34 protein-coding genes, 1 tRNA gene and 1 pseudogene (1 of these 36 running past the window's edge) are annotated in these 57,671 nt (G+C 60.2%); 21 read left to right on the forward strand and 15 right to left on the reverse strand.

All coding sequences use genetic code 11. The features are described 5' to 3' along the window. The 3 genes from EJA71_RS04165 to EJA71_RS04175 form a co-directional block, all read left to right on the forward strand. Nucleotides 1-7,652 (forward strand): non-ribosomal peptide synthetase (locus EJA71_RS04165; protein ID WP_256671474.1); only part of this gene is annotated, 7,652 nt, incomplete at its 5' end. After that, nucleotides 7,649-10,858, forward strand: coding sequence for an amino acid adenylation domain-containing protein (locus EJA71_RS04170; RefSeq protein ID WP_158954557.1), 3,210 nt, complete (start codon nucleotides 7,649-7,651; stop codon nucleotides 10,856-10,858). The genes EJA71_RS04165 and EJA71_RS04170, both read left to right, overlap by 4 nt. A 346-nt stretch (nucleotides 10,859-11,204) precedes the next feature. Next, complete coding sequence (locus EJA71_RS04175; protein WP_008088613.1) at nucleotides 11,205-13,685, forward strand: TonB-dependent siderophore receptor; 2,481 nt, start codon at nucleotides 11,205-11,207, stop codon at nucleotides 13,683-13,685. Between the two features lie 311 nt (nucleotides 13,686-13,996). Here EJA71_RS04175 and EJA71_RS04180 read toward each other — a convergent pair whose 3' ends face one another. From EJA71_RS04180 to pvdM, 5 genes are all read right to left on the reverse strand, one after another. Next, complete coding sequence (locus tag EJA71_RS04180) at nucleotides 13,997-18,148, reverse strand: non-ribosomal peptide synthetase (protein ID WP_158954559.1); 4,152 nt, start codon at nucleotides 18,146-18,148, stop codon at nucleotides 13,997-13,999. A 36-nt stretch (nucleotides 18,149-18,184) separates the two neighbouring features. Next, entirely contained in the window at nucleotides 18,185-19,843 is a 1,659-nt protein-coding gene (locus tag EJA71_RS04185) for a cyclic peptide export ABC transporter (RefSeq protein WP_158954561.1), read from the reverse strand. 84 nt (nucleotides 19,844-19,927) lie between these two features. Continuing rightward, nucleotides 19,928-20,836: a formylglycine-generating enzyme family protein gene (locus tag EJA71_RS04190; RefSeq protein ID WP_158954563.1), complete on the reverse strand. Its 909-nt coding sequence runs from the start codon at nucleotides 20,834-20,836 to the stop codon at nucleotides 19,928-19,930. 39 nt (nucleotides 20,837-20,875) lie between these two features. Then, nucleotides 20,876-22,162, reverse strand: coding sequence for an aminotransferase class V-fold PLP-dependent enzyme (locus EJA71_RS04195; protein WP_158954565.1), 1,287 nt, complete (start codon nucleotides 22,160-22,162; stop codon nucleotides 20,876-20,878). Then, a complete protein-coding gene (gene pvdM / locus EJA71_RS04200) occupies nucleotides 22,159-23,529 on the reverse strand; it encodes a pyoverdine-tailoring dipeptidase-like protein PvdM (RefSeq protein ID WP_158954567.1) in 1,371 nt (456 codons plus the stop codon). Before pvdM ends, EJA71_RS04195 begins: the two co-directional genes overlap by 4 nt. Before the next feature lie 252 nt (nucleotides 23,530-23,781). On the opposite strand from pvdM, the gene EJA71_RS04205 reads away from it, so the two are divergent. Next, on the forward strand, nucleotides 23,782-25,401 hold the full coding sequence (locus EJA71_RS04205; protein ID WP_158954569.1) for a PvdJ/PvdD/PvdP-like protein: 1,620 nt from the start codon (nucleotides 23,782-23,784) through the stop codon (nucleotides 25,399-25,401). Nucleotides 25,402-25,750: 349 nt separating this feature from the next. On the opposite strand, the gene EJA71_RS04210 is transcribed toward EJA71_RS04205, so the two are convergent. The 3 genes from EJA71_RS04210 to EJA71_RS04220 are packed head-to-tail and all read right to left on the reverse strand — an operon-like array spanning nucleotide 25,751 to nucleotide 30,299. Beyond that, complete coding sequence (locus tag EJA71_RS04210; protein ID WP_158954571.1) at nucleotides 25,751-27,145, reverse strand: efflux transporter outer membrane subunit; 1,395 nt, start codon at nucleotides 27,143-27,145, stop codon at nucleotides 25,751-25,753. A gap of 7 nt (nucleotides 27,146-27,152) precedes the next feature. Continuing rightward, entirely contained in the window at nucleotides 27,153-29,126 is a 1,974-nt protein-coding gene (locus tag EJA71_RS04215; protein WP_158954573.1) for a MacB family efflux pump subunit, read from the reverse strand. After that, on the reverse strand, nucleotides 29,127-30,299 hold the full coding sequence (locus tag EJA71_RS04220) for an efflux RND transporter periplasmic adaptor subunit (protein ID WP_158954575.1): 1,173 nt from the start codon (nucleotides 30,297-30,299) through the stop codon (nucleotides 29,127-29,129). It abuts the gene before it with no gap. A 319-nt stretch (nucleotides 30,300-30,618) separates the two neighbouring features. Here EJA71_RS04220 and EJA71_RS04225 point away from each other — a divergent pair, with 319 nt between their 5' ends. From EJA71_RS04225 to EJA71_RS04275, 11 genes are all read left to right on the forward strand, one after another. Beyond that, a complete protein-coding gene (locus EJA71_RS04225; protein ID WP_158954577.1) occupies nucleotides 30,619-31,101 on the forward strand; it encodes a sigma-70 family RNA polymerase sigma factor in 483 nt (160 codons plus the stop codon). A gap of 132 nt (nucleotides 31,102-31,233) precedes the next feature. After that, complete coding sequence (locus tag EJA71_RS04230; protein WP_158954579.1) at nucleotides 31,234-32,568, forward strand: lysine N(6)-hydroxylase/L-ornithine N(5)-oxygenase family protein; 1,335 nt, start codon at nucleotides 31,234-31,236, stop codon at nucleotides 32,566-32,568. Nucleotides 32,569-33,144: 576 nt separating this feature from the next. Next, a complete protein-coding gene (gene mgtA, locus EJA71_RS04235; protein ID WP_158954581.1) occupies nucleotides 33,145-35,844 on the forward strand; it encodes a magnesium-translocating P-type ATPase in 2,700 nt (899 codons plus the stop codon). A gap of 164 nt (nucleotides 35,845-36,008) precedes the next feature. Continuing rightward, nucleotides 36,009-36,725 carry an MgtC/SapB family protein gene (locus tag EJA71_RS04240; RefSeq protein WP_158954583.1) on the forward strand — a complete coding sequence of 239 codons (717 nt, stop codon included), beginning with the start codon at nucleotides 36,009-36,011 and terminating at the stop codon, nucleotides 36,723-36,725. A 205-nt stretch (nucleotides 36,726-36,930) separates the two neighbouring features. After that, a complete protein-coding gene (locus EJA71_RS04245) occupies nucleotides 36,931-37,557 on the forward strand; it encodes a response regulator transcription factor (protein WP_158954585.1) in 627 nt (208 codons plus the stop codon). Further along, a complete protein-coding gene (locus tag EJA71_RS04250) occupies nucleotides 37,558-41,172 on the forward strand; it encodes a transporter substrate-binding domain-containing protein (RefSeq protein WP_158954587.1) in 3,615 nt (1,204 codons plus the stop codon). A 372-nt stretch (nucleotides 41,173-41,544) separates the two neighbouring features. Beyond that, complete coding sequence (locus tag EJA71_RS04255; RefSeq protein WP_158954589.1) at nucleotides 41,545-41,934, forward strand: hypothetical protein; 390 nt, start codon at nucleotides 41,545-41,547, stop codon at nucleotides 41,932-41,934. A gap of 91 nt (nucleotides 41,935-42,025) precedes the next feature. Beyond that, entirely contained in the window at nucleotides 42,026-43,234 is a 1,209-nt protein-coding gene (locus tag EJA71_RS04260) for an EAL domain-containing protein (protein ID WP_158954591.1), read from the forward strand. Nucleotides 43,235-43,323: 89 nt separating this feature from the next. Further along, complete coding sequence (locus EJA71_RS04265) at nucleotides 43,324-43,746, forward strand: chemotaxis protein CheY (protein WP_158954593.1); 423 nt, start codon at nucleotides 43,324-43,326, stop codon at nucleotides 43,744-43,746. A gap of 135 nt (nucleotides 43,747-43,881) precedes the next feature. Next, on the forward strand, nucleotides 43,882-44,508 hold the full coding sequence (locus tag EJA71_RS04270; protein ID WP_158954595.1) for a response regulator transcription factor: 627 nt from the start codon (nucleotides 43,882-43,884) through the stop codon (nucleotides 44,506-44,508). A gap of 10 nt (nucleotides 44,509-44,518) precedes the next feature. Next, entirely contained in the window at nucleotides 44,519-47,737 is a 3,219-nt protein-coding gene (locus tag EJA71_RS04275; RefSeq protein ID WP_158954597.1) for a transporter substrate-binding domain-containing protein, read from the forward strand. A 4-nt stretch (nucleotides 47,738-47,741) separates the two neighbouring features. Here EJA71_RS04275 and dkgB read toward each other — a convergent pair whose 3' ends face one another. Next, nucleotides 47,742-48,545 (reverse strand): 2,5-didehydrogluconate reductase DkgB, encoded by an 804-nt coding sequence (gene dkgB, locus EJA71_RS04280; protein WP_158954599.1) that lies wholly within the window; start codon nucleotides 48,543-48,545, stop codon nucleotides 47,742-47,744. Nucleotides 48,546-48,846: 301 nt separating this feature from the next. Here dkgB and EJA71_RS04285 point away from each other — a divergent pair, with 301 nt between their 5' ends. Further along, nucleotides 48,847-49,713, forward strand: coding sequence for a pirin family protein (locus EJA71_RS04285; RefSeq protein ID WP_158954601.1), 867 nt, complete (start codon nucleotides 48,847-48,849; stop codon nucleotides 49,711-49,713). Between the two features lie 162 nt (nucleotides 49,714-49,875). Further along, entirely contained in the window at nucleotides 49,876-51,318 is a 1,443-nt protein-coding gene (locus tag EJA71_RS04290) for a mechanosensitive ion channel family protein (RefSeq protein WP_158954603.1), read from the forward strand. A 3-nt stretch (nucleotides 51,319-51,321) separates the two neighbouring features. On the opposite strand, the pseudogene EJA71_RS04295 reads toward EJA71_RS04290, so the two are convergent. Next, a pseudogene (locus EJA71_RS04295) lies at nucleotides 51,322-51,447 on the reverse strand (GNAT family N-acetyltransferase); the annotation flags it as partial. Between the two features lie 67 nt (nucleotides 51,448-51,514). Between EJA71_RS04295 and EJA71_RS04300 the strand changes: the two are divergent. Then, nucleotides 51,515-52,309, forward strand: coding sequence for an exodeoxyribonuclease III (locus EJA71_RS04300; RefSeq protein ID WP_158954605.1), 795 nt, complete (start codon nucleotides 51,515-51,517; stop codon nucleotides 52,307-52,309). A 101-nt stretch (nucleotides 52,310-52,410) separates the two neighbouring features. After that, a complete protein-coding gene (locus EJA71_RS04305) occupies nucleotides 52,411-53,238 on the forward strand; it encodes an arylamine N-acetyltransferase (RefSeq protein WP_158954607.1) in 828 nt (275 codons plus the stop codon). 2 nt (nucleotides 53,239-53,240) lie between these two features. On the opposite strand, the gene EJA71_RS04310 is transcribed toward EJA71_RS04305, so the two are convergent. Then, nucleotides 53,241-53,564 carry a BrnA antitoxin family protein gene (locus EJA71_RS04310; protein WP_158954609.1) on the reverse strand — a complete coding sequence of 108 codons (324 nt, stop codon included), beginning with the start codon at nucleotides 53,562-53,564 and terminating at the stop codon, nucleotides 53,241-53,243. A 3-nt stretch (nucleotides 53,565-53,567) separates the two neighbouring features. Then, complete coding sequence (locus tag EJA71_RS04315; protein WP_158954611.1) at nucleotides 53,568-53,852, reverse strand: BrnT family toxin; 285 nt, start codon at nucleotides 53,850-53,852, stop codon at nucleotides 53,568-53,570. Between the two features lie 254 nt (nucleotides 53,853-54,106). On the opposite strand from EJA71_RS04315, the gene EJA71_RS04320 reads away from it, so the two are divergent. Next, nucleotides 54,107-55,630, forward strand: a complete 1,524-nt coding sequence (locus EJA71_RS04320; protein WP_158954613.1) for a nucleobase:cation symporter-2 family protein — start codon at nucleotides 54,107-54,109, stop codon at nucleotides 55,628-55,630. Nucleotides 55,631-55,855: 225 nt separating this feature from the next. On the opposite strand, the gene EJA71_RS04325 is transcribed toward EJA71_RS04320, so the two are convergent. Continuing rightward, nucleotides 55,856-55,931 (reverse strand) — tRNA-Asn (locus EJA71_RS04325). A 219-nt stretch (nucleotides 55,932-56,150) separates the two neighbouring features. On the opposite strand from EJA71_RS04325, the gene EJA71_RS04330 reads away from it, so the two are divergent. Then, the gene (locus EJA71_RS04330; protein ID WP_095188340.1) at nucleotides 56,151-56,381 is read left to right on the forward strand and encodes a hypothetical protein; all 231 of its coding nucleotides are present in this window, start codon (nucleotides 56,151-56,153) and stop codon (nucleotides 56,379-56,381) included. Here EJA71_RS04330 and EJA71_RS04335 read toward each other — a convergent pair. Then, nucleotides 56,378-56,578 carry a hypothetical protein gene (locus EJA71_RS04335; protein WP_158954615.1) on the reverse strand — a complete coding sequence of 67 codons (201 nt, stop codon included), beginning with the start codon at nucleotides 56,576-56,578 and terminating at the stop codon, nucleotides 56,378-56,380. The two genes, EJA71_RS04330 and EJA71_RS04335, sit on opposite strands and share 4 nt — an antisense overlap. 228 nt (nucleotides 56,579-56,806) lie before the next feature. After that, a protein-coding gene (locus EJA71_RS04340; RefSeq protein WP_158954617.1) for an amino acid aminotransferase crosses the window boundary here: on the reverse strand, nucleotides 56,807-57,671 show its 3' portion. It continues 332 nt past the right edge of the window; the window shows 865 of its 1,197 coding nt (coding positions 333-1,197); its start codon lies off the right edge, out of view; the stop codon is at nucleotides 56,807-56,809.

Here is a 57,671-nt window from a genome sequence, read left to right on the forward strand (position 1 = left end):
CTGACGGTGTGATCGAGTACGCCGGGCGTATGGACCATCAGGTGAAAATCCGTGGTCTGCGTATCGAACTGGGCGAAATCGAAGCACGTCTGGCCGAGCACGACGCGGTGCTGGAAACCGTGGTCATCGCTCAAGACGGCTCGTTGCTGGTGGCTTATGTGGTGCCAACGGATGAAGCGCTGGTCGATGCCGATGAGCAAGCTCATCAGGCACTGCAGCGCCGCCTCAAGGTACACCTGAGCCAGCACTTGCCGGAATACATGATCCCGCAGCACTGGTTGCTGCTGGCGAAGATGCCGGTCAGCCCGAACGGCAAGCTCGAACGCAAGGCTCTGCCGAAGGCCGACCTGAGTGTCAGCCACAAGGTTTACAGCGCCCCGACCAGCGCCACCGAACAAGCGCTGGTGGCGATCTGGCAGAGCGTGCTCGGCCTGGAGCAGGTCGGCATTGACGACAACTTCTTTGAACTGGGCGGCGACTCGATCATCTCGATCCAGGTGGTCAGCCGTGCGCGTCAGGCCGGGATTCACTTCAGCCCGAAAGACTTGTTCCTGCACCAGAACGTGCAGAGTCTGGCGGCGGTGGCCAAGGTCGGCGTGGCCGGCCCGAGTATCGATCAGGGGCCGGTAAGCGGTGACAGTCCGCTGTTGCCGTTCCAGCAGTTGTTCTTCGACAGCGCCATGATCGATGCCCATCACTGGAACCAGTCGGTGTTGCTCAAACCTCGCGTTGTACTTGAAGCGGCGCACGTCGAGCAGGCCTTGCAGGCGCTGCTGGTGCAGCACGATGCCTTGCGTCTGTCGTTCCGCGAGCGCGACGGCGTGTGGGCCGCCACTCACCGAGCGCCACAGGCTGAAGCGGTGCTTTGGCAGCACGACGTGGCTGACGCCCAGGCACTGCAAGGACTCGGCGAACAGGCCCAGCGCAGTCTCGACCTGGGGCATGGCCCGTTGCTGCGTGCAGTGCTGGCGACCCTGGCCGACGGCAGTCAGCGTCTGTTGTTGGTAATCCATCACCTGGCGGTCGATGGCGTGTCGTGGCGAATTCTGCTCGAAGACCTGCAACAGGCGTATCAACAGTTGCAAGCCGGGCAGGCGATCAAGCTGCCGGCGAAAACCACGGCGGCGAAAAACTGGGCGCAGCGCCTGCAAAACTACGCCGCGAGCCCGGCGCTGCAAGCCGAGCTGGGCTTCTGGCAGGCGCAGCTCGAGGGCGCGAACGTGGGGTTGCCGCAAGACCATGCCGACGGCGCCTTGCAAAACCGTTACGCCGCCAGCGTCGAAACCCGTCTGGACAAAGAGCAGACCCGTCGTCTGCTGCAACAGGCCCCGGCGGCCTATCGCACGCAGGTCAACGATCTGTTGCTGACGGCGCTGGCGCGAGTCATTGCGCGCTGGACCGGTCACCCGTCGACGCTGATCCAGCTCGAAGGTCATGGCCGCGAAGACCTGTTCGACGACCTTGACCTGAGCCGCAGCGTCGGCTGGTTCACCAGCCTGTTCCCGGTCAAGCTGACCGCAACGGCTGACGTGGCGGAGTCGATCAAAGCGATCAAGGAACAACTGCGAGCGATTCCGGCCAAGGGCATCGGTTTCGGCGCTCTGCGTTATCTGGGCGATGCCGCCGCGCGCCAGACCCTGCAAGCGCTGCCGATGCCGCGCATCACCTTCAACTATCTGGGCCAGTTCGACGCCGGCTTCGCCGAAGATGGCGCTGCGCTATTCAGCCCGTCGGGTGAACCGTCCGGCGCCGAGCAAAGTCCGCTGGCGGCCCTGGGCAACTGGCTGACTCTCAACGGTCAGGTGTACGGTGGTGAATTGAGTGTCGGCTGGACCTTCAGTTCGCAGATGTTCGACACCGCGACCATTAAGACGCTGGCCGATGCCTACGCCACCGAGCTGAGCGCATTGCTGGAACATTGCTGCCAGCACGACAGCCACGGCGTGACGCCGTCGGACTTCCCGTTGGCGCAGCTGACGCAGTTACAACTCGATTCGCTGGCGCTGGCACCGCAGCAGATCGAAGACATTTACCCGCTGTCGCCGATGCAGCAGGGCATGCTGTTCCACACCCTGTACGAGCAACAGGCCGGCGACTACATCAACCAGATGTGCGTCGACGTTCAGGGGCTGGACATCGAGCGCTTCCGCGATGCCTGGCAAGCGGCGCTGGACACGCATGATGTGTTGCGCAGCAGTTTTGTCTGGGACGGTGAATTCCAGCGTCCGGTGCAGGTGATCCACAAGCATTTGCCGGTGCCCTTCACTGTGCTGGACTGGTCGTGTCGCGATGACGTCACGCACGCCGTCGTCGCGCTGGCCGAGGCTGAGCAGCAACAAGGCTTTGAGCTGGGCGCCGCACCGCTGTTGCGTCTGGTGGTGGTGAAAACCGCCGCCAATGCCTGCCGTTTGATCTACACCAGCCATCACATTCTGATGGACGGCTGGAGCAACTCGCAGTTGCTCGGCGAAGTCTTGCAACGCTATAGCGGTCACGCGCCGGCCGCGACTGGCGGACGTTATCGCGATTACATTCAGTGGCTGAACCGCCAGGATATGACGCTGAGCGAGACCTTCTGGACTGCACAATTGGCGGGCCTGCAAGAGCCGACCCGGCTGGCCCGGGCATTTGCTGCCGTGGCACCGCGCAGTGGCCATGACGAGCGTTTTCACGTGCTGGATACCGAGCGCACGCGCCGGCTCAATGAGTTTGCCCGTGGTCACAAAGTTACCCTCAACACCCTGGTGCAAAGTGCCTGGCTGTTGCTGCTGCAACGTTACACCGGGCTCGACACGGTCAGCTTCGGCGCAACGGTGTCCGGGCGTCCGGCACAGCTGGCGGGTGTCGAGCAACAGATCGGGCTGTTTATCAACACCTTGCCGGTGATCGCCACCCCGCGTGCCGAGCAACCGTTGAGTGAGTGGTTACAACAGGTGCAGGGGCAGAATCTGGCCCTGCGCGAGCAGGAACATACACCGCTGTTCGAAATCCAGCGCTGGGCCGGGCAGGGCGGTGAAGCGCTGTTCGACAACATCCTGGTGTTCGAGAACTACCCGGTGTCCGAAGCCCTGCAACAAGGCGCGCCGCAGGATCTGCGTTTTGGCGAAGTGGCCAATCACGAGCAGACCAACTATCCGTTGACCCTGGCGGTCAGCCTCGACGCGCAGTTGTCGATGCACTTGAGCTTCGACCAGGCGCAGTTCGACGCTCGCTCGGTCGAGCAACTGGCAGCGCAACTCGATCATTTGCTGCAACAGATGGTGCAGGCACCGGCATCGACTTGCCTCGGCGAGCTTTCACTGGTCGCCGGTCCATTGCTGGGAGTTGTCGATGCGCCGGCCAGCGAGCAATGCGTGCATCAGTGGTTCGAGCAGCAAGTGGCACAAACCCCTGACGCCATCGCACTGATGTTCGAAGACCGTCAGCTCAGCTACGCTCAGCTCAACGCCGCCGCCAACCGCGTTGCGCATGGTTTGCTGCAGCACAACGTGGGGCCGGACGTGCTGGTGGGGATTGCGGCGGATCGCTCGCTGGACATGATTATCAGCCTGTTGGCGGTGCTCAAGGCCGGGGGGGCTTATGTGCCGCTCGATCCGGAATATCCTGCCGACCGTCTGCTGGCGATGATCGAAGACAGTGGTCTGCGTCTGATGCTCAGCCAGCAACATTTGCTGCAACGTCTGCCTTCGGTGAGTGGCGTCGTCACGCTGGCGGTGGACGACGCGAGCTGGCCGCAGACCGAGAGCAATCCGTCAGTGACTGTCCACGGCCAGAGCCTGGCTTACGTGATGTTTACCTCCGGTTCGACCGGGCGACCAAAAGGCGTTGGCATCAGCCACGCCACACTGGCCCGGCATACTCGGGTGTCTGAAGCCTACAAGGGGTTGTCGGCCAGCGACCGGGTGCTGCAATTCGCTACGTTCAACTTCGACAGTTTTGTCGAGCAGGTGTACCCGGCGCTGATCTGCGGCGCGGCGGTAGTGTTGCGTGGCAACGAAATCTGGGACAGCGAAACGCTGTATCAGCAGATCCTCGACAAGGACATCAGCGTCGCTGACCTGACCACCGCCTACTGGAACGTCGTGGTGCAAGACTTTGCCGATCACGGCCCGCGCGACTATGGGCGTCTGCGTCAGATGGTGGTGGGCGGTGAAGCGATGCCGCCGCAAGGCATTGCGGCGTATCAGCGTGCCGGTCTGCAACAGGCGCAACTGATCAACGCTTATGGCCCGACCGAAGCGACGGTAACCACTACCGTGCTTGATTGCGGCGATTATGTGCAGGGTGACAAGCCGCTACCGGCGGCACTGCCAATCGGGTGCCCCTTGGCCGGTCGCTCGACTTATATCTGCGACAGTACCGGCCAGCCGGTGCCCGAGGGCGTGGTGGGTGAATTGCTGGTGGGCGGCGAACTGCTGGCGCGCGGGTATTTCAAGCGTCCGGATCTGACTGCCGAACGTTTCATTCCTGATCCGTTCAATGCGGCGGGCGGCCGCTTGTACCGCACCGGTGATCTGGCGCGGGTCAATGCCGAGGGCCTGATCGAATACGTCGGTCGTATCGACCATCAGGTGAAAGTACGCGGCTTCCGCATCGAACTGGGCGAGATCGAAGCCTGCCTGCTGCGCCAGCCTGCAATCCGTCAGGCGTTGGTGCTGGCGCAACCGGCTGCGGGCGGTCAGCACCTGGTGGCTTACGTTGTACCGCACGACAGTGCGGCGGCCGATGAGGCGCATTCGCAACAGGCCGAACTTCTGCGCGCACTGCGCGATGGCCTGAAAACCAGCCTGCCGGATTACATGCAGCCGAGCCACGTGTTGCTGCTGGCGCAATTGCCGATCGGGCCGAGCGGCAAGGTCGATCGCAAAGCGCTGCCACTGCCGGGCAGCCTGCTCTCGGACGCCACTTTCGTGGCCCCGCAGGGTCTGCTCGAAGAGCAGATCGCCGCCATCTGGCGGGAAGTGCTGGAGCGTGAGCAGGTCGGGCGTAACGCGCACTTCTTCGAGGCGGGTGGCCATTCGTTGCTGGCAACGCAAGCTGTGTCGCGACTGCGCAAGGTCACCGGGCTGACCGTGAGCCTGCGTGATCTGTTCGGTGCCCCGGTGCTCAAGGATCTGGCTGCCGTCATGCAGGCCAATGTCGGTTCGGCGCTGGCGGCATTCGATTCACGTCAGGTGGAGCTGACCGCGCACGGGGCGAAAACCACTGCACCGTTGTCGCTGGTGCAACGTCGTCTGTGGATTGCCGAGCAATTGTCCGGCGGTAGCTCCGCTTACGGCATGCCGATGGCGCTGCGCCTGCGTGGCGAGTTGTCGGTCGAGCGTTTGCTTGGCAGTTTCGTTGAGGTGGTGCGCCGTCATGAGGTGCTGCGCACTGCGTATGTGCAAGACGATGAAGGTGATCCGATTGCACTGATCGTCGACGAGGTCGAGCTGGACTTTCCGTTGATCGACCTGTCGGCGCTGTCGCGCAGTGATCAGGAAGAGCAGGTGGCGCAAGCGGTGCTCGACAACGCCAACACTCCGATCGACATGGAGCAGGCGCCGCTGTTGCGCGGACGCATTCTGCATCTGGGGCCGACCGAGCACGTGCTTCTGTATTCGATGCACCACATCATTTCCGATGGTTGGTCGATGGGCGTGTTGATCAATGAACTGGTGCAGATCTACGACCGCGTCAGCCAGGACCAGGCGCTGAATCTGCCGGCGCTGGCCGTGCAGTATTCGGACTTCGCCTTGTGGCAACAGGCGCTGGAACAACAGGGTGTGCTGGGCCAACAGGCCACCTTCTGGAAGGCGCAGTTGAAGGGCTATAACGGCCAACTCAGCCTGCCGATGGACAACCCGCGCGGGACGGTTGCGTCCTACGCCGGTGATGCGGTGCAGTTCGCCCTGGGCCGCGAATTGAGTCGTGGCGTGAAGGCATTGGCTGCGCGTTCGGGTGTCACGCTCTACAGCACGTTGCTAGCGTCGTTCCAGGTGCTGTTGCACCGGGTCGGCGCGGGTTCGGATGTGCTGGTCGGTGCCGACGTCGCCGGGCGCGAGCGGGCGGAGTTGGAACGCTTGATCGGCTTCTTCGTCAACGTGCTGCCATTGCGTTCGCAATTTGCCGCCGATGCCTCGTTCGGCGGTTTCCTCGCGCAGACCCAGGCGACGTTGCTGCAAGCGCTGGAGCACCAGGACCTGCCGTTCGACATGATCGTCGACGCGTCCGGTGTGCCGCGTCACAAAGGCATGAACCCGCTGGTGCAGGTGCTGTTTGTGATGAATAACCTGCCGGGCCGCACCCAGGCCATGGGCGGTTTGCAGGTGGAAGCGCTGCCATTGCTGCAGACCCATTCTAAATTCGACATGGCATTGTTCGTTGACGAAGAAGAAGGGCAATTGCTGGGTAATTGGCAATTCGCCACAACCTTGTTCGGACACGAGCGCATTCAGTACCTGGTGAAGGCCTGGATAGCCCTGTTGGAACAGATCGTCGCTGATCAGGACATTCAATTGGGAGCTATCAGCATGCCAGTGGACAATTTAGCAGTGGCCGCCAAACCCGCTGCCCCCGGACCCAAGGCCGACAAACTGGGCAAGTTCCTCAAGCGCGGTGCCGCACCGGTGGCCAAGGTTCGCCCGACGCCGATTCGCGAATCGCTGATCGCCGCGCCACAGCCGTTCCCGTTGCTGATGGAACCGAACGAGCCGCAATTGGACTTGATCGAGTGGATCAAGCGCAACCGACCGCTGATCGAAGAAAAACTCGCGACGCACGCCGGCATTCTCTTCCGCGGTTTCGAACTCGACGGCATTCAGGGCTTTGAAGCCTTCGCCGAAGCGATCCAGCCGGGCCTGTACGGCCAGTACGGCGATCTGCCGAAGAAAGAGGGCGGCAAGAACACGTACCGCTCCACGCCGTACCCGGAACGCAAGATGATCCTGTTCCACAACGAGAGCTCGCACCAGGATCGCTGGCCGCGCAAGCAGATGTTCTATTGCGAACAAGCGGCGCCGGTTGGCGGTGCAACGCCGGTGGTGGACTGCCGTCTGATGTACGAAAAACTGCCGGCAGATTTGCGTGACAAGTTCGAGTCCAAGGGCTTGCTGTATGTGCGCACTTTCACCGACAACCTCGATGTGTCGTGGCAGCACTTCTTCAAGACCGAAGACCGCGCCGAGGTGGAAGCACGTTGCCGCGCCGGGGGGATCGAATGGCGCTGGCTCGACAATAACGAACTGCAAACCCGCACACCGGGGCCGGCGATCATTCGTCACCCGATCACCGGCGCCAAGTCGTTCTTCAACCAGGTGCAACTGCACCACATCTACTGGCTGGAGCCGGATGTGCGTGAAGACCTGTTGTCGATGTTCGGCCCCGAGCGCATGCCGCGCCACGTGTATTACGGCGACGGCACACCGATCGAAGACGACGTGATGCAACGCATTGGCGATCTGTATGAAGAGTGCGCCGTGCGCTTCGACTGGCAAAAGGGTGACGCCATTCTGCTCGACAACATGCTGGTGGCGCATGCCCGTGACCCTTTCGAGGGGCCGCGCAAGATTGTCGTGGCGATGGGTGACATGTACGACCACGGCGATCTGCAAAACAGCCGTGGCGAGGCGGTTCGCCAACCCGTGGTGAACACCGAGGAGAGCGGGGCATGAACGAAATGATGGATCAAGAGGACGTGGGACAAGCGTTGACCCCCGAGCAACAGATGCTCTGCGATCAATTGCCCAAAGCGGCGTGCTGGGCCGATGCCGCACGTTTTCTGCGCATCGACATCGGTGGCGTGTTGGCGCCACAGCGTCTGCAGGCAGCGTTTGACAGCCTGCTGGCGCGTCAGCCGATGCTGCTGGCGCGACTGGCCAAGGCCCCGGGTTTTCACGGTTTGCGGCAATTTACCGGCGTCGGCGAACCTTTTCCGCTCACCGTACAGACGGCACCGGCCAGCGAGGCCGACATTCAGGCGCAAGTGACCGAGTGGGCTCAGCGCGCATTTGTGCCCGGTGAGTCGGCAGCCCTGCAGGCGGTGCTGTATGCGCTGCCGGACCAGCGTTGGACGCTGGTGCTGGGCGCGGCGCGTTGCAGTCTCGATGACCGCGCGCTGGCCTTGATCCATGAGCAATTACTGCTGGCCTATGAACACGGCGAGCTGCCGGAAGACGAGGAGGCGGGTGAGTTCTCGCAGTATCTGGAATGGCGCAGCGAGGTGATTCTCGATGAGGACGCCGCCACCGCTCGCACCTATTGGCAGGAACACCTCAAGGGAGTCGATGCAGCGTTGTCGACACCTTGGCTGGCCGCGCGTCGAGCCGATGCTGTCGCCAGTGAAGCGGCAACGTTGCACACGTCGCTGGATGCCGCGCTGGTGACCGGTCTGCAAAACCTTGCGCAATCCCTTGAACAAACGTTGACGCTGCTGATGCAGAGCGCCTGGGCGCTGTTGCTGGCGCGTTTGAGCGGTCGCGACGAAGTATTGCTGGGCTGGCGTCACGATGGTCGTGAAGATTACCCATATTTCGCTGGCGCGGTCGGCGTCTTTGAAAAAACCTTGCCGCTGAATCTGCCGGTCAACACTGAACAATCGTTCGCTCAGTGGCTGCCGAGTCTGGCAGCACATCTGGAAGAACATCGGACCTGGCAGGAATACTGGGCGCCGGAACTGCAACCGGCGGCGGCACGTCCGGCCTATGGGTTTGCCGTACAGCATCTGTCACCAGCGCAGTCGGTAGCGGCGCTGCAGTGGTCGGCGCAAGGCGTGGAGACAGGACGCGGTGACGTATTCGAGTTGCTGATGCAACTGCAGCAGACAGCTGAGGGCGATGTTCGAGGTCTGGCGCTGGAGTACGCCGTGCAGCGTTACAGCGCGGCTTCGATGCAGGTTTTGCTCGAACAATACCGCACGCTGCTGGGCAATCTGCTGGACGATGCCAACGTGCCGCTGGGGCAGGTCAGCCTCCTGAGCGAGGCTGAGCGTCAGCGTGCCCTGGCGTTCAATCCAGCCGCTCAGGCATGCGCCGATACACGTTTGTTGCCGCAGCGCATTGCCGCGTGGGCGCAATCCACTCCCGAGGCGCTGGCACTGACCGATGAAGCCGCCAGCCTGACGTATGCGCAGTTGCAGGCACAGGTCGAACGACTGGCGGCGGCCCTGCATGCCGAGGGCGTGAGCAGTGGTTCGGTGGTCGCACTGGCGTTGCCGCGTTCGGCAGCGCTGGTGGTGGCGATGCTCGCGATCTGGCGTGTCGGCGCAGCGTATTTGCCGCTGGATCGGCAATGGCCGCTGGTGCGTCAGCAGTTGATGCTGGAACAGGCCGGCGCTGAATGGCTGTTGGCCGAGCCGGCACAATTGAGCGAATGGCCTGCCAGTGCAATCAACGTGCGCACGCTCGAGCAGTTGCTGGAAAACGCCGCCGCAGCGGCACCTGAACGTGAAACTCAAGGTGCTGATCTGGCTTATGTGCTGTTCACTTCCGGTTCGACCGGCGTGCCGAAAGGCGTGTTGATCGAGCATCGGCAACTGTTCAACTACACCGCCAGCGTCAGCGCGGCGCTGGGTCTGAATGCGCTGCGCCACTTCGGTTTCAGTTCGACCGTGGCGGCGGATCTGGGCAACACCGCGCTATTCGGCGCCTTGTTCAACGGCGCCGCGTTGCATGTGGCCAGCGACGAGCAGATGCAGGACGCGCGATTGTTCGCCGAGTACCTGCAACGTCATGCCATCGATTGCCTGAAGATCGTCCCGTCGCACCTCGCCGCGTTGCTCGACAGCGACACCGCGTGCCTACCGCAAACGCTGGTGCTGGGTGGCGAAGCGATTGCCGCGCCGCTGCTGCAACGCATCGCTCAGGTGCGCGATGATTGTCAGGTGTTCAACCACTATGGCCCGACCGAAACCACGGTTGGCGTGCTGGTGCACAAAATTGTGCCCGGGCAGGATGCCGGGCGGCTCGGCCAGGTGCTGGACAACAATAATGTCTACGTGCTCGACACTCACCACCAATTGGCACCGGTAGGCGCGCTGGGCGAGCTGTACGTGGGCGGTGCGCAGTTGTTTCGCGGGTACGTCAATGTCGAGGCCGAAGACGGTCTGCTGATCGACAATCCGTTCATCGAGGGTCAGCGCTTGTACCGCACAGGTGATCTGGCGCGCTATCTCGCCGAGGGTGGAATCGTCCTGCACGGTCGCCGCGATCATCAGATCAAGGTGCGGGGCTTCCGCATCGAGCTCAGTGAAGTCGAAGCGCAGCTGCTGCGTGATCCGGCAGTGGCCGAAGCGCTGGTCATCGCTGGCGACAGCGCCGAACAGGGTTTGCAGGCATTTGTGGTCGCACGTCACGGACTGTCGGCCGATGGCCTGCGCGAGCAACTGGCGCAGCAATTGCCGGCGGTGATGGTGCCGCAGCAGATTCGTTTGCTCGAACGGCTGCCACGTCTGGCCAACGGCAAAATCGACCGCAAGGTCCTGCAGCAACTGGCCAGCCAAGGCATCGAGGACGATTACCTGGCACCGCGCGATGCGCTGGAACAATTGCTGGCCGGGCGCATGGCGCAGTTGCTCGGGCAGGAGCGGCTGGGCGTCGAACGCGACTTTTTCGCCGCCGGTGGGCATTCGTTGCTGGTGATCAAACTGGTGGCAGGCATCCGCAAGCTGCTGCAGTGCGAGATCCATCCGGGCGTGGTCTTCGACCATCCGACCGTAGCGGGTCTGGCACATGCACTGCGTAGCCAGGAAGCAACGCCGGGGCAATTGGACAAACTGGCCCAGGCGCGGGTGCGGCTGGAATCGATGAGCCCGGAAGAGAAAGCGTTGCTGACCGAAAAGGCTCGTCAGTTACAAGCCGCCAAGGTGGCCCAGGACGTCTGATAGCTCATCGATAAAGAAACCGCCGCCTGACCGCGGCGGTTTTTTTAATTTATTTCACAAATGATAAACAAACGCATTCCGGTTTTATCGGTGTGTACCGTCTTACTAACGTAAGCGCGTGAAGCAACTCGCAAAAGGGTCTTTGCCGTTGGCTGGGACCACGCGGCGACACACGGATTTTTCATGCATTCCCATCACCGGCCCGCGCCTGGCGCGTGCGACTGCTGCCCGGGGAGGGGCCAGTCGATCGATTCACATGAGTGAACGATTGCGCGGCGGGTGTGCATTTTCAAGGGCGCCTGGCGGCCCGCTGGCTTTTCCACTTCGACCAATAATAGAGAGCACAATGTCCGCAATTCACGAATTGAAACCCCTGTTCAAAGCCTTGGTGATGTCCCGAACGTTGCGCTCGCGCTCCGTGATGGCGGGATTGAGCATGGCGTGCCTGTTGCCGCTCAGCGCTCAGGTGCACGCCGAGGACAAGTCTTTCAACATCGCGGCTCAATCGCTGCCCCAGGCTCTGCAAGCGTTCGGCGAGCAGAGCAACATGCAGGTCATCTACAACGCCGATGACATGGCTGGCCTGAAAAGCTTTGCGGTCAAAGGCTCCATGACGCCTCAGGCGGCGATCGGCGAATTGCTGCGTGGCACCGATGTGCGTTTCACCGTGGAAGGCAACACCCTCATGCTGGTGCGCAGTGGCACCACCAAAGGCATGGAGCTGGGTGCCACCACCATCAACGCCGCCGCAATGGGCGCCACCACCGAAGGCACCAACTCCTACACCACCGGCGCGGTGACGATTGGCAAGGGCCAGCAGAAACTCAAGGATATCCCGCAGTCGGTCAGCGTCCTGACCCGCAAGCGCATGGATGACCAGAACGTCACCAACCTGACCCAAGCCGTTGAAGCCACCACCGGTCTGACCGCGCTGAAATCGCCTGGCCCGGGTATTTTCATCTACTCCCGTGGTTTCGACATCGAAGCGATCCAGTACGACGGCGTGCCGATCCCGCGTAACGTTTATGCGCTGGGTAGCTACATCACCGAAAACATGGCGATCTACGACCGCATGGAAGTGATCCGTGGCGCGGCCGGCCTGTTGCAGGGTGCCAACAGTCCCGGCGGTGCGATCAACATGGTGCGCAAGCGCGGTCAGGCGACGCCGACTGTCACCCTGACCGGCAAGGCGGGTAGCTGGGATCGCTATGCCTCGCAGGCTGACGTTGGCGGCCCGTTGAACGATGCCGGTACCATTCGCGGCCGTGCGGTAGTCAACTACGAAAAAGATCACTCGTTCACCGACTACGCCTGGAACTGGGAACAGACCGTCTACGGCGCTCTGGACTTCGATCTGGACGAAGACACTGTGCTGGGTATCGGCTTCAGCAACAAGAAGAGCCACGGTCGTCCGTACCTGCTGGGTCTGCCGCGCTACGCTGACGCCAGCAACATCAATCTGCCGCGTTCGACTTATACCGGTGCCACCTGGAACCGTTCGATGAACGACCAGACTGCCGTTTACGCTGACCTTGAACACCACTTCAACGACAGTTGGAAAATCAAGGCATCGGCCATAGCCATGAACGAATCGAACGAGGCGACCTACCAGTTTATCGCTGGCGTGGTTCCGGTCGGTGGAAGCACCGGCCCGCGTTTTTCCGACTACGCGACGGACTTCGCCAACAAAAACCGTGCGTTCGACGTGTACGTCGATGGCCAGTTTGAGGGCTTCGGTTTCAAACAGGGTCTGACCGTGGGTGCCAACTACTCCAAGTTCACCAGCGACGACAAATACGCACGCCAGTTCACCCCGGGCGTAGACGTCTTCGACATTGATCACAACCGTCCGCAAAAATCATTCGACATGATCGCTGACGCGGCCAACCTGGCCGTGAGCACCTACGATGTTCGTCAGAAAGGCATATACGGCAGCTGGAAGGTCAACCTGACCGAGCCGTTGACCCTGATCCTGGGCGCGCGCACCAGTTGGTATGACTTCTCCTTTGACCAGGACAACTACTTCGCCCGCGAACTGCAGGAAGGTGGCGAGAAAAACTCGATCACCAGCACCGGTCGTGTGACCCCTTACGTCGGCATGGTGTATGCGCTGAACGAGCAATGGTCTGCTTACGGCAGCGTTGCCGAGGTGTTCATCCCGCAAACCCAGTTGACCAAGGAAAAGACTGCGCTCAAGCCTGTCGAAGGCACCAACTATGAGCTGGGTATCAAGGGCGAGCTGATGGATGGCCGCTTCAATACCTCCCTGGCATTGTTCCGTTACATCCAGAAAAACCGCGCGGTCTCCGATCTTTCCACCGATATCGAAAGTCCGGAAGCCTGTGGCGGCTGGTACTGCTCGTTGGCGTCGGGCAAGGTCCGCAGTCAGGGTCTGGAAGCGGAAATTGCCGGTGAACTGTTCGATGGCATGCAGATCTCCAGCGGCTACACCTACAACACAACCAAGTTCCTGGAAGATGCCGAGCTGAAAGGCAAGCGCTTTGCCACCGGCACACCCATGCACATGTTCCGCCTGTGGGGTGATTACACCCTGCCGGGTGACTTCAACAAAGTCAGCGTTGGTGCCGGTGTAAACGCCCAGAGCAGCACGCTCAGCTTCGACCGCAGCTTCGATCTGCCGGGCTTCGCCATCTGGGGTTCGCGCGTTGCCTACCAGGCCACCGACGAGGTCAACCTGGCGGTCAACCTGAACAATATGTTCGACAAGCGTTACATCGTTCCTGCCTTCGCCCAGATCAACAGCAACAGCTACTACGGCGACCCGCGCAACGTAATGTTCAGCGTGACGTACAAACCGCAGTTCTGATCCGCCGCGCAACACCCGACCCGGCCTGCGATTGCAGGCCGGGTTTTTTTCGCCTCGCGCGGACCCACAAATACCTCCGAGGCTTGCAAGGCCCGGCTGCACGCCCCCCCTGTAGGAGCGAGCCTGCTCGCGAACGCGTCGGCACAGCCTGAGCCTGTGTTGCCTGACCCACCGCCATCGCTGGCAAGCCAGCTCCCACAGTGGTTGGTGACCTCAATGATTATTCAGCAAACACCGGGAAACCTGTGGGAGTGGAATGCAGGTATGAAAAACCCCGCCAATGAGCGGGGTTTTCATTGTGGCCGGCAGGATCAGCGTGGTGCAGTGCTGGCCTGGAATGTTTCGATGAGGGTGTCGAGCAATTCATCCTGGAAGATCATGCTGCGGTGTTCCAGTGGCACCAGGTGCGAGCAGTTCAGCTCGCCGGACTGGCTGTAGCGCTGGATCAATGCCTGGCTGAACGCCAGTTCTTCTGCGGTTTTTTCCGGCACGGCCCACCAGCAGCTCGGTTTGACCCGCAGCGGTTTGTAGGTGAAGGCCTCGAACGCTTCTACCAGTCGGTCATGCACCGAGAACGCCTGGGCGTTCATGACTTCACTCTTGATGCTCTGCACGATGGCCAACACATCGCCCTGACCCGGCTCGATCTGACCGGCGGCCCAGTCGTAAAAATCTTTGACCGTGCCCTGCGGTGATGCTTGCAGGTAGGCGGCGGTTCGTAGCGCCAGGGTCGGGAACAGCAGGTTGAAGTAGTGCACGGCGTCGAGCACTTCCTCAGTTGTGCCGCTGAGTGCTTCCTCATCGACCCGCTGGAAGCGCAGCATGTCGGCCGGAAAGGCCGCCGCTGGAATGGTACCGTCGACCAGCCCCAGAAACGCCACTTCATGGCCCTGACTTTCCAGCGTGGCGGCGATGTCCATTGCCAGTGCACCGCCCAACGACCAGCCCATCAGATGGTAAGGCCCTTGTGGCTGAGTGCTGACGATTTCTCGGCTGTACGCGGCGATCATTTGCGCCCAGGTCTGTTCGTCGTTGTGCTGCTCCGAAAAGCCTCGATGCATCACGCCGTAGACTTTGTTGCCTGCGTTCAGACGTTTGGCCAGCGGCTGATAACAGAACACGAAGCCACCGCTTGGGTGCAGGCAGAACAGGGCCGGCGCGTCGGCAGGTGCGCTGTTGAGTTCGACCACGCATTGCGCGCTTTCGAAGTGCTGGCGGGCGATGAACGCCGACAGCTCGGCAATGGTCGGATTGGCCAGCAGCGCTTGCAGGCGCACCTCGATGTCCAGCTGAGCCTTGAGCTGGCCGATCAGCTGGATCGCCAGGATCGAATGCCCGCCGAGTTCGAAGAAGTTGTCGGTAACCCCCACGCGTTCAATGTTCAGCGACTGTTGCCAGAGTGCGACGAGGGCCTGCTCCAGCGGATTGGCCGCCGCCACGTAGGTGCGTTGCCAGAGGCTGGCGTCCGGCTCGGGCAGGGCTTTGCGGTCAAGTTTGCCATTGGCGTTGAGCGGGAAACGTTCGAGGAACAGCAAGTGGCTGGGCACCATGTAGTCGGGCAGTTGCGCGCGCAATGCAGAGATCAACCGGTCACGCAGATCCGCCGAGTCATCGGCGATGACATAGGCCACCAGTTGCAAGCCGCCAGGGCCTTCGTGGGTCAGCACGGCGCAATCCTGAACTTCAGGCTGATCGAGCAGACGGGCCTCGATTTCGCCGAGTTCAATGCGGAAACCGCGAATTTTTACCTGATGATCAATGCGTCCGACGTACTCGATGCTGCCGTCGTTGCAGTACTTCGCCAGATCACCGGTGCGGTACAGACGCCCGCCAGGAACGCTGTCGAACGGGTCGGGAATGAACCGCGTGGAGGTCAGGTCGGTGCGGTTGAGGTAACCGCGGGCGAGTCCGGCACGACCGATGTACAGCTCGCCGGTGCAACCTTTGGCGACCGGGTCGAGTGCTTCATCGAGCAAGTACCAGGACAGATCGGTGATCGGCACGCCGATCGGGCTGGCCGATTCGGTATTGAGGTCGGCCATCGACAATGGACGATAGGTCACGTGTACGGTGGTTTCGGTAATGCCGTACATGTTGATCAGTTGCGGTGCATGATCGCCAAAGCGTTCGAACCACGGGCGCAGGCTTTTCACTTCGATCGCTTCGCCGCCGAAAATCACGTAACGCAGCTGTTGCGTCAGCGTCTGGTCGGCGGCGCAGGCGACTTTCATCAACTGTTTGAACGCCGACGGCGTCTGGTTCAGCACGCTGACTTTTTCTTCGCAGAGCAGGGTGTACACGTCTTGTGGCGAACGGCTGACCGCGTGCGGCACGATCACCAGACGTCCTCCATACAGCAACGCACCGAAGATCTCCCACACCGAGAAATCGAATGCGTAGGAATGGAACAGGCTCCAGACATCGTGCTGATCGAAGCCGAACCAGCCTTCGGTGGCTTTGAACAAACGCACCACGTTGTGATGCGGCAGCAGCGCGCCCTTGGGTTTGCCGGTCGAGCCGGAGGTGTAGATCACGTACGCCAGGTTGTCCGGCTGCATGGCAACGTTTGGATTGTGTTCGGGGTGATCGGCCTGGGCCGCTTCATCATCGAGCAGCACGCAGCGCACGTGGGGCGGCAGCGGCAATTGTTCGCGCAGGTGTGCCTGAGTCAGGACCCAGTCGATGCGGCTGTCTTCGATCATGTAGCCAAGACGGTCGGCCGGGTAGGCCGGGTCCAGCGGCACGTAGGCACCGCCCGCCTTGAGAATCGCCAACAGGCCGATAAGCATCTGCGGTGAACGTTCGGCAGCGATACCCACCAGCACATCCGCGCCGACGCCGTGGGCGATCAACTGATGTGCCAGTCGATTGGCCTGGCGATTGAGTTCGGCGTAACTGACCTGCTGCTCGCCGAAGGTCAGCGCGATGGCATCACCGGCCCGTGCCACTTGTGCTTCGATCAACTGGTGCAGGCACAACGACGGATTGATTCGGGTCTGTTGCGGGTTCCATTCGGCGAGAGTCTGCTGCTGTTCCTGCGCGTCAAGCAGTTGCAGCTCGTTCAGTTGCAGGCCAGGGGCCTGAAGCAATTGTTGCAGCAGGTTTTGCCAGTGACGACCCATGCGCTCGACGGTCGCCGGGGTGTACAGGTCGCGGCTGTATTCGAAGGTCGCGACAAGGCTTTGCGGGCTGAAATCAACGTCCAGCGACAAATCGAATTTCGCCTGGCTTTCACCGGCATCGAGAAATTGCAGGTGCAACCCGCCCCATTCCACTGCGGCCGGTTCGGCACCGCCGGTGCGCCAGTTGAGCAGCACCTGAAACAGCGGATTGAGTGATGCGGCGCTGCCGCGTTGCAACTGATCGAAGAGCAACTCCAGCGGGTAATCGGCATGCTCCAGCGTCGCCAGCGAGTGGGCGCGCAAGCTTTGCAGAAAGTCGCGCACCGGTTGTTGGCCATCAAGGTTTGCCTTGTACACCTGGCTACTGACGAAGAAACCTACCAGTTCCTGACTGTCGCTGCGATTGCGGCTGGCGTTGGGCACGCCCACGGTGAACTCGCGTTGCTGGCTGTAGCGGCTCAATAGAATTTGCCAGGCGCCCATGACGACCACAAACGGGGTCAGCCCTTCGCGCTGGCAGAAGCTGTTCAGGGCTTGCACATCCCTCGACGCAAGGCTGAAGGAATGCCGGCCGGCGAGATGTTGCTGTCCTTCGCTGCGTGCGTGATCGGTTGGCAACTCCAGCACTGGCAGATCGCGACCCAGATACTGGCGCCAGTAATGATCGGCGCGTTTGCAGGCCACGCTGTCGAGATATTCGCCGCGTTGCCATTGTGCGTAGTCACTGTATTGGATCGGCAACTCGCTCAGCGTCGGGCTGATGCCGGCGCTGGCTTGCGCATAGGCGCGGGCCAGGTCCTGCATGAGGATAGCGTTCGACCAGGCATCGGAAACGATGTGGTGCATGTTCAGCAGCAACACATGTGTGCGTTCACCGGTCTTGATCAGGGTGGTGCGAATCAGCGGTGCGCGGCTCAGGTCGAACGGCTGCAAGGCCTGGGTCTGAACGCGTTGTTGCAGGTGCATCTCCCGCGTTTCTGCGTCGAGGCTGACGAGGTCCTGGCGCTTGAGATTCAGGCGCGTCGAGCGCTCGACCACTTGCACCGGGACGCCGTCGATTTCGCGAAACGCACTGCGCAGAATGTCGTGGCGGTCGATCACCGCATTGAGCGCGTTTTCCAGCGCCTGCGGATCCAGGTCGCCGTCCAGGCGCAAGGCACGGGGCAGATTATAGGCGGCATTCGCCGGCGCTTGTTGCTGCACCAGCCACAGACGTTGCTGGGCATACGACAACGGTGCCTGATCCAGACGGCTGCGTAGCGCAGTGGGCTGATCCGCATCCGTCGCCTCGGCATCGGCCAGCAGCAAGGCCAGCAGGTCATCATCAAGAAGTTCGTTCATGGTTTTCTCTAAACATTCGACAAGGACAGGTGCGGCTCAGCAAGTCGCTGCCGGGACTTTTTCGCTGATGACCTGGCCGCCTTGCATGCGCACCAGTTGGTCGGCGACGTCGAAATAACGGTCGTCGTGGGAAATCACGATGATGGTCTTGCCCAGGTATTTGAGTTCCGGTAACAGCTCGGTGTAGAAAATTCGCCGGAACACCGGGTCCTGGTCCGCCGCCCATTCGTCGAACACCAGCACCGGACGCTCTTCCAGCCAAGCGTTCAGCAGCGCCAAACGCTTGCGTTGACCGGTGGACAAGTCAGTGGTGCTGAACGCGCCGTCACGGATGCTGACCTTGTGCGAGATTTCCAGACGCTCGAGGTAACGGTTGGCGTCTTCAGGCACTTGTTGGTCGCCCTGCACCAGCTCGTCGAACAGATAGTAGTCGGCAAAAATCGTCGTGAACAACTGACGATAGTCGTCACGATTTTCGGCGACGACCGGAGCACCGTTGAGGATGATTTCCCCGCCCTTGGGCGCATACAACCCCAGCAGCAATTTGATCAGCGTGGTCTTGCCGCCGCCGTTTTCGCCAACGATGAAAACGATTTCGCCCTGGCTGATCGACAGGTTGACCGGGCCCAGCGTGAACGGTTTGTTGTTGTCGACTGCCGGGAACGCGTAATGCACGTCGCGCAATTCCAGGTGCTCGACCACAGGCTTGGCCATCGCGGTGTCGCTGAGCAGCAGATGCGGCTCGGGCGAAGAAAATTGTTCAGCCAGGTCAGCGATACGCTTGAAGGCGATATTGGCGCGGCTGACCACCGGCAGGGTGGTGACCAGATATTCCAGCGGACCCTTCATGTACAGCAGCACCAGGACGAAACCACTGAGCACGGCTTTATCGGTGCCCAGCCAGAAAGATTGCAGGGCGAGGGCCAGGCCGATTACCACAAAGAACAGCATCGAACCGAAGGTCTTGGCCACCACGAACGTGTTGATCGAACGGATGTGCGTGTTGCAGATGTAATCCGCCGTGCCTTCGATGCGCTGGCTGAACATACGCTGGCGACGCGGGCGATGGATGCGCAGTTCCTTGGCGCCGGCCGCGATGGCGCTGTAGTGCTTTTGCAATTCGTCTTCGGCTTCACGAGCGGCTTCAAAGCCCTTGATGCCCTTGGCCCTGGCGACATACTGCACGACGGTGCCGATAATGATCGCGACCAGCAACAGGGCGAACATCGGCACCGACAGATAAGCCAGATAGCCCAGGCAGCCGAGGGTCACGGTGAAGGCAATCGCCAGTGGCGCGAAAGAAAACGCAAAATCGCTGACGGTGTCGACGTCGTGGGTCAACACCGGAATCAAGCGATGGCTACGGAAGCGTTCGATCTGTTCAATGGGCGCCAGCAGGACTTTTTCGCCGAGGGATTTGCGCAGGCCGGCGATGATGTGTTGCCCGACATGGTTAGTGCCGATGTCGGACAGAATCGAGCTCAGCAACGCCAGCGCGCAGAGGCCGGCAAAACTGGCGAGCACACTGAGCGAAGGGCTGCCATTGGCATTCAGGGCATCGTTGATCGTGGCCAGCAACGCCGTGACGCTGAGGCCGCCGACCATGCCGAGCATGATCGACAACATCACCACCAGCCGATAGGGCTTGAGCAGACTGAGAACTTCGCTGATGGCGCCACGGGATTTAGTGGTCATGGGGTATTCCGCTGTTGGAGGCCGCTTGCGGCGATGATTCGAAAGAGACGCAAGGCGCCGGCGGGCAGGCCGGCGCCAGGTGGATCAGAGGTCGCGGGCTACGCGAAAGCCCAGCCAGTCGCCGCGCACCTTGGGATACACCGCGTTGCGATTGCCGGAACGTGAGAACACCGGCGCTTCGCCCCAGTCGTTGCCGCGAATGCGCTGGATCTTGCAGTCGCCGGCTTGCCAGGCGCTGCCATCGCCGGGTGCGCCGACGTAGTTTTCGTTGTAGCAATCGGCCGTCCACTCATACACGTTGCCGTGCATGTCGTAGACGCCAAAGGCGTTGGCCGGAAAGCTGCCGGCCGGCGCGGTAAAGTTGTAGCCGTCAGCGGCACCATAGGTGTTGGCGTGTTTGGCGATGCTGTATTCCTTGCCCTCATCGAACGGGAAAGGGAAGGGCCCGCTGCTGCCGGCGCGCGCGGCGTATTCGCGCAGCGACTCACTGACCAGGCGGTATTGTTTGCCGGTCTTCTTCGACAGCCAGGCGACATACGCATTGACCTCGGCGAAGTCCATGCACACGGCTGGATGTTTATCGGTGTACTGCTTGCGTGGATCGCTGCCCTGGTAATCGGGAATGCCGGCCTTGCACGCGCGGCCCGGGCGATCGTCGCCATCGGGCATTTGATAGCCGGTGTCCTTCAGGTAGGCGTCCCATTGGCCCCTCAACACCTGGAAGCGGCTGATTGCCAGCGGTTCGGCAAAGGTCACCGGGTGCATCGGACCTTCATCCGGCTCGCGGCCAACTTCGTCATCCGGGGTGCCCATGGTGAAGTTACCAGTGGGCAGCACGACCATTTCCGGGCAGTCCTTGCAATCCTTGAATACTTTGCCCGGCTTGAGCGGCTCAACCGCTTGCGCAGTGCCCGGTAACACGCTGGCGAGCAAGGCCGCCAGGCCCAGCGCAGGGAGTGATTTCAGGGAAAAATTACGCAGCTCACTGTTCATCATTTCTCTCGATAACAGGTGGAAAGAGGTTCGCGGTGCTTACAACTGGGTAACGAGCACGGCCATGAAACGGTCGATTTCCTGTTCGTTGTTGAGCAGGCCCGGGGCGCTTCGGATCACCGGCCCGACGTCGCGTTCGACGGCATCGGCGATCACCCGGTTTTGCATGAGGTAGGCGGCGATCTTGTCGCAGTCCCTGCCCTTGACCCGGAAGAAGGTAAAACCGGCGGACAGTTCCGGGCTCAGTGGCGTGACCAGTTCGATCTGCGGGTGTTCCTGAAGGCGTTTTTTCAGGTAGCTGTTCAAGCCGTGGATGCGCGCCTGAACGTCGGCCTTGCCCAGTTGCAGGTGCAATTTGAACGCTTCAGTCAGGGCCCAGCGGTACTCGAAAGAGTGGTAGCCGCCGGGCGTCATGGTGGTGGAAAACGCCGTTGCTTCAGAGAAGGTCGGCGTGATCGGCGTGACGTATTTGACCTCGCTGCTACGGCTGCAAACGATGCCGGTGCCACGTGGGCCGAACATCCATTTGTGTGTGCCGGCAATAAAGAAGTCGCAGTTCATCGCCGGGAAGCTCAGGTCGTCGACACCAAACCCATGCACGCCATCGACCACATAAATGATGCGGTTGTCGTCGCTGCGGCCGCGGTTGTGCTTGTCGACCAGCGCGCCGATGTCGGCAATCGGCAGTTTCATGCCGCTGCCCGAATGCACCCAGCACATGCCCAGTACGCGGGTTTCAGGGCGGATGTTGCTGTCGATGGCGGCGAGGATTTCAGCTTTGGTCGCGGTCTGCGGGTCCTTGAACAAGCGAATTTTGCGCACCTTGGTCCCCTCGCGCTGGGTGCGCAGGGCAAGAATGTTGTGGGTCGCGTAATGCTCGTGATACGTGGTGAGGACTTCCTGATCCGCGCGCACATGGGCGCCGCCGTAAATCATCGTCAGGCCTTCGGTGGTGCTGCCGGTAAGGGCGATCTGTTTGGCATCGGCCTGCAGATAGCGACCGGCCCAGACGCGCACTTCTTCCTCACGTTGTTCAATGACGCCCAAGTCCCAATCCATCGCCAGCCCCGGATTCTTGTCGAGGGCCGCGCGGTGCCTCTCGATGGCCTCGCGCACCGGCTTCGGGTGCGAAGTGATCAGGAAGTTGGAGAAGTGCAGGCAGTCCGGATCCTGATCGAACAGTTGGCGCAGTTGCGTCCATTTGTCGCCAGAGGCCGTTGGCGCTGCCGCGCTGGCTGGGGTGGCGGCGTAGGTCAGCCCGGAGGTCAGCGGCAGGCCGGCGGCGAGAATTCCGGCCTGTTTGAGAAACGTACGACGATCACTCATGGCTTGCTCTTGTCCTGCTGTGAAATCAGTGCGGGGCGGGCGGCTTTCTGCACCTGATCCCAGACGCGCAGGAAGTTGCCGCCCCAGAGTTTGGCGATGTCGGCTTCGGAGTAGCCGCGCGAGATCAGTTCGGCGGTGACGTTGCGAATGTCGCCGACGTTTTCCCAGCCTTTGACGCCGCCGCCTTCGTTGAAGTCGGAGCTGATACCGACATGGTCGATGCCGATCTTGCGCACGGTGTAGTCGATGGCGTCGCCGTAATCCTTGAGCGTGGCCTTGGGCTCTTCGTCGAGGATCGCGTAGAGGCGGCTGGCGTACTGGCCGAACTTGGCCTCGGGCCAGGCGGCGATGATCGGGTCGCCTGGCATCAACGCCACGGCAAGATTGGGCAGTGGAGGCAGGTCGAAGCCCTTGCGCAACTCATTGAGCTTGTCCTGGGTGGTCTGGGTCAGCGGTCGCAGGTATTGCGAGAAGCCGACGACCTGAACCACACCACCACTGTTCTTGATCAGTTGCAGCTCTTTGTCACTGAGGTTGCGCGGGATATCGACCATCGCACGGGGGGCGGAATGGGACGCGACCATCGGCGTGCGGCTCAATTGCGCGACTTGCTCCAGAGCCTTGGTCGACATTTGCGAAACGTCGATGATCACCCCCAGATCATTGAGGCGCTTTACCGCTTGTTTGCCGAGATCTGAAAGACCGTCGAGCGCGTCCGGCGAATCATTGAAGAACGGCAATGGGCGCGACGAATCGGCCCAGTCGTTGTTGCCGATGTAGCTGAAGCCAAACATGCGCATGCCGCGCGCGGTCCACAGGTCCAGCAGGTTCAGGTCATGGCCCAGTGGATAGGCGTTGAGCATGCTGATGAAAATGGCGAACTTGCCTTCACCGTGCAGACGGCGGAAGTCATCCGGGGTGTAGGCGATGCCCACTTGATTGGGGAAGTCGCGGACCACGCCGGAGATGATTTTGTAGCGGATTTCCTGCTGATTACGCGCCTCGTCAACGAAACCGGCGGTGGGCTTGTGCGGCGCGTTGGCGCCGTTCCACAGTTCTGGCCAGCCGAAAATCGTCAGTGCAGCGCCGGACAGTTGGCCGCGATTGGCCTTGATCAGGTCGAATTGCCCGGCACCGTCCTTGTCGGCTTCATTGCCCTGGGTACCGAAATCCTGCAGCACGGTGATGTGGCTGTCGAAAGAGAGCATCCGCTCATGCAGCTCGCGCGCCTGTTCCATGACTTTGACCGGATAACCGGGGTTGTCCCTGAACCAGTAATCCCAGGCTGCGAAGCCTGCGCCGGCGCTGATCGCCAAGGCCAGCGGCAGGCCAATCAAAAGAGCCTTTTTCGAACGTGGTTTTGTCATTGCCATCTCAGTCAGGTTCGCCGTCGAGGTGCTGGCGCAGAGGCCATTGCTATCTGGAAAGAACGAGTGATTGGCCGTGGAATTTAGGTTGCCGGGCTAAAAGATCGCCGCCTTCGACGGCACATGCCGGGGCATCTATTGCATGCAGGAGTCGGCGAAGGCGGCGATCTTTGCAAAGCCACATAAATTTACCCACCCAGCAAACGTTCTAGCTTGGATAAAGCCTGCTTCATGGCTGACACAGGTAGGGCAATGAAGATTTCTCGACGATGGTTCATGGCAGGCCTGGCGCTGACTGGCGCTGCTGTGCCTGCGGCTTATTTTGGGCATCGTGAATGGACGAAGCCGGACCCGACGATCACCCCCGGCGAAGCGTCGTTTGACGTCGCCGACGTCGCCGGACAACGTCTGGCAAACAAATTGCGCGGTGTCTGGGATATCCGTTTTGAAGGTCGTGACGCCGGTCTGGATGGACTGCCGGCGAGCGGTCTGCAGGTGTTTCTCGACATCGGCCAGAAGGGCCGTGGGGTCTGTGGTTTTCTCGATACGCCGCAACGATTGCGCTCCGGTGAAACACCGCGTTACCGAATTGTCGGCGACCTCGCCGCAGCCAATGCGGCGAAACTGAGCTGGCGCCTGATCGGTTCCAAGGGGCAAATCGACTACGAGCTGGAAATGGCCCTCGATGAGGTCTGGGCCGATTTTGGCAATGCCGGCAGCGGCACGCTGAGCGGACGCGCTTTGCGTCTCGACCGGCCCTTGGCGCTGTTGGCTCAGGACAACCGGTTTATCGCGGTCAAACGGATGTTTCCGGAAGCGCGACAGACCACGCCACTGCACCCGACGTTGCTGGCCTGGCTGATTGCGCCCGAGCATCGGCTGTTTCACCAGGTCTGGCATGCTACCCGTGACAAGTGGCACACCCTTGATGAAGACAAACGCAATGCCTTGCGCGGCATCGGCTGGCAACCCGGCCCACGCGACAAGGAGCGTGATGCCCGTGGTGACCGCAAGGACCGCAACGGTTCCGGCGTCGACTTCTTCTTCATGCACCGCCACATGCTCGGTACGGCGCGCTCGATGCAGGACCTGCCGTCGTGGCAATACTTTCCGCTGCCGCAGCCGGAATTGATCCGCGATCGGGTCGGTTTCGCCAATTACTTCGACAACCACGACGGAACGGCGCTGCCGCCAACCTGGCTGGCCGATGGTGATGGCGAGTACAGCCAGTGGGTCAGCGACATCAAGACCGCAGAAACCTACGAAAGCAACTTCCAGGTGTGGGAGTCGCAGTACCGCGATCCGGCCTATCTGGCCAAACTGACCCTGGGCCAGTTCGGTTCTGAAGTGGAACTGGGCCTGCACGACTGGTTGCACATGCGCTGGGCCTCGGTGCCGCGTGATCCGTCCAACGGCCAGCCAGTGCCGTTTGCCCGCGACCCGGCGGATTTCGCTGCGCGTTGGTACGCGGCGGAAAACGACTTTCTCGGTGATCCGTTTTCATCCCACGTCAATCCGGTGTTCTGGCATTTTCACGGCTGGATCGATGACCGCATCGAAGACTGGTTTCGCGCGCACGAGCGTTTCCATCCGGGCGAAGTCACCCGCCAGATGGTCAATGGCGTGCAATGGTTTGCACCAGGGCGCTGGAACGAGGTCGATGACCCCTGGCTGGGGCCGACCACTCATGGCTGCAGCACCACGCCGGGGTTGCAGGTGGGAAAGTCGGTGGAAATGGACCCGGAAACCATGAAGCTGGCGCTGCGCATCACTTTCATCAACGACGAGAAGAAACTCGCCGGGCTGTTTCGCCGCGTGCCGCAACGGCCATGGTATGCGCGCCATTTGAAAGCCAAAAAGACCCAGGCCTGAGTGGCGCATCAGCGTCCTTCGCGAGCACAGTTTGACCGCGTTCCTGCTGTTGAAATGCGCGTCCCTGCAGGAGCGAGCCTGCTCGCGATGGCGGTGGGTCAGACGCTGAGATTTTGCATGTGCCGGCCTCATCGCGAGCAGGCTCACTCCTACAATGTGACCGTGGAATGCGATGCCCTGTGGGAGCTGGCTTGCCAGCGATGGTGTCGACACATTCCGCATTGATGTCGCCTGACATTCGGCTATCGCTGGCAAGCCAGCTCCCACAGATTGACCGCGTTCCTGCAGTTGAAATGTGCGTCCCTGCAGGAGCGAGCCTGCTCGCGATGGCGGTTGGCGGGGCGGTTGTTTACAGGGTCTGCCACCCGCCACCCAAGGCTTTGTACAGGGCAATGCTTGCCTGCATCCGCGCCAGCCGCAGTTGAACATTCAGGTCCTGTGCGGCATACAGGGTGCGCTGTGTTTCCAGGACGGTCAGCAGGTCTTCGGCGCCGGCCTGGTAGCGGCTCTGGGAAATGTTGAAAGCGGTTTGTGCCTGGTTCAGTTCTTCGCTTTGCCACTGGCGCTGTTCGTCGAGGCCGCGAATGCTGTTCAGGGCTTTCTCGACATCGGCGAAGCCGTTGATGATCGCCCCGCGATAGGTTTCCAGCAGTTCTTCCTGGCGCGCCGTGGCCTTGTCGCGTTCGGCAGCCAGGCGGCCGTTGTTGAAGACTGGCGCCAGTAGCCCGGCAGTCAGGTTGTAGAACGGACTGCGCAGCAAATCATCGAACTGATTAGAGCCTGAGCCGAGTTGGGCGCTCAGGGTGACCTTGGGCAGCATCGCAGCACGCGCCACGGCCACATCGGCCTTAGCAGCAGCCAGTTGCGCTTCGGCGCGGGCGATGTCCGGGCGGCGGGTCAGCAGGTCGCTGGGTACGCCGGCAGCGATTTGCGGCCACTGCAACTGATCGAAGGTTTCCAGGCTGGCAGGCAGATCCTGAATCGACCGGCCAAGTAACGCGGCCAAAGCGATACGTGCGTCCTGCGCCTGTTGCTGCACGGTTGGCAGTTGGCGCTGTTGTGCGGCCACCAGGCTTTTCTGCTGGGCCAGTTCCAGTGCTGTGGCGGACCCGGCATTGAAGCGCGTCTGCACCAGTTGCAGGACATTCTCGGCATTGGCCAGATTGAGCCCGGCAATACGATTTTGCTCCTGCAGGGAAAGCGCCTGTGTGTAGCGATTGGCAACATCGCTGAGCAAGGTCAGCTCAACGGTGGCCTGATCGAATTGACTGGCGCGCAGGCTTTGCCGGGCGCTTTCGCGGGTTGCCGACTGGCCGCCCCAAAAGTCGATTTCGTAACTGGCGCTAAGGTTGGCATCAAAGTAATCCACAGCCTTGTTGCTGCTGTCGGCATCCAATTGGCTATAGCCGCTGCCCCGCAGCAGTTTCTGGCGATTGGCATTGAGGCCGGCCGTGATCTCCGGCAATTGTGAACCGCCGGCAACCACCGTCGCGGCTCTGGCCTGACGTACACGGGCGATGGCGGCGGCGAGGTCATGGCTGCCGACTTGCGCCTGTTCAATCAGCCCGGCCAGTTGGGGGCTGGCGAAGTGGGTCCACCATTGCTGATTGTCCCGCGTCGCGTTTTGCACACTCGGCGACTGCCAGCTCGGCGGGGCGACAATGGCGCTGTCCGGGCGCGGGGCGGGGGTGCCACAGGCGCTCAACAGCAGGCAAAGGGTCAACAGGCTCAGTTGCGGTTTCATAGATCGATCATTCACTGGTAAGGGCCGTGACCGGGTCGAGCCGGGCAGCTTTACGGGCCGGCATGAAGCCGAAAACCACCCCGGTGACGAGGGCGCAGGCGAAGGCGCCAACGACAGCCATGAGTGAGAACGCCACCGCGACTTCGCTGAGTATCAGCACGCCGCCGACGAGCAATGCGAGGGCAATCCCGGCGATCCCGCCGACCACCGAGAGCATCACTGCTTCGGTGAGAAACTGCCGCAGGATGTCACGTTGACGGGCGCCGGTAGCCATGCGGATGCCGATTTCACGGGTGCGTTCGCGCACTGTCATGAGCATGATGTTCATCACTCCGATACCGCCGACCAGCAGCGAGATGGCGGCAATCGAACCGAGCATCAGCGACAGGGTGTTCTGTGTGCGTGCCTCGGCCTGGATCATGGCGGCGTTGTTGGTCAGCTCGAAATCACGCTTGCCGTTGTGCAGTTGCAGCATCAACTGTTCGATGGCTTTTTCGGTTTCGTGCACCTTGCGCGCATCGGCGGCCGCGATCACCACGTATTCGGGGTTGTGCGTTCCGAACAGGCGAACGCTGGCGGCGGAGTAGGGGATGGCGATGCGATTGTCGCTGTCCTGGTCGCCGGAGCTCGCGCCTTTGCCTTCCAGAACGCCAACCACTTGAAACGGCACGTTCTCGATCAGGATGTACTGGCCGATGGGGTTGGCGACGTCCTTGAGCAACTTGTCACGAACCTTCTTGCCGATCACGGCTACCGCTGCGCCGTTGGCTTCGTCGGTCTGGGTGAAATAGCTGCCTTCGACCACCGGCCAGTTGAAAATGGCCGGGAAGTTGGTGTCATTGCCACCGATGTAGCTCATGTGGTCGAGATTGCCGAAGCGTACTCCGGCTTCGGCACCATTGACCGGCATGATGCGGTTGATCTGTGGCAGGCTCGCGAGCGCCGCGACTTCGTCCAGAGTGACAATGCCCGGTGGCGTTCGCGGGTTGGGCGCAGCGCCGCTGAGGTAAATGATGTTCGAGCCGAAGGCGCCCATTTGTGCCATGACCTGACGCTTGCTGCCTTCGCCAACCGCCAGCATGACCACCACCGACGCCACGCCGATGATGATGCCCAGCAGCGTCAGCGCGGTGCGGAAACGGTTGATCCACATGACGCGCCAGGCGGCGTGCACGGCATCGACCAGCTCACCTTTCCAGGCGCCGGTGGCCTCGGCGCCTTCACTTAGACGTTTGCGCAGATCAACCGCTTGCAGGGCGCCGGCAGTGGCGCTGTTTTGTGCGCTCGGGTTGTCGTGGGCACTGTCGCTGATGATCAGGCCGTCGCTGATTTCGATGATGCGCTTGGCGCGTGCGGCCACTTCGCGGTCGTGGGTGATGAGAATGACCACGTGGCCCTGGCTTGCCAGCTCATCGAGCAGCGCCATGACTTCCTTGCCGCTGTGGCTGTCGAGGGCGCCGGTCGGTTCATCGGCGAGAATGATATGGCCGCCATTCATCAAGGCACGGGCAATCGACACCCGCTGTTGCTGGCCGCCGGACAGTTGATGCGGACGGTTGCCGGTGCGTTCGGCGAGGCCTAGACGGTCGAGCAGGGCGGCGGCGCGGGCATGACGCTCGGCGGCTGGAGTGCCTGCATAGATCGCCGGCATTTCGACGTTTTCCTGGGCGGAGCCGGAAGGGATCAGGTGATAGCCCTGGAACACAAAACCAAAGGCTTCGCGGCGTAACCAGGCCAGTTCATCGCTGTCGAGGCCGGCGACGTTTTCTCCGGCGAAGCGGTATTCGCCGGATGTCGGGCGGTCGAGACAACCGAGGATATTCATCAGCGTCGATTTACCGGAGCCCGAAGCGCCGACAATCGCTACGAACTCGCCGGCGTGGATCGACAGGTCAATGCCGCGCAAGACATGAACTTGGGGAGCGTCACCGCCGCCGTAGGATTTGCGGATGTCCTGCAGGTCGATCAGGGGCGTTTGCATTTAGCCTCCGCTACCGTCGGCCGGGCCGATCAACAGATGATCGCCTTCGCTGAGGCCGTCGAGAATCTGGACTTTCATACGGTCGCTGATGCCGGTGCGCACATCGCGCTGCTGAATATCACCGTTCTGCGCCACGACCCGGGCGATGTGGTGGCCTGGCTGGGTGTTGCCCTGCAAAGCGGCAATCGGTGCGGTGAGGACGTCTTTGGCCTGGTTGGCGACGAAAAATACCTGGGTGGTCATTTCCGCCATCAGTGCGTTGTCGGCGTTGTCGACGTCCAGCAGCACGGTATAGAGCACGACCCGGCCGGCGCCGCTTTTAGTGCTGCTGGTGGGGCTGCCGCCACCTTGACTGGTCTGGTCCAGCGGCTTGGGCGGCACGGGCAGAATCTGCCGCACGCTGCTGCTCCAGCGGCGCTGGCCGCCGCTGAGGGTGGTGAAGTAGGCGGTCATGCCGGGTTTGACGTGGCCGATATCAGCCTCGGAGACTTCGGCCCAGACCGTCATTGGTGACAGTTTGGCAATGCGCAGAATCAGCGGCGTCTGTTGCTGGGCATTGAGTGTCTGGCCTTCGCGAGCATCGAGCGCGACCACGGTGCCTTCCATCGGCGCATAGATGCGCGTGTAACCGAGTTCGGCCTGGTCACTGCGCAGACTGGCCTCGGCCTGACGGATCTGCGCGCGGAACATGTCGATGCGTGCCTGGGTGGCCTTGAGCTCGGCGCGGGCGGTCTGCACGTCCTCCTCTCGAGTGGCGCCGCCGGCCGCGAGGTTCTGCTGGCGCTGGTACTTCTGCCGCGCCAGTTCGTGCTGCGCCTGTTGTTCTTGCAGCTGCGCCTTGAGGTTCTCGATCGAGAACTGACTGGCGTCGAGTTTGGCCTTTTGCGTTGATGGATCGATTTCGACCAGCAATTGACCCTGCTTGACCACGTCGCCGACTTCTACATGGATTTTGCGGATCTGCCCGGAGGCCTGAGCACCGACATCCACGTAGCGCCGTGGCTGCAACGTGCCCAGCGCGGTGACGCTGCTTTCGATGTCGCCGCGACTGACTTGCACGGTGGCGAACTTGTCCCGGCCGGGCGGCAATATCTGCCAGGCGGCTACGGCGACAACGGGAATCAGACAAAGGGCTACGAGCAGGGCGCGTCGGGCGGGGCGGGGACGTTTCATGCAGGGTTCCGGCCAGTGGAAATCGACCCGTCATCCAGCCGGCACCGCACACGGGCCAGGACCGAACGCTGGCGCAGGAGGCGACAGATACGGGGAACTGTTTTTTAAACGAGGGACGCGTTGGGTAATTTAAGCGCTGAAAAACGCGGTAACAGGTATAGAAGCTAACAATTTGTCGGGCAAATCGAAACAGCACTTTAAATCTATATGAGAATTACTATAAATTACGCATCTGAAATTGCCAGCATCGTGCCACTGTCGTTTTGACGGTGGCGGGTGTGGCTCAAGGATCGAAACCGCACTGCTGCGGCCGGGAGTCATGTTGGAAAACTACTATCGAGAGCTGGTGTGTTTCCTGAACGCCAAGCTGGGCAACCGCCAGGTTGCCGAGGATGTGGTGCATGACGCCTATTTGCGCGTACTCGAGCGCTCCAGCGACACGCCGATCGAGCAGCCCCGGGCGTTTCTTTATCGAACGGCGTTGAATCTGGTCATCGACGACCATCGTCGCAATGCGTCGCGCCAGGTCGAATCGCTGGAAGTGCTCGACAACGAAGAGCGCTATTTCACCCCGTCGCCCCATGGCACCCTCGATCACGGTCAACGCCTGGAAATGCTCCAGCGCGCGCTGGCCGAACTACCGCCGCTGTGCCGCGAAAGCTTTCTGCTGCGCAAGATCGAAGGCCTGTCCCACAACGAAATCGCCGCAAGCCTGGGCATTTCCAAAGCGCTGGTGGAAAAGCACATCGTCAATGCCATGAAACATTGCCGGGTGCGCATCAAACAATGGGACGCCCATTGATCCCTCCTCAGTAAATTTTTTTTCACCGTCCTCGTTCCTACTCAACAGACGATCTGCTGTCCTGCTTCGGGCCGGTCAGGTCACCCAGGCTTTATCCCCACGGTTGAGGGGTTCATCCAGAGGACACTGGAAATGACACAGGCAATTGCATCGCCCATCGTTCACGACCTGATCGGCGTCGGTTTCGGCCCTTCGAACCTGGCGCTGGCCATCGCTCTGCAAGAGCGCGGCCCGACCCAGGGCGAACTGGATGTGCTGTTCCTCGACAAGCAGGCCAACTACAGCTGGCACGGCAACACCCTGTCGACGCAAAGCGAGTTGCAGATTTCCTTCCTCAAGGATCTGGTGACCCTGCGCAATCCGACCAGCCCGTATTCGTTCGTCAATTACCTGAAATACCACGGTCGTCTGGTCGACTTCATCAACCTCGGCACTTTTTATCCATGCCGCATGGAGTACAACGACTACCTGCGCTGGGTCGCCGGGCAGTTCAGCGAACAGAGCCGTTACGGCGAAGAAGTGCTGACCATCGAGCCGGTGCTGCACAACCATCAGGTTGAAGCATTGCGCGTGATTTCCCGTGGCAGCGATGGCCTGCAACATGTGCGCACCACCCGTTCGGTGGTGGTCAGCGCCGGCGGTACGCCGCGTATTCCGGAGGCGTTCAAAGCGCTGAAGGGCGACACCCGCGTGTTCCACCACTCGCAATACCTGTCGCAGATGGCCAAGCAACCGTGCGTTAACAACCAGCCGATGAGCATTGCAATCATCGGTGGCGGGCAGAGCGCGGCGGAAGCCTTTATCGACTTGAACGATTCGTTCCCGTCGGTGCAGGTCGACATGATCCTGCGCGGCTCGGCGTTGAAGCCGGCGGATGACAGCCCGTTCGTCAACGAAGTGTTCTCGCCGGAGTTCACCGACCTGGTGTTCCAGCAAAACAGCGCCGAGCGTGAGCGGCTGGTCAACGAGTACCACAACACCAACTACTCGGTGGTCGACATTGACCTGATCGAGCGCATCTACGGCATCTTCTATCGCCAGAAGGTCTCCGGGATTGCCCGTCATGCGTTCCGCACCCTGACCACTATCGAGAGCGCTACCGCGACCGAAAACGGTATCGAACTGGCGGTGCGCAACAACGCCACTGGCGAAGTCACCGTGCGCAACTATGACGCCGTGGTTCTGGCCACCGGTTACGAGCGCCAGATGCACCGCAAACTGCTGGCACCCCTGGAAGAATACCTGGGTGACTTCGAGGTTGATCGCAACTACAAACTGATCACCGACGAGCGCTGCAAAGCCGGCATCTACATGCAGGGCTTCTGCCAAGCCAGCCATGGTCTGAGCGACACGTTGTTGTCGGTGCTGCCGATTCGCGCGGACGAGATTGCGGGTTCGCTGTATGAGCATGGCAAGCATCGCGGACATCGTTCGATGGCGGATCTGTTGTTAGCGACTGCCAGCTAACGCCGATTTCCAGGCCAGATCGTTCCCACGCTCTGCGTGGGAATGCAGCCCGGGACGCTCCGCGTCCCTATCGAAGGCCGAACGCGGAGCGTCCGTTGAGGCATTCCCACGCAGAGCGTGGGAACGATCATCCTGAACCCTTCCTGAACACCCGCCACATTCCCCGACACACCTCCTTTTGCGGGTTTACTCTCCAGACATCGGGGCGTAAGCTTCGCGCGTTTTCATCAATAGCGGAGACCCACAGTGGGTACTTGTTCGAGTGACAGTTGTCGGCCGGTCTCGGTAACCGGCAGATTCTCGGCAAGATAACGCGCAGACTTTCTCTGTCGTTGTCTCGCCGTAAAAGCGAGCAGCGGCATCCCGTGCATGGCCCGTCCTGGGTCATGGCTAGACGTCCTTCTCATCGACGCTGAACAGAGCGTGATTGCGACTTCGTTGTTGTGATCGCAGCCCTATCGACACGCCTGTCTTTTCTGACCGGCGCGCCAAGCCTTGCCGTGCCGGTTTTTCCGGCGGACGAGGCGCGGCCGTACCTGCTTGACGGTTTCCCGGCTGACCATAGGGGCAACAGCCATGAAACTTACGCTCAAGGAATTTTTCGCAGGCTTCCTGCGGACCCGCCACATCGCCCGGCACTTCCGTCGGCTGACGTTGCTGGAATCGATCAACGACACCACGGTCAGCCGTGAAGTCCCGCCGACTCTGGCCAACACTTTGGTCGATGCCGCGCAGTGCGACAGCGGTGTGTTGCTGTCGTCACTCGGCACCCACTCCGATGGCCTGACCGATTTCGAAGTCGATGCGCTGCGTGCGCAATACGGCCTCAACGAAGTCGAACACGAGCAGCCGCTGCCGTGGTGGATTCACCTGTGGCACTGCTACAAAAACCCGTTCAACCTGCTGCTGACCCTGTTGGCGGTGATCTCGTGGCTGACCGAAGACCTCAAGGCCGCCGTGGTGATTTTCTCCATGGTGGTGCTGTCGACGCTGCTGCGTTTCTGGCAGGAAAGCAAATCCAACCAGGCCGCCGACGCGCTGAAAGCCATGGTCAGCAACACCGCGACGGTGATGCGCCGTGACGCGCCGCGCAGCGAATTGCCGATCAAGCAATTGGTGCCGGGCGATTTGATCGTGCTCTCGGCCGGCGACATGATTCCGGCCGACTGCCGCGTGCTCAGCGCCAAGGATCTGTTCGTCAGCCAAGCCGCGATGACCGGTGAGTCGATGCCGGTGGAGAAGTTTCCACGGCAGGCCGATCGCGACACGCGCAATCCGTTGGAGCTGGACAACATCCTGTTCATGGGCACCAACGTCGTGTCCGGTACGGCGGTGGCGGTGATTCTCACCACCGGCAACAGCACCTATTTCGGTGCTCTGGCCCAGCGTGTCGGCGCAACCGATCGCGCAGTCACTTCGTTCCAGCAAGGCGTCAACAAAGTCAGCTGGCTGTTGATCCGTTTCATGTTCGTGATGGCGCCGCTGGTGCTGTTCATCAACGGTTTCACCAAAGGTGACTGGACTGAGGCGCTGCTGTTCGCGCTGTCGATTGCCGTCGGCCTGACCCCGGAAATGCTGCCGATGATCGTCACCTCGACCCTGGCCAAGGGCGCGGTGTTCCTGTCGCGCAAAAAGGTCATCGTCAAACGTCTCGACGCGATCCAGAACTTTGGCGCCATGGACGTGCTGTGCACCGACAAGACCGGCACGCTGACCCAGGACAAGATCTTCCTCGCGCGCAATGTCGACGTGTGGGGTGAAGACTCCGATGACGTGCTGGAAATGGCCTATCTCAACAGCTACTACCAGACGGGCCTGAAAAACCTGCTGGATGTCGCGGTGCTGGAACACGTGGAAATTCACCGTGAACTGAAAGTCGGCACAGCGTTTCGCAAGGTCGATGAGATCCCGTTCGACTTCAATCGTCGGCGCATGTCGGTGGTAGTGGAAGGGCGTGGCCAGCCACATCAACTGATCTGCAAGGGCGCGGTGGAAGAAGTCTTGGCGGTGTGCAGCCATGTGCGTCATGGCGACGTCGATGAAGCCTTGAGCGATGAATTGCTGACCCGGATCCGTCAGGTCACCGCAGCATTCAACGCTGAAGGCTTGCGCGTGGTCGCCGTGGCAGCCCGCTCGATGCCTGAAGGTCGCGAGATTTACAGCTTGGCTGATGAGCAGGAACTGACGCTGATCGGTTATGTGGCGTTCCTCGATCCACCGAAGGAAAGCACCGCGCCGGCGCTCAAGGCCTTGGCCGAACATGGTGTGGCCGTGAAAGTACTGACCGGCGATAACGAACTGGTCACCGCGAAGATCTGCCGCGAAGTCGGTCTCGCGCAACAAGGTCTGCTGCTGGGCAACGACATCGAAATCATGAGCGATGCCGAACTGGCCGTGGCCGTAGAGACCACCAACGTCTTCGCCAAGCTGACGCCGTCGCACAAGGAGCGCATCGTGCGCATTCTTAAGGGCAATGGTCACGTGGTCGGGTTCATGGGCGACGGCATCAACGACGCGCCCGCGCTGCGCACCGCCGACATCGGTATTTCCGTAGACAGCGCGGTGGACATCGCCAAGGAAGCGGCCGACATCATCCTCCTCGAAAAGAGCCTGATGGTGCTGGAGGAGGGCGTGCTCGAAGGACGGCGTACCTTCGCCAACATGCTCAAGTACATCAAAATGACCGCCAGCTCCAACTTCGGCAACGTGTTCTCGGTGCTGGTCGCGAGTGCGTTCATTCCGTTCCTGCCAATGCTGCCGATGCACCTGCTGGTGCAGAACCTGCTCTACGACATTTCGCAGATCGCGATTCCGTTCGATAACGTCGATGAGGACATGCTGAAAAAACCACAACGCTGGCAGCCGGGTGACGTCGGGCGCTTCATGCTGTTCTTTGGCCCGATCAGTTCGATCTTTGACATCACCACGTTCGCCTTGATGTGGTACGTCTTCGATGCCAACACCCCGGATCACCAGACGTTGTTCCAGTCCGGTTGGTTCGTGGTCGGGTTGCTGACCCAGACGCTGATCGTGCACATGATCCGTACGCCGAAGATTCCGTTCCTGCAGAGCCGCGCCGCCATGCCGCTGTTGGTGATGACCGGGATCATCATGGCGGTCGGCATCTTCCTGCCGATGGGCCCGCTGGCGCACTACTTCAAATTGCAGGCGTTGCCGTCGCTGTACTTCGTGTTCCTGCCGGTGATCCTGCTGGCGTACATGGCGCTGACCCAAGCGGTGAAAGGGTTCTACATTCGCCGGTTTGGCTGGCAGTAATGCTGCCCCCTGTAGGAGCTGCCGCAGGCTGCGATCTTTTGATCTTGTTTTTAAAAGGCAACAGCAAAAGATCGCAGCCTTCGGCAGCTCCTACAGGGGTGGGCGCTTCAAGTGAATTTCAAGCAGGCCCGACGAAGGCTTTGTGTGTATTCAAGGAGATGACTATGCAAGCCATCAACAACCTCAACCTCGATTCACTGCTCGACACCCTCGTCAGCCTCAGCGCCGCGTTCATCCTCGGTGGCCTGATCGGTTTCGAGCGCCAATACCGCCAACGCACCGCCGGCCTGCGCACCAACGTACTGGTCGCCGTCGGTGCGGCGATTTTCGTCGACATGGCCAACCGTCTCGCCGGGGCAGAAGGCGCGGTGCGCGTGGTCGCCTATGTGGTCTCCGGCATTGGTTTTCTCGGCGCCGGGGTGATCATGCGCGAAGAGGGCAATGTGCGCGGGCTCAACACCGCCGCGACCCTGTGGACGTCTGCCGCAGTCGGTGCCTGTGCCGGTGCCGATCTGCTCGCCGAAGCGGTGCTCGGCACGTTGTTCATTCTTGCCGCCAATACCTTGCTGCGGCCGATCGTCAACAACATCAACCGCCAGCCACTGGACGTGGTCTCGGCAGAAGTCACCAACATCGTCTACGTTATCGCCCGGCGCTCACAGCAGAAAGCCGTGTTCGCCTTGCTCGAAGCTGAACTGGAGCGCAGCAACTACCCGGCCAGCGATATCGACATGCACGCGTTCGGCGCCGATGAAATAGAAATCGAAGCGACGCTGGCGACGACGTCGGTTGATGGCGATGAGCTTGATGAACTGGTGGCGCGCATTTCGACCTCGGCACTCGTGGTGCAGGCGTTCTGGAGCCCGAGTACGACGGAATAAACCCCGAACACATGTTTTTCCGGGAGGGTTCTTGCAGCGGCGGACATCAAGTTTGAGCCACTGCGCAAAGCCTGCGGAAAAGGCCAGGATCTTTCCTACACTGTGCAGGGGCCGGTGTATTTTGAGCCATGCTCCGCACCGTCAGGCATTCATGCCATGGACGACTGCATTTTCGAGTCTTTACGGCGGTCCATCAGGGGTTCATATGCTCAAGGCGTTGGTGGTAGACGATCACCCGTTCATTCGTTCGTCGGTCAAGATGCTGCTTGAACGGGAAGGCTTCGAGGTGGCGGGTGAGGCCGATAACGGTGCCGATGCGCTGCAGTTGACCCGCGAGCTCACCCCGGACTTGATCATTCTCGACATCGGCATGCCCAAGCTCGACGGGCTGGAAGTGATCAGCCGCATCTGTGCGCTGGGCGTGAAGAGCAGGATTCTGGTGCTCACCTCGCAGTCGGCATTGTTCTATTCAGCGCGCTGCATGAAGGCCGGGGCTGCGGGTTTTCTGTCCAAGACCAATGAAATGAATGAGTTGATCAAAGCGATCAAAGTCATCATGGATGGCTACACTTTCTTTCCCAATCTATCGACCAGCAGCGTGCGTCGCAGTGATTCGCAGACCAGTGATCTCGAATTGATCCAGAGCCTGTCCGACCGTGAGCTGACCATTCTGCAGCAGTTGTCCAGCGGTCTGAGCAACAAGGAGATCGGCGAAGCGATGCTTCTGAGCAACAAGACAATCAGCACTTACAAGACTCGCTTGATCGAAAAACTCAACGTCAAGTCGGTGGTGTACCTCGCCGATTTTGCGAAACGCAACAACCTGATCTGAATGCGCCAGCTCACTCGATACTGGCTGCTGGGATTGGCCGTTATTGCCAACACAGTGCTGGCGGCGCCGGTCGATACCCTGCATGTGCTCGGCCGTTCCAGCGTTGACGGTTACAGCGTCCCGCTCGAGAGTCAGGACTGGTCCTGGCTGCGCGGCAAAGGCACTTTGCGCCTGGGGGCTTCTGCTCCTGACTATGCCCCCTTTGTAATCACCAGCAACGGTAATGATTACGAAGGGCTGACGGCCGATTACGCGCAGTTGCTCAGTCAACTGTTGAATATCCCCATCGAAGTGCGTCGCTATGCCTCGCGCGCCGACGTGCTGGCGGCACTGAAAAACGGTGAAGTGGACTTGCTCGGTACGTCCAACGGTTTTGAAGCCGCTGACCCTGATCTGGCAATGTCGCAGGCCTACGCTGACGATGTGCCAACCCTAGTGACGCGAGTCGGCGACAGTCAGAACCTGTCCCCGGACCTGGCCGGCAAACAAGTGGCGATGCTTTATCACTACCTGCCGCCCGACCGGGTCAGAGCGTTCTATCCGCACGCCGATGTCCGCCTTTATCCCTCGACAATGAGTGCGATCGGAGCTGTGGCGTTTGGCAGTGCCGACGTCTACCTCGGCGACTCGATCAGCGCCCATTACCTGATCAACAAGAATTACCTGAACAACGTGCAACTGGCCGACTTCTCGCAGATGGAGGTGCAGAACTTTGCCTTCGCGATGCCTCGCGGCAATGAGCGGTTGTTGCGCATCGTCAACGCGGCACTGGCGAGTATTCCGCCCGGCGAGCGCATGACCATTCTGCGCCGCTGGAGCGCCGGCGGTGCAAGCATGCCGGGCCAGCAGGCACCGCATTTCAGTACCAGCGAACAGCGCTGGATGGCCCTGCATCCGCGTCTGCGGGTGGCCGTCGACGGCAGCTTTCTGCCGCTGTCGTTTTACGGACAGGACGGCGTGTTTCGCGGGATCAGCGCCGATGTGCTGGCCAAAGTTGCCTTGCGTACCGGCCTCAAGTTCGATGTGCAGCAAGCGCAATCGGTGCCGGAGCTGATCGAGCAGATTCGCGGCAACCAGGCAGACTTGTTGATTACCTTGACCCCAAGCGTCGAACGCGAGGACACCTTGCGTTTCACCCGGCCGTATCTGAGCACGCCGTTTGTGCTGGTCAGCCGCATCGCCGCCAACAGCCCCGGCACCCTCGACGAGATGCTCGGCAAACGGCTGGCAGTGATTCGCGGCACCCCGGTGCGCGACATGCTGGTCGACCAATATCCGCAGGTGACGCTGGTCGATGCCGACAACGCCCAGCAAGCGATGGCCATGGTCGCCAATGGTCAGGCGGAGGCCGCAGTCAATTCACTGATCACGGCGCGCTATATGATTTCCCGGCAGTATCGCGATCGATTGCGCATCACCAGCACCGTCGGTACGCAGTCGGCTCAAATGGCATTTGCCACGGCGCGAGGGGCACTGGAGCTGTACTCGATCCTCGATAAAGCGCTGCTCAGCATCCCACCGGAAGAACTGGATGAGGTGACCAATCGCTGGCGCAGCGAAGTGGTGGTCGATGACAGTTACTGGCTGCGCAATCGCAGCGCGATCATTCAGGGTTTTGCTTTGGCGGCGGTATTGTTGCTGGTGGCATTGGGCTGGATCGCCTATCTGCGGTTGCTGATGCGCAAACGCCGACAGGCGGAAATCGCCCTCAACGATCAACTCGAATTCATGCGCGTATTGATCGATGGCACGCCGCATCCAATCTATGTGCGTGACCGCGCCGGCAAACTGTTGGTGTGTAACGAAGGCTATCTGCAGGTCTTCCAGGTCGAGCGTGATGCGGTGATTGGCAAGACTGTGCGAGAAGGTGTGCTGAAGAACCCCGAGGAAGCCCAGGCCTATCACGATGATTACCTGCAAGCGATGAGCGAGGGCTTGCCACGCGTGCAGGATCGCAGCCTGACCTTGGGCGGAAGCGTATTGACCATCTATCACTGGATGCTGCCGTATCGCGGCAGTGACGGTGAGGTCAGCGGCATGATCGGCGGCTGGATCGACGTCAGTGAGCGCCAGCACCTGCTTGAAGCCTTGCGTGACGCGAAGGACGACGCCGACGACGCCAACCGTGCCAAGACCTCGTTCCTCGCCACCATGAGCCATGAAATCCGCACACCGATGAACGCGGTGATCGGCATGCTCGAACTGGCGCTGAAGAAAGCCGATCAAGGCATCCTTGATCGGCTCGCCATCGAAGTTGCGTCCGGTGCCGCCCGTGGCTTGCTGGATTTGATTGGCGACATCCTGGACATCGCCCGCATTGAATCCGGGCGTTTGTCCTTGACGCCAGAGCGGGCCAATCTGCGCGAACTGGTCGAGTCGGTCGTGCGCATTTTCGAGGGCCTGGCGCGGCAGAAACAGCTGCGCCTGCAACTGGATCTGGATGCCTTGAGAGACGTCGATGTGCTGATTGATCCGCTGCGTTTCAAGCAAGTGCTGTCGAACCTGTTGAGCAATGCGATCAAGTTTACCGACGCGGGGCAGGTGTTGCTGAGCGTACAGGTGGCGCCCGAGAGTGCTGAACGATTAAGCCTGTGTCTGCGGGTCATGGACAGCGGTCGCGGGATTTCCCGGGAGGATCAGGCGCAGTTGTTCAGCCTGTTCTCTCAGGCCGGCAATCATGGCCAGTCGGCGCGCGGTGGTTCCGGGCTGGGTCTGGTGATCAGCCGTACGCTTTGCGAAATGATGGGCGGCAGTCTGACGTTGTCCAGCGAGTTGGGGCAGGGCACGCAGGTTGAGGTGCGCCTGACCCTGCCGACGCTCGAACCACTTGCGACCGCGCCGGTCGAGGACATGGAACCGCTGCGCAACCACCACAGCCTGAATATTCTGGTCATCGATGACTATCCGGCCAACCGCTTGCTGCTGTCACAACAGTTGAGCTACTTGGGCCATCGCGTCACAGACGCTGAAGACGGAGCCAAGGGACTGCGTACCTGGCGCAATCAAACGTTCGACGTGGTCATCACCGATTGCAACATGCCAGTCATGAACGGCTACCAACTGGCCCGGGCGATCCGCGATGAAGAGGCGGCGCGAGGGCTGCCGCGCAGCCTGGTGCTGGGTTTCACCGCTAATGCCCTGGCCGAGGAGAGGGAGCGTTGCGCCGAGGCCGGGATGGACGATTGTCTGTTCAAACCGATCAGCCTCAAGGACCTGAATTTACGGCTGGCAACCGTCGTTGCGCAGGCGCGTGCGACGGTCGAAGCGCCGGTGCCGACAGCGGGTGATATCGACTTGGGGAGTCTCGAGCAACTGACCCGTGGCGACCGCGAATCGATCAAAAGTCTGTTGACCGATCTCGCCACCAGTAATGCCCAGGACATGGCAAAACTGCTGCGCCTGTTTACCCAGCATGACGTCCAGGGCCTTGCCGATCTCGCACACCGGATCAAGGGCGGAGCGCGGATCATCAAGGCGCAGGCATTGATCCAGGCGTGTGAAGCGCTGGAGGCCGCCAGTGGAGGGCTGGACACCCAAGTGCTGACCGAAGCCGTGGACCGGCTTCAACAATCGATGGAGCAATTGGCGGACAAACTGGATGAGTATCTGGCGTAACTTTCCAGTGCTCTTTTGCAGACATTTCTCGCGAATGTGCTCCGCCACTATTGGCCGATTTTCCGTACGACAAGCCTTGGCGCGATGTGCGCGTGAAGGCTTCACCGATGACCCTGCAATAGGGTAACGGATGTTTTGAATGCTATTGCTTGGGAAATTTCCTACAAGTGAAGGGAGGTTTCCTACTCTTATTTTCCTCTCCGATCGCTAGATTCATGGCCTCATCACGATGACATCGCCGTGCTCTATGGTGCGGTCTCCAGAGCGTTCTGCAGTTTTTTTCAGACTTGTCTTACATGCGTGATGGGGTTTTTTGTCTAGTGTTGGGCTTCCTCGCGAAAGCGGACGTTTTTCAGGCCACTGTCGAAACCAATGTCATACAAATGCTGGCGAATCCTGATTGCCGAAGAGCAGTTCGCGCTGCAGAACCGAATCTGCAGATCCCTCGCTCTATTGGGCTACCGAACCTCGACGTCGGTGCATTCGTTTCGCGAACTGTTGGGCGTCACTCAGTACTCGCACGAGCCCTTCGAGCTCTTTGACCTGATGCTCATCAACGGTGAACTGATGGTCGCCGCAGGCATTGACCCGGTGCGTTTTTTTCAATGCGTGACGCAGATTCGTCACGCCGTTATTTATGACGAGCGACGCGGTCAGGTCCGGCCAGAGACGCTCTACACCCGTCAATGCCGGCAGTTGGCACTGATCCGTAGTCCGGATCAACAAACGCTTGGCTCTCTACTGGAGCAACTTGATGTTTAGGAAATTTCCTTCATTTTTTCGGACGCTTTCCAGAGAACCGAGCATTGAATTGGCTCAGCCTGGCGGCGGATGTTCAATCAACGAGCCGCCCATGCCCGATTTGCCGCTGCATGTATTAGTGCTGGAAGACCATGCCTTTCAGCGATCGGTGGCGGTCAACATGCTGCGCACCCTCGGTTGTCGAGAAGTATTCGAGGCCAGTGATGGCGATCAAGCACTGGCGATGCTGCAGACAGTCGGTACGGTCGACGTAGCTCTGTGCGATTTGCAGATGGAGGGGATGGACGGCCTGGAGTTTCTGCAGCGGGTCGGCGCCACAGGTCAGGTCAAGTCAGTGATCATCAGCAGTTCACTGTCAGCGGACCTGCGCCGCGCCGTGCATCAAATGGTCGCGTTGCTTGGCCTGGAATTGCTCGGCGACGTGGGCAAGCCGTTGCATATTCAGATGCTGGCGGATTTGCTCGATAAGTTCGCCAACCGGCCAGCCATGCCGCAACCACCTGACGCGGCCATCACGCTGGCCGACGAAGGCGCTGTGCGGCAGGCGCTGGCCGAGCAACAATTGCAGGCCTGGTATCAGCCCAAATTCAATCTGCACAGCGGTGAAGTGTGTGGCGTCGAAGTGTTGTGCCGCTGGTTGCACCCAACGCAAGGAGTGATCTCGCCTGCGTTATTCATGCCGGTTCTGGAACGCTGTGGTTTGCTCGATGAGTTGCTGTTTCTGCAACTCGAACAGGCGTTGACGGTGCAGCGTCGTGCCCGCGAGCGAGGGTTCCCCTTGAATGTTGCGTTCAATCTGCAAGCCGTCCAACTGGCCAGCGGTGAACTGGCGTCAACGTTGCGCAGCCTGCTGGCGCGTCACCGGACTTGCGGCGCGAGCGTGACCTTCGAACTGACCGAAAGCGGCCTGTTGGAGGCCCCGGCCACCAGCCTTGAATCGCTGGTGCGCCTGCGCATGATGGGCTGCCGCTTGTCGATCGATGACTTCGGGGCAGGCTTCTCCTCACTGCAGCGGCTGTGCCAGTTACCGTTCAACGAAATCAAGCTCGATGCCGATTTCATTCGCAACCTTGAGCACGAACCCCGTTGCCGTGCAGCCATCAGCAGCACCCTGGCGCTGGGCGAAACCCTGGGCATGAGCGTGGTGATCGAAGGGATCGAGACCGACGCGCAGCGCCGTGAGCTGCTCGCCCTGGGGTGCACGCTAGGGCAGGGCTATTGGTACGCACGACCGATGCCCGCAGACGATTTATTGAATTGGCTGCAGCAACGCAGCGATCAGCAAAGCTCGGATGAATGACCGGTTTTTTCGGAAACGTCCTACAGAAGCATCTTTGGGGCTTGCGTAGTCTTGCGCCATCCAAACACCTGACCACCGGGAGATTGATCATGACCAATAAAGCCCTGCGCATTCTGATCGCCGACCCACAGCATTTTCACCGGATGAAAATCGAGCGCTTGTTCAACGCACTGGATTATTACCGCGTTGCCCCGGTGCAAAACCTCGCCGAGCTTTTGACCCTGGTGGACTATGGCTGCGAACCGTTCGATGCGGTGGTGATCAATGCCGAGCTGGCGTCGGGTTCGCTGAATCTGCTGGGGTTCTTCCTCGACAACCCCCAGGTTCGTCAGGTGTTGATCTACAACGAGCCTTCGGCCCCCAGGAATGCGACGCTTGGCTACGCTCAGAAAAACGTGCAGATCAGTCATGTGGCGTTGCCAGGCGCCCAAGCCATCAGGCACCTGATGACGGTGGTTGACGCACCTCGGTGGGCGCAAGGGCCCTCCTTGCCGCAGCGTGCGTATGCATAGAATTTCGTTTGTCGCAACTGTCAGGTCTGACAGGTGAATCACGTCCCGTTCCGTGCAACAGTCTTTGCGCAGCCACAGCGTCCGGAACAATCGGCAACCGTGGCGTCTTCTTCACGTTTTGCCCTGGGAGTGTTCATGAAGTCAGCGCTGATCGTCGATGATCATCCGGTGGTGCGTGCCGCCGTCAGGATCGTGCTGCAAACCGAGGGCTTCAAGGATATTCACGAAGTCTCCAATGGCAGCGAGGTGGTGCCGCTGATTCGTGAGTACAAACCCCAACTGGTGGTGCTTGACCTGCGTCTGCCGACGATCGAGGGGCTGGATGTGCTGGCCAGAATCAAGGCGAACGATCTGGACTGTCGAGTCCTGATCTTCACTTCGCATGAAGCCATGTTCTATCAGGAGCGCTGCATACGCGCCGGGGCCATGGCGTACGTGACCAAAACCAATCAACTGCAACAATTGCACAAGGCCATTCAGGCGGTGATGTCGGGCTACACCTATTTCACTTCGTTGTCCGACAGTGCCAATACGCTGAACACGGTGCAGCTCACCGAAAAGCAGATGATCGATCAACTGTCGGATCGCGAATTGAGCATTTTCCGGCAACTGGCCCAGGGCAAGGCCAATAAGGCGATTGCCGAAGACATGCACTTGAGCCACAAAACCATCAGTACCTATAAAACCCGGACGATGCAAAAACTCGGGTTGTCGTCAGTGGTGCACTTGCGCGATTTCGCCAAGCGCAACCAACTGACCTGAGGCGCAAACCATGAGGTGGATGTGTCGAGTCTGCCTGCTGTGGTTGAGCTTTACCGCGATGTGCGGAGCGGATGAAACGCCGCAGGTACTCGAAGTGCTGACGCGTTCGGGCCTGGAGAACGTCCAGTTGCGGCTGGACGAGCAGGATCGCCAATGGTTGCGCGAGCATCCCGTCTTGCGTATGGGAGTTTCCGGGCCGGACTATCCTCCTTTCGAAATCACCCGCAATCAGCATGAGCTGGAAGGACTGACAGCCGATTACGCCGATCTGCTGGGGCAATTGCTTGGCGTCAGGATCGAAGTCCGACGCTTCAGCAACCGTGAGGCCGTGATGGCGGCTCTCAAGGACGGCGAACTGGATTTGTTGGGGACGTCCAACCATTTCGAAACCGCCGACCCGGAGATTGTTCTGTCCAGGGCCTATGCGGAAGATCAGCCGATGCTGGTGACCCGCGTCGATGATCCGCAACCGGCGCAACTCATTGGCAAACGCATCGCCATCGTCGAAGACTATCTGCCATTGTCCAGCGTGCAGAGGGTTTATCCGCTGGCCGATGTGCAGCGCTATCACTCAGCGATGGACGCGCTCGGTGCCGTGGCGTTCGGTACGGATGATGTCTACCTGGGCGATTTCATCAGCGCCAATTACCTGATCAACACCAATTATCGCAATGACCTGCAACTGGCCGGGCCGGCGGGCCTGGATGCCAACCCCTTCGGTTTTGCGCTGCAGCGCCGCGATGCGCGACTCAAGCGCATCATCGACAAGGCGCTCGTCGCGATTCCGATGGAGCGCCGCCAACGTATTGAACAGCGCTGGAGTGCAGGCCATGCCGACATGGCCGAACAGTCGCGGGTGCAACTCAGCGTCAGCGAACAGGCCTGGCTGGATCAACACCCACGCGTGAGGGTCGGCGTTATCGACGATTTTGCACCGCTGACGTTCTTTGACGCCGACGGCCGTTTAAGCGGGCTTTCAGCGCAACTGCTCAGTTTGATCAGTCAGCGCAGCGGGCTGAACTTCGACATCGTGCGCGGAACCTCGCTGGATCGCCAGATCGAGCAGCTCAAGGCCGGTGACATTGATGTGTTGCCCGTGGTGACGCCCAGCAGTGAGCGAGAGGCGGAGCTGCATTTTACCCGTGCCTATTTGAATAACCCGTTTGTGCTGGTAGGGGCTGCCACTGCACAGAGGCCGCCGACACTCGACGATCTGCAAGATAAACGGCTGGCAATTTATCGCGGGCACCCGTTGCGTGCCTATTTGGCCGCCCATGCCCCGCGAATTCGTCTGGTTGAAGTCAGCAGCCCGGCAGCCGGCATGGCGTTGATCGCCAAAGGGCAGGCTGAGGTAACAGTCAGTTCTTTGCTGGTGGCGCGTTATCTGATCGCTCGCCAATACCGTGAGCGTTTGCGTATCTATGGCACGGTGGGCGATCAACCGGCACGCATTGCTCTGGCGACGTCACCTCAGGCCACGGCACTGCACTCGATATTGAACAAGGCTTTGCTGAGTATTGCGCCGCAGCAAATGGATGAGTTGGTCGAGCGTTGGAGCCATGATGTCGTGGTCGAAGACAGCTATTGGTTGCGTCATCGCCGCGAAATTCTTCTGGGCTTTACCGGTGCGGCCGGCTTGCTGGTGCTGGCGCTGGTGTGGATCGGATTTCAGCGCTGGCAGATTCGCCAGCGTCAGCAATGGTTGCACCGTTTGCAGGAAGCCAAGGATGTCGCCGATGACGCCAATCGCGCCAAGAGCACGTTTCTGGCGACCATGAGCCATGAAATCCGGACACCGATGAACGCGTTGATCGGCATGCTGGAGCTGGCGCTGAAACGCGCTGAAGACGGCGTGACGGATCGCTTGGCCATACAGGTAGCGTCCAATGCCGGTCAACAATTGCTGGCATTGATCGGCGACATTCTCGACATTTCGCGAATTGAATCGGGGCATCTTGCGCTTGTCCCGGAGCGCGCCAATTTGCGTGAGTTGGTGCTCTCGATATGCCGGGTCTTCGAGGGTCTGGCACGGCAGAAACGCTTGCTCTGGTGCATTGATCTGGATGCGCGCAGTGACGTCGACGTGCAGATCGATCCAACGCGATTCAAGCAGGTGCTGTCGAACCTGCTGAGCAATGCGATCAAGTTCACCGAAGCAGGCGAAGTGAGGCTGCAGCTGAAACTGGCCACCAGCGCCAATCAGCGTCTGGCGGTATGCGTGATCATCGAGGACAGTGGCATCGGCATCAGCGCCGAGGATCAGCAACGGCTGTTCAGCCCGTTCGTCCAGGCTGGCAACAATCCTGGGGCGGCACGCAACGGCTCCGGACTGGGGTTGGTGATCAGTCGCAGTCTTTGCGAAATGATGGGCGGGACCTTGCACCTCGATAGCAAGCCTGGGGACGGAACGCGGGTTGAGGTCAGGCTCGATTTGCGGGTGTTGGAGGCACGGATGCCGAGTCCGGTGGTACCAGAAGCCGCCGTTGTACCTGCCCGCTCACTGAGCATTCTGGTAGTAGACGACCATCCGGTGAACCGCTTGTTGTTGTGCTGGCAATTAAGTGAACTCGGGCATCAAACGGTCGACACTGAGGATGGCGGGCAAGGTATGGAGCGCTGGAGGGCGCATCCTTTCGACGTGGTAATCACCGATTGCAACATGCCCCGCTGCAATGGCTATGATTTGACGCGGGCAATCCGTGATGAAGAGGCCGCGATCGACCGAACCCCGTGTCTGATCCTCGGCTTCACTGCCAACGCCCAGGCTGAAGAGCGCTTGCGCTGTTTCGAAGCGGGGATGGACGATTGCCTGTTCAAGCCGATCCGCTTGAATGATTTGCAGCAAGCCCTGGAAGGTTTCAGTCATGGCGACCATGAAAACGATTCGAACGGGCAGCCTGACCTGACGGAAATCGACCTCAGCGCGCTGGAGCAGATGGCCGGGAATGATCACGCGTTGATGGATCGCTTGCGCAGTGAAGTGTTGAACAGTCTGCGTGACGATCTGCAACGGCTTGATGAGTTGAGTCTCGAGCCGGACTGCAGCGGTTTGCGTGATCTGGCTCACCACATCAAGGGTGGTGCGCAAATGGTTGGCGCGGCGCGGCTGGTATCGGCGTGTGTTGACCTCGAACACACTTGCCGCGCGACAGAAACCGTGGCGATTGTCCCGGCCATCAACGTGTTGCGCGAAGCCATGCAGGGCCTCGCGCAACGCCTTCAGGCTTGAGCGATCAATCCCAGACCGGCGCAATGCCTTTCGGGCTGGTCAAACGATGGCCGCGATCCAGTGTGGCAATCAGGGCCATATCCGCATCACTCAATGTCATCGAGCAGGCGCCGAGATTGCTTTGCAGGTTGGCGCGCTTGGTCGACGATGGAATCACCGCATATCCCGATTGCATGGCCCAGGCGAGGGTGACCTGCGCCGGGGTGGCATGCAGGCGCTCGGCGATCTGCTGGATCAGCGGATCCTTCAAGACTTCGCCGTAAGCCAGGGTCATGTACGACGTGATCTGGATGCCCTGGCTTTGGGCGAACTCGACCACTTTGCGGTTTTGCAGATACGGGTGCAGCTCGATCTGGTTGGTCGCGATGTTCTCTGCGCCAATCGCAGCAATCGCCTGCTTCATCAAGTCGATGGTGAAGTTGGAAACACCGATCTGCCGGGTCAGACCCAAGCGCTTGGCCTCTAGCAAGGCGCCCATGAATTCTTCAACCGGCACTTGATCGTCTGGCGACGGCCAGTGGATCAGCGTCAGGTCGAGGTAGTCGGTTTGCAGTTTTTCCAGGCTCTCTTTAAGGCTTGCGATCAGACGATCCTGGGCGAAGTTAGCCACCCAGATCTTGCTGGTGATGAACAGTTCATCGCGCGCAATGCCGCTGCTGGCGATGGCTTGGCCGACGTCGGATTCGTTTTCGTAGATCTGCGCGGTATCGATGACTCGATAGCCGAGTTCCAGGGCAGTGCTGACCGAGTCGATGACCACTTGGCCTTGCAGACGAAACGTACCAAGACCGAAAGCGGGAACAGACATGAAGGACTCCAGGGATTGCTGTGGGAATGGTGTTAAGTATCTGCGCCTGCATCTGTGGGAAAAACCACTGTCGGGGCAAAGCAGTGTTGAACAAAAGTCATGAATTACTTTCAGGCCTGGTGTTGTCTGGACTGGCCCTGCTAACGATGAAGGCTTCGCCGATTAAGGCGAATGTCGCTGTGTTGGATTGATATAATTGTTCTGTATATAGAACGCTGAGATCGATTTTTGCAGTCTAGTGCATTAATCGTCTTGGATTTATGCTTAATCCATAGCGTCACTCACCCAAATGGAGACAACCATGAAGAACATCATTGGTATCTACACCAGCCCGCGCGGCCATTGGGTCGGCGATGGGTTCCCGGTTCGCACGCTGTTTTCCTACGACAACCTGGGCAAACACATCAGCCCGTTCCTGCTGCTCGATCACGCCGGCCCTGCCGATTTCACCGCGACCACCGAACGGCGTGGCGTGGGTCAGCATCCGCACCGTGGTTTCGAAACCGTGACCATCGTGTATGACGGCGAAGTGCAGCACCGCGATTCGACCGGCAGTGGCGGCGTCATCGGCCCGGGCGATGTGCAGTGGATGACCGCAGCTTCGGGGATCCTCCACGAGGAGTTTCACTCGGAAAACTTCGCCAAAACCGGCGGCAAACTGGAGATGGTGCAACTGTGGGTCAACCTGCCGGCCAAGGACAAAATGGCCGCGCCGGGCTATCAGACCATTCTCGACAGCGACATCCCGAACATCGCGCTCAAGGACAACGCCGGCAGCCTGCGTTTGATCGCCGGTGAGTTCGATGGCCACACCGGCCCGTCGCGCACCTTCACGCCTATCGACGTGTGGGATCTGCGCCTGAACGCCGGCAAGCCGCTGACCCTGGATCTGCACGAAGGACGCAACACCGCTTTGGTGGTGCTCAAAGGCTCGGTGCAGATCAACGCTGTGGAATCGGCGCGGGAAGGGCAGTTGGTGCTGTTTGAACGTGACGGTGATCAATTGACCCTCGAAGCCAGCCACGACGCGGTGGTGCTGCTGCTCAGCGGCGAGCCGATCGACGAACCGATCGTCGGCCATGGCCCGTTCGTGATGAACACCGAGCAGGAAATCCACCAGGCGTTCGCGGACTTCCAGTCGGGCCGCTTTGGTCAGATGCACGGATAATCCCGCCGCACCACAAAACCCCATATGGGAGCGAGACTGCTCGCTTCCATATGGGGTTTTTTTCTGTTTTTGCTTGCGGGTTCATCCGGCGAAATCAATTGCTCCTACACTTGCCCCAATCTGTGCGATCTTCTCGCGATTGGCCTTCGTCGGAGTTGTTTGATGCTGTCTCTGCTGACCGAACACCCGTTGTTTTGCGCGTTGATCCTGATTCTTCTCGATCTTGGTCTGTGGCGCCTGATCAGTTCCCATGGCAGCGAGTGGAAGTTGTTGGTGCGGGTGCTGATTTTTACCTTGTTCAGTGTGTTGCTGTTCAACGAAGGCCTCAACCCGATGGAGCCCGCACCGTGGGCCGACAACGTGCCGCTGCATCTGGCAGCAACCGGTTTGCAAATCGGCTGGTGGTTGTTCGGCGCACGGACTCTGACGGTGCTGATCGGTGCGGTGATGATGCAACGGGTCGGCCACACTGGACGGCTATTGCAGGACCTGCTCGGCGCGGTGATTTTTCTCATCGCGATCATTGCGGCGCTGGCCTACGTGCTGGATCTGCCGGTCAAAGGCGTGCTGGCGACGTCCGGGGCTCTGGCGATCATCGTTGGTCTGGCCCTGCAGAGCACGCTCAGCGATGTGTTTTCCGGGATCGTCCTCAACACCACCAAGCCTTATCAACTGGATGACTGGATTTCCATCGACGGCACGGAAGGTCGGGTCACCGACATCGACTGGCGTGCCACGCGTCTGCAAACCAGTCAGGGCAGCATGGCAGTGATCCCCAATTCGCTCGCGGCCAAGGCCAAGATCATCAACTTCAGTCGTCCGAGCAACATGTTCGGCGTCTCGGTCTGTGTGCAGGTCAGCCCCCATGCGCGGCCCAGTTCGGTGATCGATGCGCTGGAGCGGGCGATGCAGGGCTGTCGGCAATTGCTCGACACGCCTGCGCCGAGCGTCGCGCTGAAAAGCGCCGCAAGCAGCGGTGCGGAGTACGAGATCAGTGGTTTTGTCGCCTCGATGGGCGAGAAGCGGGCCGTGCGCAATCAACTGTTCGATCTGGCGTTCCGACACTTGCAGGCGTCCGGGGTCAATCTGCTGTCGAGCAATGAAACCAGTGTGCCAAGCAACCTGTCGCGACCACGCGCGTTGCTCGACAGTTCGCCGATTTTCTCGACATTGCGCCAGGAAGAGAAAGACACCTTCAGCCAGAACATGAGCCTGAAAACCTTCCGTGCCGGGGAGATCATTCTGGCCGGCGGCGAGGTCAGCGATCACCTGTTCATCATTGAGTCCGGCGTGGTTTCGGTGACCCTCAAGCGTCACGGCACGCCTTTCGAATCCGGGCGTATGGGGCCGGGCGAGGTGATCGGCGAGGCGGGGATTCTTTCAGACACTTCTTTGCCGGCAGACTTTTCGGCGAAAACTTTCTGCGTGCTCTATCGCATCGAAAAGTCCTACCTCAAGCCGTGCCTCGATGCCCGTCACGACATCAACGACGCGATGCAGGCGTTGCTCGATTATCGCCTGCACAAGGCGCAGTCCCTGACTGAGGAAGCACCGGTTGTGGTGGCGAAAAAAGGTTTCCTGCAATGGCTGCGCAACCGCGCCTGAGTCTTACAGGTGGCCGGCGAGTTTCTGCTCCAGGAGCAGACGCACTTGCGGCCACTCGTCGTCGATGATGCTGAAGCGCACCGAGTTGCGCTTGCGCCCGTCCGGCATGTTACGCCGCAGCCGGCCGATCCGATGCAACCGCCGCGACGATCAGGAGGTCACAATTTTCACAGCCCACGGGCAGGAGCCTCCGCCGATGAAAAACCTGCGAATCGCGACTTATAACGTCAACGGTTTACGCGCACGTTTGCCGAACTTGCTGGATTGGCTCAAGCGCGAGCAACCGGACATCGCTTGCTTGCAAGAACTTAAATCAGTCGACACGGCATTCCCCGCCGCCGAAGTGGAGGCCGCCGGATACGGCGCGATCTGGCAAGGGCAGGCGGCGTGGAACGGCGTGGCGATTCTCGCCCGTGACGCGCAACCGCTGGAGAGCCGCCGTGGACTGCCGGGCGATCCCGATGACAAGCACAGTCGTTATCTGGAAGCGGCAGTGCACGGCGTGCTGGTCGGTTGCCTCTACTTGCCCAACGGCAACCCGCAACCGGGGCCGAAATTCGATTACAAACTGGCGTGGTTCGAGCGGTTGATCAGCCACGCAAAAGACCTGCAGAGCAGCGATCATCCGGTGGTGCTTGCCGGCGATTACAACGTCGTGCCCACCGACATGGATATTTACAACACCCGCTCCTGGCTCAAGGACGCCTTGCTTCAACCCGAAAGCCGAGAGTGTTACCAGCGTTTGCTCGATCAAGGCTGGACCGATTCGCTACGCCATCTGTATCCCGAAGATCGCCTCTATACCTTTTGGGATTACTTCCGCCAGCACTGGCAAACCAACTCCGGTTTGCGCATCGACCATCTGTTGCTCAATCCGGCGCTGAGCCCTTATCTGCATGAGGCCGGAGTAGACGCCTGGGTGCGTAATGAGCCGCACGCCAGTGACCATGCACCGACGTGGATTCGTATTGGTTCACGCAAGAAACGCTAGCAGGCGATTGGCGAAATCAATTGTCGAGAACGCGGCTGAATCCCGTATACATGGCGACCATCAACGCAGTGACCTGCGGCCCCATGCATAAGGATCGAGCAATGAGTGAGCCACGCCTGACGAATCTGAAGTTGTACCTGCAACGCCTGGGTTTCGATACGCCGCCGGCACCGACGCTGGAGACTTTGCGTCAGTTGCAGTTGCGCCACACCGGCGTATTTCCATTCGAGAATCTGGCAACGGTGACCGGGGCGCCGGTGTTGATCGATCTGCCGTCCATCGAAGACAAAGTTCTGCTCGGTGGACGCGGCGGTTACTGCTATGAGCTCAATCACCTGTTCTTTGCCCTATTACTTGAGCTGGGCTTCGACGCCCGGGCGATCAGCGGGCGTGTCGTGATGAATCAGCCCGAAGGCAGTTGGACGGCGCGCACGCACCGCTTGAGCCTTGTGACCCTCGACGGCGTACGCTACATCACCGACGTCGGCTTCGGAGGCATGGTGCCCACCGCGCCACTGCTGCTCGACAGCGAAGCCGAGCAAAGCACCCCGCACGAACCCTATCGCATCGAAAAGCAGGCGGATGGCTACATGCTGCGCGCCAAGGTCGCGGGTGAGTGGCGGGCGATGTACCTGTTCGACCTGCAGCGCCAGGAAGACATTGATTACACGATTGGCAACTGGTACGTCTCGACCCATCCGCAATCGCCGTTCGCCCAGCGGCTGATGGCCGCGCGCACGGGCGATGGCTGGCGCAAGACATTGAACAACGGCAGCTTCGCGATCCACCGCATGGGTGCGAGCAGCGAACGGTGCGAAGTCACCGACGTTTCGGCGCTGATCGAGTTGTTGGCGCAGGAGTTCGAGATTCACCTGCCAGACTCGCCGCATTTAAGGCATTCCCTTGAGCGGGTGATTGCTCCGCTCTGAGCCTAAGGCTTGGCGTCGGGCTCCAGTAGCCCACGGATTTCCCCGGCCGCTGCCGACAGTCGTTTCTCAAGACTCTTGAGGTCGGCGGCGGTAATGCCTTTCTTCAATTGCGCCGAATGCGCGGCCTGTTCTTGCGGGTCGTGATCCAGCAAGGCATGGCGCAGCGTGTTGTTGATCACCGTCTGATAACCGAAACCCTCGCTTTCCGCCACGGTCCGCGCCGCGTCGATGACGGCGTCGTCAAGCATGATGGTGATACGGGTCTTGCCCTTGTTTGACGCCACGGCGCCACGTTTGCCTTGGGAAAAGTCATATTCGTCTTTCATCGGTCATGCCTCCAGAAAATACGCGCAACGTTCGCTCGGTGTGGCGACGCGTGCAGAAATGGTTCGAATGACATTCGCTTCGCGGTAACTGTACGCAACGACCAATAAGCGTCCTTTGCTATCGAGGCCGAGGGTGATCCAGCGCTGCTCGTCATGGTCGTTGTCCTCGATCATCAGTGCTCGTTCGTCGTGAAAGACCGCTTCGGTCTCGGCAAGGCTGACGCCTTTGTGCTTGAGTCTGTTGGCCGCGTTCTTGCTTTTGTCGTATTGAATTTCGATTGACTGCATTATGCATACTTTATATGTATAAAAAAGGGCGCGACCGCACCGTCGGTCGCCGTGAACACTTCAGCGTAGTGGGGACAGGCGCGGACGCCGGAGGGGATGTGTTGCCGGATTTGTGGGGGATGGAAGGCGCAGGTTAGAAGGTTGGGTGGCTACCTATCCATTTTGTGACTGATAAGTTGTATACAACTCTATGGACATTTGTCACGAGTATTGAATACAGTGTGCGCATAACAAAAACCAGGGAACCCCCCACCATGAAAACGCCCCATGTTTCACACCAACGGCCCGAGGACGAGAATCTCGGGGTCGGCGCGAATATGGCTTACGGCCTGCAACATGTTCTGACCATGTATGGCGGTATCGTCGCGGTGCCACTGATCATCGGTCAGGCTGCCGGGTTGTCGCCGGCGGACATTGGTTTGCTGATTGCTGCTTCATTGTTTGCGGGGGGGCTGGCGACACTGCTGCAAACCCTGGGCCTGCCGTTTTTTGGCTGTCAGTTGCCGCTGGTTCAGGGCGTGTCGTTCTCCGGCGTGGCGACCATGGTCGCGATCGTCAGCAGCGGCGGGGAGGGTGGCTTCCAGTCGGTGCTTGGCGCCGTCATCGCGGCATCGCTGATCGGCTTGTTGATCACGCCGGTGTTCTCGCGCATTACCAAGTTCTTCCCGCCATTGGTGACCGGTATCGTCATCACCACCATCGGCCTGACGCTGATGCCGGTGGCTGCACGCTGGGCGATGGGTGGCAACAGCCACGCGCCGGACTTCGGCAGTATGCAAAACATCGGTCTGGCGGCGGTCACGCTGGTGCTGGTGTTGCTGCTGAGCAAGGTTGGCAGTTCGACCATCTCGCGTCTGTCGATCCTGTTGGCCATGGTGATCGGTACGGTGCTGGCGGTGTTCCTCGGTATGGCGGATTTCTCCAACGTCACCACCGGGCCGATGTTCGGCTTCCCGACGCCGTTCCACTTCGGCATGCCGACCTTCCACTTCGCGGCGATCCTGTCGATGTGCATCGTGGTCATGGTGACCTTGGTGGAAACCTCGGCGGACATCCTGGCGGTCGGTGAAATCATCGGCACCAAGGTTGACTCCAAGCGTCTTGGCAACGGCCTGCGTGCCGACATGCTGTCGAGCATGTTTGCGCCGATCTTTGGTTCGTTCACGCAGAGCGCCTTCGCCCAGAACGTCGGGCTGGTGGCAGTGACCGGAATCAAGAGCCGTTACGTGGTGGCCACCGGCGGTGTGTTCCTGGTGATCCTCGGCCTGCTGCCGTTCATGGGCCGGGTGATTGCGGCGGTGCCGACATCGGTGCTCGGTGGCGCCGGTATCGTGCTGTTCGGCACGGTGGCAGCCAGCGGTATCCGCACGCTGTCGAAGGTTGATTATCGCAACAACGTCAACCTGATCATCGTCGCCACCTCGATCGGCTTCGGCATGATCCCGATTGCCGCGCCGAACTTCTACGATCACTTCCCAAGCTGGTTCGCGACCATTTTCCACTCGGGCATCAGCTCGTCGGCGATCATGGCGATTCTGCTCAACCTGGCGTTCAACCACTTCACCGCTGGCAACTCGGATCAGCAGTCGGTGTTTGCGGCAGCGGAAGAGCGGACTCTGCGTTATCGCGATCTGGATGCGCTGCGCGAAGGCGACTACTTCAGTGACGGCAAACTGCACGACTGCGACGGCAATGAAGTGCCGGTGATTGAGCCGGATGACCATGATCATGGGCATGGCGCGCCGAAAGTGCAGGTGAAAAGCAGCGAGCATGTCTGACTGCTGTAGCTGAATGTAAAAGGGCCGATCTGTTAATCAGATCGGCCCTTTTTGTTTGAAGATCAAAAGATCGCAGCCTTCGGCAGCTCCTACACAGGTCTCATTTTCCGCCCATTTTGCGGATGACGCTGAACCTGTAGGAGCTGCCGAAGGCTGCGATCTTTTGATCTTTTCGAACGCCCACAAAAAAGCCCCTGAATCTTTCAATTCAGGGGCTTTGCTATTTGGCTCCACAACCTGGACTCGAACCAGGGACCCAATGATTAACAGTCATTTGCTCTACCAACTGAGCTATTGCGGAATTGGTGCGTATGTTACTGATTCAAAAAGAGAAGTCAAGCGTCAGGTGCAAAAAACTGCGATTCGTCAGGACAGACGGTGATTTGTCAGCGATTGGCGATTACCAGAACTGTCTGAGAGGTCTACCATGGCCGCCCGGAAGTGGTCACACGCGCTGCCGGCCATTCGCCGAAAAGGTACGCGCCATGAAACTTTCTGCCCGTAACAACGAGGTGTTCGCATGAGCACCACGCAAATCAGCCTGCCCAAAGGGGTAGGGCCGCACGCCGAGAAACTCTTCGAGGCCATCACCCAGGCCAGCACTGCCGAGGAATTGAACCGCGCCGGTGGCAAGGCCGAAGGGTTCGTCCTTGGGCTGGAAAGCACTAAGGCGATCAAAAGCCAGGTCGCCGAATCGCTGTACGTCGTTTATGACGATGCGGCCGCTCAGCGCGCGACCGAACTGGCTTAACTGCCGAAGGTAATCGTGCCGAGGATTAGTTTGGCGTAGGCCGCGGTGGCCGCCAGTTGCACCAGCCACAGGGCCAGGCCACCGAGAAACACCCCGGCCGCGACTTGCAGCACCAGGCTTTTTTCGCGTTTGGCCGAGGCGCGCGGGATGAAATCATCCAGATCGTCACGGTCGGCGCGCAGGTTGTCATTTTTCATTGGGCTTCTCACAAAGTACTCGGATAAACACAAAACCCTGTAGGCCTTCGCCTGCTCGCGATAGCAGTGTGTCAGACAGTGATGCTTCGGCTGACAGGGCGCTATCGCGAGCAGGCGAAGGCCTACAGTTTTTGATTTGTGTGCAGTTTAGAGGGAATGTTGCATTCCTTTGGACAAATAAAAAACGGGAAGCCCCAAGGCTTCCCGTTTTTTCATAACGCAGCGAAATCAGATGACCTGAACGATCGCATCCGTTACCGCCTTGATGTTGCTCTGGTTCAGCGCCGCCACGCAGATGCGGCCGGTGTCCAGCGCGTAGATGCCGAACTCGTTGCGCAGGCGATGCACTTGTTCGGTGGTCAGGCCCGAGTAGGAGAACATGCCGCGCTGACGGCCGACGAAGCTGAAGTCGCGACCTGGCGCTTTTTCCGCCAGCAGGGCAACCATCTGCTCGCGCATGCCGCGAATACGCAGGCGCATTTCAGCCAGCTCGGCTTCCCACTGCGCACGCAGCTCCGGGCTGTTCAACACCGCTGCAACGATGCTTGCACCGTGGGTTGGCGGGTTGGAGTAGTTGGTGCGGATCACGCGTTTGACTTGCGACAGCACGCGCGCGCTTTCTTCTTTCGATTCGCTGATGATCGACAGGGCGCCAACGCGCTCGCCATACAGCGAGAACGACTTGGAGAACGAGCTCGAGACGAAGAAAGTCAGACCGGATTCAGCGAACAGACGCACGGCAGCGGCGTCTTCGTCGATACCGTCGCCGAAACCCTGATAAGCCATATCGAGGAACGGCACGTGACCTTTGGCGCGGACCACTTCCAGCACGTTGTTCCAGTCTGCCGGTGTCAGGTCGACGCCGGTCGGGTTGTGGCAGCAAGCGTGGAGGATAACGATCGAGCCGTTCGGCAGGGCGTTCAGGTCTTCGAGCATGCCAGCACGATTGACGTCGTGGGTGGCAGCGTCGTAGTAGCGGTAGTTTTGCACTGGGAAACCAGCGGTTTCGAACAGTGCGCGGTGGTTTTCCCAGCTTGGGTCGCTGATCGCCACGACGGCGTTCGGCAGCAGTTGCTTGAGGAAGTCAGCACCG

The organism is Pseudomonas sp. PB106, assembly GCF_009764645.1.
Taxonomy (GTDB): domain Bacteria; phylum Pseudomonadota; class Gammaproteobacteria; order Pseudomonadales; family Pseudomonadaceae; genus Aquipseudomonas.

Excerpts from the sequence above, each read along its gene's own strand:
- EJA71_RS04170 (WP_158954557.1), top strand. The coding sequence starts at position 7,649 with ATGAACGAAATGATGGATCAAGAGGACGTGGGACAAGCGTTGACCCCC.
- EJA71_RS04175 (WP_008088613.1), top strand. The coding sequence starts at position 11,205 with ATGTCCGCAATTCACGAATTGAAACCCCTGTTCAAAGCCTTGGTGATG.
- EJA71_RS04180 (WP_158954559.1), bottom strand. The coding sequence starts at position 18,148 with ATGAACGAACTTCTTGATGATGACCTGCTGGCCTTGCTGCTGGCCGAT.
- EJA71_RS04185 (WP_158954561.1), bottom strand. The coding sequence starts at position 19,843 with ATGACCACTAAATCCCGTGGCGCCATCAGCGAAGTTCTCAGTCTGCTC.
- EJA71_RS04190 (WP_158954563.1), bottom strand. The coding sequence starts at position 20,836 with ATGAACAGTGAGCTGCGTAATTTTTCCCTGAAATCACTCCCTGCGCTG.
- EJA71_RS04195 (WP_158954565.1), bottom strand. The coding sequence starts at position 22,162 with ATGAGTGATCGTCGTACGTTTCTCAAACAGGCCGGAATTCTCGCCGCC.
- pvdM (WP_158954567.1), bottom strand. The coding sequence starts at position 23,529 with ATGACAAAACCACGTTCGAAAAAGGCTCTTTTGATTGGCCTGCCGCTG.
- EJA71_RS04205 (WP_158954569.1), top strand. The coding sequence starts at position 23,782 with ATGAAGATTTCTCGACGATGGTTCATGGCAGGCCTGGCGCTGACTGGC.
- EJA71_RS04210 (WP_158954571.1), bottom strand. The coding sequence starts at position 27,145 with ATGAAACCGCAACTGAGCCTGTTGACCCTTTGCCTGCTGTTGAGCGCC.
- EJA71_RS04215 (WP_158954573.1), bottom strand. The coding sequence starts at position 29,126 with ATGCAAACGCCCCTGATCGACCTGCAGGACATCCGCAAATCCTACGGC.
- EJA71_RS04220 (WP_158954575.1), bottom strand. The coding sequence starts at position 30,299 with ATGAAACGTCCCCGCCCCGCCCGACGCGCCCTGCTCGTAGCCCTTTGT.
- EJA71_RS04225 (WP_158954577.1), top strand. The coding sequence starts at position 30,619 with ATGTTGGAAAACTACTATCGAGAGCTGGTGTGTTTCCTGAACGCCAAG.
- EJA71_RS04230 (WP_158954579.1), top strand. The coding sequence starts at position 31,234 with ATGACACAGGCAATTGCATCGCCCATCGTTCACGACCTGATCGGCGTC.
- mgtA (WP_158954581.1), top strand. The coding sequence starts at position 33,145 with ATGAAACTTACGCTCAAGGAATTTTTCGCAGGCTTCCTGCGGACCCGC.
- EJA71_RS04240 (WP_158954583.1), top strand. The coding sequence starts at position 36,009 with ATGCAAGCCATCAACAACCTCAACCTCGATTCACTGCTCGACACCCTC.
- EJA71_RS04245 (WP_158954585.1), top strand. The coding sequence starts at position 36,931 with ATGCTCAAGGCGTTGGTGGTAGACGATCACCCGTTCATTCGTTCGTCG.
- EJA71_RS04250 (WP_158954587.1), top strand. The coding sequence starts at position 37,558 with ATGCGCCAGCTCACTCGATACTGGCTGCTGGGATTGGCCGTTATTGCC.
- EJA71_RS04255 (WP_158954589.1), top strand. The coding sequence starts at position 41,545 with ATGTCATACAAATGCTGGCGAATCCTGATTGCCGAAGAGCAGTTCGCG.
- EJA71_RS04260 (WP_158954591.1), top strand. The coding sequence starts at position 42,026 with ATGCCCGATTTGCCGCTGCATGTATTAGTGCTGGAAGACCATGCCTTT.
- EJA71_RS04265 (WP_158954593.1), top strand. The coding sequence starts at position 43,324 with ATGACCAATAAAGCCCTGCGCATTCTGATCGCCGACCCACAGCATTTT.
- EJA71_RS04270 (WP_158954595.1), top strand. The coding sequence starts at position 43,882 with ATGAAGTCAGCGCTGATCGTCGATGATCATCCGGTGGTGCGTGCCGCC.
- EJA71_RS04275 (WP_158954597.1), top strand. The coding sequence starts at position 44,519 with ATGAGGTGGATGTGTCGAGTCTGCCTGCTGTGGTTGAGCTTTACCGCG.
- dkgB (WP_158954599.1), bottom strand. The coding sequence starts at position 48,545 with ATGTCTGTTCCCGCTTTCGGTCTTGGTACGTTTCGTCTGCAAGGCCAA.
- EJA71_RS04285 (WP_158954601.1), top strand. The coding sequence starts at position 48,847 with ATGAAGAACATCATTGGTATCTACACCAGCCCGCGCGGCCATTGGGTC.
- EJA71_RS04290 (WP_158954603.1), top strand. The coding sequence starts at position 49,876 with ATGCTGTCTCTGCTGACCGAACACCCGTTGTTTTGCGCGTTGATCCTG.
- EJA71_RS04300 (WP_158954605.1), top strand. The coding sequence starts at position 51,515 with ATGAAAAACCTGCGAATCGCGACTTATAACGTCAACGGTTTACGCGCA.
- EJA71_RS04305 (WP_158954607.1), top strand. The coding sequence starts at position 52,411 with ATGAGTGAGCCACGCCTGACGAATCTGAAGTTGTACCTGCAACGCCTG.
- EJA71_RS04310 (WP_158954609.1), bottom strand. The coding sequence starts at position 53,564 with ATGAAAGACGAATATGACTTTTCCCAAGGCAAACGTGGCGCCGTGGCG.
- EJA71_RS04315 (WP_158954611.1), bottom strand. The coding sequence starts at position 53,852 with ATGCAGTCAATCGAAATTCAATACGACAAAAGCAAGAACGCGGCCAAC.
- EJA71_RS04320 (WP_158954613.1), top strand. The coding sequence starts at position 54,107 with ATGAAAACGCCCCATGTTTCACACCAACGGCCCGAGGACGAGAATCTC.
- EJA71_RS04330 (WP_095188340.1), top strand. The coding sequence starts at position 56,151 with ATGAGCACCACGCAAATCAGCCTGCCCAAAGGGGTAGGGCCGCACGCC.
- EJA71_RS04335 (WP_158954615.1), bottom strand. The coding sequence starts at position 56,578 with ATGAAAAATGACAACCTGCGCGCCGACCGTGACGATCTGGATGATTTC.